Genomic DNA, 57,671 nt, shown 5'->3' on the forward strand with positions numbered 1-57,671 from the left:
AGGATTTATCGAATGACCTTCTTTTTTTCTTTTCCATATCTACTAAGTTAATCGAGCTTAACTTAATGTCCAATCAAATGTAGCAGATCCATAGGCAGTACCTAGGATTTTGTATTCTTGCTGTCTGTTGGTTCTCAATTCGGCATTTAAGACCGGGTTTTCGGGGTCTGATCCATCTACCCTGTCAGGAGAACGGAAGCCTCCAAGTCTGCTTTCATCTCTGACCGGAATATAAGGTACAGATTTTACCATATGTTCCAGTTGCGTTCTACCTCCTGTAAATGGCTCTACATTCCTATTTGAGTAGGCTATAGTTAATGTTTGGCCTACTTTTACCCTATCACTGATTTTGAATTCTGTATTACTTCGGAAAGAAAACCTTTCAAAATCAGTTCCTCTCATGATACCTTCTTGTCCAAAATACCCGACGGATACATTATATATAACAGATTCATTACCACCTGAGATTCCTACATTATGATCTTGGATAGTGGCAGGCCTGAACATTTCTCCTTGCCAATCTGTGTTGACATTGGCCAAATCTCCCAAGTTATCAAAACGCTGTGGAACTGGCTCTCCACCATTTGTCAGAAGGTCTCTACCGAAGTCAAGGTACTGTTGCGTATTGAGCAAATCCAATTGTCTCCAAGCACTTTGTGTACCTACATAGGAGTCAACTGTTACCACCGGTTTTCCGACTTGACCTTTTTTGGTCGTCACCAAGATAACCCCATTGGCCGCCCTTGAACCATAAATAGCTGCCGCTGAAGCATCTTTTAATACTTCTATTGATTCAATATCGGCAGTGTTGATCTGGTTAAGGCCTCCTGCGGGTACTCCATCAATAACATAAAGGGGATCATTATTACCAACTGTACCTATACCTCTGATCCTTACTACGGGATTTGTTCCTGGAGCTCCGGCATTGGTCACGTTCACTCCAGGCGCACGTCCTTGAATGGCTGAGGCCAGATTTGGAACAGGTAATTCCCTAATTGTTTCTGATGAGATGGAAGATATGGCACTGGTAACTGTTGCTCTCGCCTGAGTTCCGTAACCTACAACAACCACTTCCGATAGGGAATCTTGATCAGGTTCCAAGGTGATATTAAATGAAGTAGTGTTGCCGACTCTTCTTTCTACTTGGTTGTAGCCAATGAATGAAAAAATCAGAACAGCATCAGGAGAGGGAACTCTCAGTGTAAAATTTCCATCCAGGTCTGTAGCAGTCCCTGTGGTGGTTCCTTTAATTAGGATATTAACACCAGGGAGTGACTCTCCCGTATCAGAAGCTTGAATGGTGCCGGACACTTCTATGGCCTGATTGCTTCCTTGTGCCCAAGTGTCTTTTGGGATTAATGTCAGCCAAAGTGCGAGGAAGCATAGCAGATTCCTGCTTTTACTCCACATACTTTTCTGTTTTGGGTAAATTGTTTTCAACATAGGGTTTATTGGTTTGAGATTGATTATATAATTCTGATTTCTAGAGATTCATTTATCAAAAACACCCATGTAAATGGGGAATTGATTTTAACATCTTCTAGATTTCACTATTAAATTTATGTATAAACTGTTATAATTACACTTATGAAACCCTGAAGCAAGGAGGTTTTTGGAAAGTTATTTCGCTTAGTGAACTTAAAAAATTATTCATTTGAAGTAGGCCAAACAAAGGGTTACTATCGAAAAAAATGTTTTTGTTGCCTGAAATATAGCAGTGATGTTTTCAGAAAAATTTTTCTTGTTGCGCTTAAAAACAAGTTTCTGAAAATCAATTATTTATGTTTAAAATTAAAATGTTGTGAAAATATATATATGCTTAGCTTTTATTAAAATTAGTACAAACTTATTTTGCTGTTTATGCATTATAATTAATCTAAGCCCAGAATTGTTATACTTATTATAGTCTCTGTTTTAATCTTGATTACTTTAACTGTAAATCCGTGATCTTACTTTCTTTAAGGATATTTATTTTGCTTTTTCTTAGTACCTTCTCTTCATGGATGGTGGATGAGAAGCAACAAAGGGTTCAAGAACTGCCTACTGTGATCAAGTTGGCAGAGGACAGTATTCACTACCATATTACTGAATCATTGGATTTTTTTCTTGATATAGAGGGCCTATTAGATATAGAAGAAGTGAGTGCTTCTACTTTTTCTCACAACTTCCAAAAAGCCACTAATCCTTATATGGATTCCACGAATGCTGAAGGTGTATTATGGTTGAGGGTTACTGTAGAAAACCAAAGACCTGAATTGAATGAAGCATGGTTTTTTGAATCCTGGGGTTTTGATATTCGGAATATCGTTTTCTACATGCCAAATGATGACAATACCTTCTCAGTAAAAGAATCCGGGTATACTTTGCCATTTCAAGAGAGGGAAATACGGCATAAGAATTTCAATCAAGTTGTCAATATTAGACCAGGGGAAACCAAAACTTTCTACCTGAGAATTCAAAGAAGTTATTTAATGGGATTCAGTTTTCACTTAAGATCCCACTCAAGTTTTATTCCCCATGCTGTTAATGAGTATTTTCTTTTGGGAATATATTATGGTGTCTTGGTCATAGTTTTGTTCTTTACCATCTATCTGATTTTCAAACAAAAAGACCCACTTTATGCTTACTTCGCCTTTTTCCTGTATGCTTGTATATGGTATTCTTTGGGAAGGGACGGCTTAGGCTTTCAATATCTCTGGCCAAATTTCCCGGAACTTAATATTTTAACGAGGAGGCTTTTGACACAACTTTTGTTGGTGATTTCAGCCTTGTTGTTTTCAAACTACTTTGTTCAAAAAATACACAAGTCTCCCGCTATCAATAAGGTTACTTGGGGCGCTATCCTGTTGATTGTATTGTTGACACTCAATCAGGAATATGGTTTTAAAGTAGGGGATTTTTATATGCTATTGATTTTCAGCTCTATCCTTTTAGTTCCTATTGTTGGGATGGTCAGGACCCTTGTGAAAATTAGGCAAATGTCCTGGGCTCATTCTTTCGCTTTGATATGTATGTTTATTGGCCTTTTGCAGTCTTATGCCAGTGAAGCCAATGTTGAGCTTTTTGATGATCCTATTATAAATTGGTATTTTGCTAACCCAGTGATATTTGCGGAGGTGATCTTCTTTTCCATATCTATTTTCAATCAGATTGGGTACCTTCAAAAGAAAAGTTTTATTGCTGAGCGAAGTCTTAATAGGGCTCTTTTGGAAAAAAATGAACTGCAAGATAAGCTCAACAGCAACTTAAAGGACCTTGTGAAAAAACGAACTCAAAAGGTTCGTTCTTTGGCCAATGAACTAGCTGAAAAAAACCGACAGCTTCTTAGAGCCAACACCAAATTAAAAAAGCTGAATGAAGAGGTTCGGACTGAAAACCTTAACCTTAATTTGACAAATCAGGAACTGAAAGAGGGTTTGGAAAAAACTATTCAGGAAATGGTGTTGATGAAGGGGTTTGATTTTCGGGAATTCAAAGAAATATTTCCTGATAAAGAAGCTTGTTGCAAATTTCTATCAGAACTGAAATGGGCGGGAGGCTTTCATTGTAAGAAATGTGGATACAATAAAGCAACAATTTCGAAAAGCTTTGGACGTAGATGCCGTAATTGTAATTATAATGAATCTGCAACCAGCAATACCCTCTTTCACAAAATAAAATTTCCCATAGAAAAGGCTTTTTATATGCTCTATCTTTCCAACAGAAAGGATGTCAATATGACTTTGAACGAACTATCAGAGACTATTGACCTAAGAAGGGAAACTTGCTGGGCATTCAAAAATAAAATTGCTATTGCCAAGGAGCAGATAGACTTTGATGGCGAATTGAATGGTTGGGAAAGACTTGCTCTTGTCGATCTGGAAGGAAATAGTGAGGCTTAATATTTGAGCGTAAACCTGATTTTCTGGATTTGATTCTTACAAATTGTTGTTTTAGAAGAATAAGTCAGGATCCATCCTGAAATTAATTGAGCGGCCTCCAAAGGTTTTGCTTTTGCATTCTAATGAAAAATATTAACTCTAAAAACTTTTTAAATGTAATATTTACACTTAATTTAAAGGTTTGTAAAACATCTCAAACCGAAATAATAAAACCTATAATTCCAATACAATGGAAAAACACTCAATCGATCATCTCGAAGGAATCTGTTCCCAGGTCAGAAGGGACTGTCTGCGCATGGTACATGCCGTGCAGTCAGGCCACCCGGGAGCTGCCCTTGGCATGTGCGAATATGTTGTCGCACTCTTTTTCAATGAAATGGAGCATGACTCCGACTTCAAAATGGACGGAAAAGGCGAAGACCTTTTCTTCCTTTCCAACGGACACGTGTCTGCACTCTGGTACAGTGTGTTGGCCAGATCAGGTTACTTCGGTGTTCCCGAACTGGGCACCTTCCGTAAAATCAANTCCAGGCTTCAGGGCCATCCGGCCACAGAAGAAGGCCTTCCCGGNATCAGGATTGCCTCGGGTTCTCTNGGACAGGGACTTTCTGTAGGAATCGGTGCGGCACAGACCAAAAAACTCAACCAGGATGACAAGCTGGTCTATGTGATGATGGGTGACGGTGAGCAGCAGGAAGGGCAGGTATGGGAAGCTGCCATGTATGCGGCCCACCACAAGGTGGACAACCTGATCGCTGCCATTGACCTGAACAGACAGCAGATCGACGGCCCTACCGAAAAGGTCATGGACCTGATAGACCTCGGAGCCAAGTGGGAAGCCTTTGGCTGGCAGATCGTCAATATCGAAAAAGGAAACGACATGGCTTCCGTACTGGAAGGCCTGGCCAAAGCGAAGTCCCTGACCGGACAGGGCAAGCCCGTGATGATCCTGCTCCACACAGAAATGGGCTNCGGGGTGGACTTTATGGTCGGCACGCACAAATGGCACGGCGTGGCACCGAATGACGAACAGCTTGAGAATGCATTGGGACAATTGGAAGAAACATTAGGAGACTACTGAAATGGAAAAGACACTTGACTTAAAATACACCTATACCGAAAAGAAGGATACACGCTCCGGCTTCGGTGACGGACTGCTGGAAGCAGGAAGAAACAACCCCAATGTGGTAGGCCTCTGTGCCGACCTGATAGGTTCACTGAAAATGGGGGCCTTCCAGAAGGAATTTCCCGAGAGGTTTTTCCAGGTAGGTATCGCGGAAGCCAACATGATAGGACTTGCCGCAGGTATGACCATAGGGGGCAAAATCCCTTTCACGGGCACCTTTGCCAATTTCTCCACAGGACGTGTCTACGACCAAATAAGACAGTCTGTGGCCTATTCGGACAAGAANGTGAAAATCTGCGCCTCACATGCCGGCCTTACGCTGGGCGAGGACGGGGCCACGCACCAGATTCTGGAAGACCTGGGCATGATGAGAATGCTGCCGCACATGACAGTGATCAATCCCTGTGACTACAATCAGACCAAGGCCGCGACACTGGCTTTGGTGGATCATGTAGGTCCTGCCTACCTCAGGTTCGGCAGGCCGAGCTGGCCGATATTCACCCCTGCAGACCAGAAGTTTGAGATCGGCAAGGCATGGAAAATGATCGATGGCAAGGACGTGACCATCTTCGCCACAGGCCACCTGGTATGGGAAGCAGTGGTAGCGGAAGCCATGTTGAGAGAGGAAGGCATTTCCGCCGAAGTGATCAACATCCACACCATCAAACCATTGGATACCGAAGCTATATTGGATTCTGTAGCCAAGACAGGCTGTGCGGTATCTGCCGAAGAGCATCAGCTCAACGGAGGTTTGGGGGACAGCATCGCCCAGACGCTGATCAGGAACCATCCTGCTCCGCTGGAATATGTGGGTGTCAACGATTCCTTTGGAGAATCAGGTACGCCGACACAACTCTTGGAAAAATATGGACTGAACGCTGAGAATATTGTGAAAAAAGCCAAAATCGCTCTGAAAAGAAAATCAGGGTGAAATAGTGATAAAAGTTCCAATTTGGATTTTACCTAAACAAAAGGATCAGGTGCAGCCTGATCCTTTTGTTATTATTGTTGAAATATTAGGAAGGAAGCACTAACCAAGGAAGTAAAGTCAATTCTTAATCTCAGGTAAATAAATATCCCAGTATCAACTTAATATCAATTAGTATCTTATTTTAAAAACTAATTCAACTTCTAGGAGATGTTCGAATATTCCTAATATCATCTGTTTTTCCCGCCAAACAATACCACCAATCCTACTCCACCTCCGCTAAAATTGTTGAGTCTTCCCTGAAACCCAATCCGTTCATTGATGAAATAAGTCACTCCAGCTCCACCTGAAACGCCAAAAATATCTCCTGCGGTAACGCCCAGCTCCAAAAAGATATAGGTATTGTCAAGAACATGGAAATAATACCTTGGTAGTAACTGAACTAAAAACAATTCATTCACATAGGTTCCGTCAATGCCGAGTCCTATTTTATCTGAAAAGAAATAACCTACACCTGCCTGCACAGATGTAATGTCCTCACCAATAAAGAAGTTTCCACCCAAAGTGTATTTGCCTTTTTGTAAGGGCCCTTTGAATGTTTGGTCATTTTCAGTCTGGCTTTGTGCATGTGCATTGGAAGTAATTATCCAAAGAAATGAAAGTAAAAGTAAGGGGAGAATTTTTTTCATGATAACTGATGTTGTTGGATTTTTAATGATAAACTTCATACGTTTAAAAAGAAACAAATATGTAGTTCAAAAATATATGAAAAATTTAGTTTTTGTATTATAAATATTATTTTTCACTCTTAAACTATTAAAAAATTTATTTATCGACCAAATAGAGTTGGGGATAGAAAAAAAAGAGGCTGGTTTTTCAAAATGTCAGCCTCTTTACTTTTTATGAATAATACTTAGCGCTCCAGCGCAATTCATTTTGGAGTTGCTTCAGTTGCGTGTTTTGATCGATGGTCACATTTTCGATACCGGCAATTTTTGCAAAATCTTCTAGGTGTTCAGTGCCCAGGTTCTGACTAAAGCAGGTATGGTGTGCACCCCCGGCATAAATCCAAGCTGAACAGCCTGTTTGCATGTCAGGTAAAGGTTTCCACATCACCCTTGCTACCGGTAGCTTTGGAAGATCCTGTGGGATTTCCACTGCTTCTACGGCATTTACGACCAATCTAAACCTATTGCCCATGTCCACAAGAGAGACATTCAGAGCAGCACCTCCTTTGCCATTGAATACCAATCTAACAGGATCTTCTTTTCCTCCGATTCCCAAAGGATGGACTTCGCATTTTGGTTTTTCTGCCGCCAATACCGGATCTACCTCTAGCATATGAGCACCCAATACCATGCTGTTTTCAGGATCAAAATGATAAGTATAATCTTCCATAAAGGCATTTCCGCCTTCCAAACCTGTTCCCATTATTTTCATGGCTCTGACAAGTGCAGCAGTTTTCCAATCTCCTTCTCCAGCATAGCCATATCCTTCTGCCATCAATCTTTGTGTAGCAATACCAGGAAGTTGTTTCATTCCATGAAGATCTTCGAAAGTATTACTGAATCCTTTGAAACCACCTTCTTTGAGGAAGTTGCGCATTCCGACTTCAATCTGTGCAGCATCTACCAAGGAGGATCTCCTTTTTCCACCCTTTTTAAGATTGTCTGCCAATAAATAGTTTGTTTCGTACTCATCAATGAGGGCTTTGACTTCACTTTCATCAGCACCATTGATATATGCTACCAAGTCGCCAACGGGGAAAGTATTTACTGCAAATCCAAACTTAAGTTCAGCTTCCACTTTATCCCCCTCAGTCACCGCCACATTTCTCATATTGTCTCCAAACCTCGCAAACTTGGCACCCTGCCAATCTGCCCATGCTGAAGCAGCCCTTGCCCAGGCGTCAATCTGACAGATGACAGCAGGATCTTGCCAATGACCTGTGACCACTTTTCGCTCAATATTCATTCTGGATACAATAAACCCAAATTCCCTGTCCCCATGCGCACTTTGATTTAGGTTCATAAAATCCATGTCAATATCATTCCAAGGGATGTCCCTATTGAACTGGGTATGAAGGTGGAGTAGGGGTTTCTGAAGAATTTTCAGTCCTGAAATCCACATTTTAGCCGGAGAGAAGGTATGCATCCAAGCGATAAGTCCTATGCATGACTTATCTTGATTGGCTTCTTGACAAACTGCATAAATCTCTTCAGAAGTTTTTACTATTGGTTTATAGACAATTTCTACACTTATTCCATTTTGCTCATTAAGTGACTTAGCAATGGTTAGAGAATGTTCTGCTACTTGCTTCAAAGTCTCTTCACCATAGAGGTGTTGGCTTCCTGTGATCAGCCATACCTGATTATGTTTTAGGTCGTTCATCATTCGGTTCTTTAATTTTTGATATTTTACTTCCAATAGAAATAAATACAGCAAAGGCTATATGATCTGATATGTGAAATTTTGATTTCTTGAGGGATATTCGAAGTGTATTTAATGTATATGTGTAATTAAGTGTCTTAATTACACATAAAAATTGTTATAAAAAAATTTTGGTAAAGAATTAATTGCTTTCAAAGAAGATTTCACTCTTAGGCATAAAGTTATGAATGCTCAAAAAATTGTCCTTATAATGCCCTTCATCCAAACTGTAATAATATGCTCCTTTCTTAGAGCTTGATTTATCTTTTTCTTTTTCCTTTTTCAGCAGGTTGGTAGAAAGTAGTTTACGGGTGAAATTCCTTTTGTCTATTTTAGTTTCATAAAGTCCTTCGTACATGGCCTGCAACTGGGGTAAGGTGAATTTATCAGGTAGCAGTTCGAATAGGATGGGATGAAAAGCTGCCTTATACCTCAGCTTATTTAATGCAAGGTCCACCATTTCCTGATGGTCAAAAATCAATTTCGGCAAAGCCTTGAGTGGAAACCAATGCGCATGAAAGTTGTCATTGATCTGCCTTTGGTATTTTTCTATATCAATCAAAGCTACATAAGGGATTGCGACTACCCTTTCTATGGGGTCCCTGTCTGGCCTGCTAAATGCCTGAATTTGCTCCATATAGATGTCATGCAATCCGGTCAATTGATTCAGGATCCTGTTAGCGGCTTCATCAAGAGATTCGGTTTCCTGAACAAAACCTCCCATAAGACTCCATTTTTCCTTTTCAGGAGCGAACCCCCTTTGTATAAGAAGCAACTTATATTCACTTCCGTCAAAACCGAAAATGATACAGTCCACGGCTACCAAAAGCCTTTTTTGATTAGAATATTGCATCTATTTATTTGATTTAATAGGCGGATAAAAAGCTAAAGTAAGATTTGATGGCTAGAAATTCATGTTTTTGTATATAATTTTTTATGGAGTGTCTGTTTGCGCAAAATAAGGATATTTGCTTTTATCGCTTTCTTGAAAGAGAAGCTGGGTGAAAAGGTATAGGTCATTTCTCCAAACTTTAAAATCATGTCCTCCGGGCTCTACATAATAGATATGTGGCACCCCATGTTTTTTCATGTATTCATGGGTTCTTTCGCTGATATGAAAGAGGTTATCATCTGATCCACATGAGATCCAAAGCAGTTTAAGTTTGTCTTTAGCAGCATTCGGGTCTGGTAGAAGTGATTCCGGTAATCTTGTGTTCGGCGCGGAAGAAAAACCTCCGACCCAAGCAAATGTATCCAGATTGCCAAGACCGAAATTCAAAGATTGCCCGCCTCCCATGGACAATCCGGCCAATGCACGGTTTTCTCTATCCGTTTTTACTGGGTATTTCCTTTCGATAAAGGGGATTAGGTCTTTTAGAAGGTCTTTTTCAAAAGTAGAAAAGGCCTGTACCTTCAGGCTGTCAAAGATGTTTCCTGTTGCCCGATCGTCTTTCATTGCCCTTCCATTAGGCAGTACTACGATCATATCGGCTAGCTTTTTATCAGCATAAAGGTTGTCAAATATGACCTGAGGAGATCCTTGGTTCAGCCATTCTTTTTCGTCGCCACCTATTCCATGAAGAAGATATAGAACAGGGTATTCCTTACTTTCATTAAAAGAAGGTGGAGTGTAAACCAAAGCCTTTCTATCTACCCCAACTGTACTGGATGGATAGGAGATCGTATCTATTCTTCCTCTTTCAATATTGTTCCTTTGTTGATCAAATCCGATCGGTGCCTGTAAAGTATCTTTTTGTGCTTTACAAAAGATTGCAAACAAACATAAAACAAAAATTTGGAGTAATATTTTTCTGGTCATTTGGTTTAAATTTATTAAAGTGTAGTATAAACACTTTAAATATAAGCGATTTATTTTGAGATTTTTAAATGATTTTCATTTTAACGTAAACATAAGAGCTATTTAAGGAAATTACGGTAAGCAAAAATTCATTTTTAATATTTAGTGTTAAAAATACAATTAATGTTTTTATATTGTCCTTTCTTATTCGATCTGAAGGATATATATCAAAGTGCACACAGAGTATTCAGATGACAGGAAGATAACCTAGACCCATGAGACCAATAATAACCATTTTATTATTTGTAATCTATCAAAGTACCCTTTTTCAACAGGCTAAAGCCCAGGGTGACCAGGTGCAATTTTTCGATCTCAGGCAAGTAAAACTCAAAGATAGTCCTTTCAAAAGAGCTCAGGAGGTTGATAAAAAATACATTCTTGAAATGGATGTGGACAGACTTCTCGCTCCTTACATGAAAGAAGCGGGACTTACTTGGTCCGCTGATAACTACGGAAATTGGGAAAACACAGGTCTGGATGGTCATATTGGAGGGCATTATCTTTCTGCCCTTTCCTTGATGTTTGCGTCTACAGGAGACCCTGAAATCAATAAAAGGTTGGACTACATGCTGGAGCAATTGAAGCATGCGCAGGACCAAAGTGGGGATGGATATCTTAGCGGGGTACCTTATGGCAGAAAAATCTGGAATGAACTTAAATCCGGTAAGATCAATGCAGGCAACTTTTCACTCAATGACAGGTGGGTTCCCTTATACAACATTCATAAAATTTTTGCAGGATTGAGGGATGCCTATTGGATAGGAGGGAAGGAAATAGCGAAACCTATGCTTGTATCGCTTTCTGATTGGTTTTTAGACCTCACGGATGGGTTCACGGAAGATCAGTTTCAAGAAATGCTCATCAGTGAGCATGGCGGCTTAAATGAAGTTTTTGCTGATGTTGCAGTGATGACCGGAGATTCAAAATATTTGTCATTGGCCAAGAAAATGTCCCACAATGCCATACTCCAACCTTTAAAAGAAGAGAAAGACGAACTGAATGGTCTTCATGCCAATACCCAAATTCCCAAAGTGATCGGTTTTCAGAGAATTGCACAAGTCTCCAAAGATCAGAATTTACATCAAGCTTCTGACTTTTTCTGGAAGAATGTAGTGTACCAACGCTCCGTTTCAATTGGTGGAAACAGCGTGAGGGAGCATTTTCATCCTACAAGTGATTTTTCATCCATGCTTTCCTCTGAACAGGGACCCGAGACCTGCAACACCTATAATATGATGAGGCTTTCTGAAATGCTTTTTCAGCTGGCTCCTGACAGGAAGTATATTGATTATTACGAACGAGCTGTTTTCAACCATATTCTGTCCACCCAACATCCAAAAAAAGGAGGCTTTGTGTATTTCACTTCCATGCGCCCTCAACATTATCGGGTGTATTCCCAGCCACATGAGAATTTTTGGTGCTGTGTGGGTTCCGGTTTGGAAAATCATGCCAAATATGGTCAGGCCATTTACGCATATAGAAAAGATGATTTGTATCTGAATTTATTTATCGCTTCTGAACTGGACTGGGAGGAAAAGGGAATAAAACTCATTCAAAACACCGATTTTCCTTACAAAGATGAGAGTGAAATTACCTTTTCCCATAAAGGGAAAAAGTCATTTAACCTTAAAATAAGATATCCGAATTGGGTTAAAGAAGGGATGTTGGAAGTCACGATAAATGGAGAACAGGTAGAAGTTAGCGTGGACAGGCATGGGTATATCACATTAAATAGAGAATGGACTTCTAAAGATAAAATCAACCTCAAACTACCTATGGAAACAAAGGCAGAGAGACTTCCTGATGGATCCAATTGGGTGTCTTTCAGTCATGGGCCGATTGTGTTAGGTGCAAAAACGGGTGCAGATGATCTCAAGGGATTGTTTGCAGACGACAGTAGGATGGGCCATGTGGCTGCCGGCAAAATGGTCCCTCTCGAACTCAATCAGGTTTTGAAAAAAGAGAACAATCCTCTTCCCGTGCAACAGGAAGGGTTTAGGTTTCTAATTGCTTCGAATGAATTTCACCAATCGGATGAACAAATTGAATTACTACCATTTTTTGAAATTCATGATAGCAGGTATCAATTGTACTGGCCGATTGCTGATAAAGATGAGCTAGAGGAATTCAAAAAGCAGCTTTCTGAAAAGGACGAACTGATGCGACGTTTGGAGGAGGTTACCGTAGATCAGGTGGCTGCCGGTGAGCAACAACCGGAAACTGAACATTCATTCAAAGGGAGGAATACTGAAATCGGGCAGGAAAACGGGAGATTTTGGAGACAGACTTCTGACTTTTTTCAGTATATCTTGAAGAACCAAGAAAAAGAGGGGAAAGTGATCAGGGTTATTTACCTTTTGCCTTCTTCTGATGAGGAATTCAGTATTTATATCAATGGGGATTTGCTGAAAAAAGAATCATTGACAGGGGTAAATGATCAATTATATATGGTTGATTACAATTTGGGAGACAAAAATGCTGAGATACTTGAATTCAAGATTGAAAGCAATGGTAGACTGAGCCCTAAAATTCACCATATCAGGCTTATGAAAAGGAGCCTATAACAGGTTTGAACTTATCAAATAATCCAATAAAATAGATTTAACAATAAACACTCAACCAATAAAATTTATGAAAACCGGACGCTTAAAAGGACTGATGTTACTGGCAGCAGCATTGTTGGTTACATTTGTGACTACAGCCCAAAACCGCCTGATTGTTAATGCAGATCAGGGGACGGTCACCATCAACAGGCATATTTACGGACATTTTGCTGAGCATTTGGGTAGGAATATCTATGGAGGGATTTGGGTAGGCCCGGATTCGGATGTGCCCAATGAAGACGGGTACAGGAAAGATGTGATGCAGGCCTTGATTGATCTGGAAATCCCTAATCTGAGGTGGCCTGGAGGCTGCTTTGCTGACGAATACCATTGGACTGATGGGATAGGAGATCCTGCGGATAGGCCCAAAATGGTAAATACCCACTGGGGAGGTGTGACAGAAGACAACTCCTTTGGAACACATGAATTTTTGAATTTCGCCAAGAAGATAGGGACAGAGCCATATATTACAGGAAATGTTGGTTCCGGTTCGGTAGAAGAAATGTCCAAGTGGATAGAGTACATCAATTTTGATGGCGTGAGCCCAATGGCTGAATTGAGAAAAAAGAACGGTCAGGAAGAACCATGGAACATCAAATACTGGGGAGTAGGTAACGAAAGCTGGGGATGTGGCGGTAATATGACTCCGGAATACTATGCCAATGAGTACAGAAGGTATGCCACCTTTGCCAGGGATTATGGAGGAAATAAACTTTACAAGATTGCAGGTGGTGCCAATGATTGGGACCTGAACTGGACTGATGTTTTGATGAAAAATATTCCCCTAAACATGATGGATGGTTTGTCCCTTCATTATTATACAGTAACCGGTACTTGGGAGAATAAAGGAAAGGCAACAGAATTTACCAAAGAAGAATATCTTGAAACTTTAAGAAAAGCTTCAAGGGTAGATGAGTTGATCACCAAGCACAGCACCATCATGGACAAGTATGACCCAGAAAAGAAAGTGGGGATTATTCTGGATGAGTGGGGTACTTGGTTTCAAGTCGAGCCAGGAACCAATCCGGGTTTTCTATATCAGCAAAATACCATGAGAGATGCCCATGTTGCAGCTATTTCACTCAACATCTTCAACAAGCACGCGGAAAGGGTACACATGGCCAATCTGGCACAGACGGTCAATGTGCTTCAGGCAATCATTTTGACCAATGAAAATGACATGATCCTCACACCTACGTATCATGTATTTGACCTGTACAAACCTCATAAAGATGCTACACTTTTGTCACACCATTTGATCTCAGAGGAAGTTAGCTTTGGAAAAGAAAAGCTGGAAGCACTTAGTGTTTCTTCTTCCAAATCTGATGATGGTACAGTGAATATCAGTATCGCAAACATCCATCCGGACAAAAAAATCGACTTGGATGTGGCCTTGAGAGGGATCGAAGCCAAAAATGTTACTGCCCAGATCGTAACTGCAGCTTCAATCGACTCATACAATTCTTTTGACAAAAAAGACGCGGTCAAAAAAGCTGATTTTAAGGATTTTAAATTGAACAAAGACAACCTGAAAATTGCAGTACCTGCCAATTCAGTATTGATGGTCAGGGTAAAATAATTAGAAATATGAGCAAAGAGTATGTAATTGGATTGGATTATGGGACGGATTCTGTGCGGGCGGTATTGGTAGACAGTGCTGATGGCAGCACCTTGGCTAGTGAAGTCTACTGGTACCCTAGATGGAAAGCCGGAAAGTACTGTGATCCGGTAATCAATCGCTTCAGACAGCATCCATCTGATCATCTAGAAGGTCTGGAGATGACCATCAAAGGAGTGATTGCCCAATCTGAAATTGAACCAAGCCAAGTCAAGGCCATCTGTGTGGATACAACTGGGTCTTCTCCAATGGCAGTTGATAGTAAAGCCCAGTCTTTGGCTTTTCATCCGGATTTTAAGGATAACCCCAATGCCATGATGGTATTGTGGAAAGACCATACCTCCATTGCGGAAGCAGATGAAATCAACCATGTTGCCCGTACTTGGGGAGGGGAAGACTTCACCAAGTACGAGGGAGGAATCTACTCATCCGAGTGGTTTTGGGCAAAAATACTGCACATTATCAGAGAAGATGAAAAGGTTAAAGATGCAGCTTTTTCCTGGATGGAGCATTGTGACTTTGTGACGGCTCAGTTAATTGGCTGCACAGATTCTTTGGCTTTGAAAAGGAGTAGATGTGCAGCGGGGCATAAGGCACTCTGGCATGAGTCATGGGGAGGTTTGCCACCCAAAGAGTTTCTCGGAAAATTTGATCCATACCTGTCAGATTTGAAAGACAGGCTTTATAGTGAAACATACACTTCAGACGAGGTGGCAGGCAATCTCAGTACAGAATGGGCAGATAAATTAGGATTATCTGCTTCTGTAGTAGTGGCTGTAGGCACTTTTGATGCCCACGCTGGTGCTGTAGGAGGTGAAATCACTGAGAATACACTGGTCAAAGTAATGGGTACTTCCACCTGTGATGTCATGGTTGCTTCCAAAGAAACCATAGGGACTAAACTGGTCAAAGGAATATGCGGACAGGTGGATGGCTCGGTGATTCCGGGTACTATAGGCTTGGAAGCAGGCCAGTCCGGTTTCGGTGATGTATTGGCTTGGTTTAAGAACCTTATTATTAAGCCTTCTATAGCAATGATAAAAGAGAGCAAAACATTGGATGCAACACAAAAAAGCCAATTGATAGCTGAGTTGGAAGAACAGCTGCTGATCAGGCTCTCGGATGAGGCTTTGGCCATACCTGTTGCCGAGTCCAAGCTCGTTGCCTTGGATTGGATAAATGGAAGAAGAACCCCTGACGCCAATCAATCCCTTAAGGGAGCTATCAGAAACCTGAATATGGGTTCAGATGCAGCAAGGATTTTCAAGTCTTTGGTAGAAGCCATCTGTTTTGGTTCAAAAAGGATTGTTGACCGCTTCAGGGAAGAAGGAGTGCAGCTTGATGCCGTAATCGGATTGGGTGGAGTGGCCAAGAAATCGACTTTGGTCATGCAGACCATGGCAGATGTATTGGATATGCCCATCAAAGTAGCTACATCCGACCAGGCTCCGGCATTAGGTGCGGCGATGTATGCGGCTGTGGCGGCCGGGATCCACGAAGATACCCAAAAAGCCATTCAGGCAATGGGCAGTGGCTTTGACAAAATATACCATCCTATACCTGAAAATGTCCCAATTTATAAGAAACTGTATGGGGAGTATGTGGAGTTTGGGAAAGATATTGAAGGATGAGGGATGAGGGATGAAGGATGAATTGGAAAGTGTGAAGGGGGAAGGATGAAGTGGTTTGAAAGGATTCTTTTTTTTCCATATTTTTAGTTTAAAACTCTTATAAATATGGAAAGAGATTTGAAAGGAAGAACCAAAAAATTCGCTCTGAGCATTATCAATCTCGTTGAATTACTCCCTAATACAATATCAGGGCGAGCTATCGCAAATCAGTTAATAAGATGTGGAACTTCTGTTGCGGCCAATTACAGAGCAGCCACTAGAAGCCGAAGTGATAAGGAGTTTGTCGCTAAAATCGGAATAGTAATAGAAGAAGCTGATGAAAGCGAATTTTGGTTGGAAATGATCCAAGAAAAAGGATGGTTTGATGTTTCTTTATTAAAGCAGGAGGCCAATGAGCTTATTGCAATTTTTGTATCAATAGTTAAAAAAATGAAGTTAAAATAACTTTCAATTACAAAAAGGTGGTAAAGGTCGGGTGTTTCATCCCTCATCCTTCCTCCTTCATCCTTTTAAAAATCTAAAATCTTAACTCTACAATCTTAAATCTAAGATCAAATGTACCAAGAACTTAAACGTGAATGCTACGAAGCGAATATGCAACTTCCAAAACTGGACCTGGTGGTCTATACTTTTGGGAATGTCAGTGCAGTGGATAGGGCAAATGGTGTTTTTGCCATCAAACCAAGCGGGGTGCCTTACGAAGAACTGAAGGTGGATGATATCGTCATTGTCGACTTTGACAGTAAGGTAGTCGAAGGAAAAATGAGACCTTCCTCCGATACCAAAACCCATGCTTTTTTGTATAAGCATTGGGAAACTATCGGTGGAATATGCCATACGCATTCCACTTATGCGGTGGCTTGGGCGCAAGCCATCAAGGACATTCCCAATTTTGGGACCACACATGCGGATCACTTGACTGCCGATATCCCTTGTGCTCCACCTACGGCGGACCAGCTGATTGAAGGGGATTATGAGCATAACACGGGGCAGCAGATTTTGGATTGCTTTGCAGAAAAGAAACTCAGTCCGCAGGAAGTAGAAATGATTTTGGTAGGCAGTCATGGACCATTTGCTTGGGGAAAGGATGCATCCAAAGCTGTTTACAACAGCAAAGTTCTGGAAGAAGTGGCTAAAATGGCTTACCTCACCCTTCAGATCAACCCCAATGCTGCGAGACTAAAAGATGCTTTGGTCAAAAAACACTATGAAAGGAAACACGGAAAAGATGCCTACTATGGGCAGGGATGCTAAATTTTACTGATATGTATAAACCGCTAACAAAATGCCTTATGGGTATTGCGCTGACTGGAATTCTTTTTTCCAGCTGCAATGCTCCCCAAAAAGATGAAAAAGAAATGGACAAAGAAACAGTCAATTTTAAAGTAAAAGTCAATGAAGTGAAACTTGGTGATAAAAATGCCAAAGTGTTTCACTTGGATAATGGAAATGGTATGGAGGTTGAAATTTCCAGCTTTGGAGGCATCATCTCTAAATTGATCGTGCCGGATAAGGAAGGCAATAGTGAAAACATTGTACTTGGTTATGAAAACATTGCTGACTATGACAATAACGACTACTATTTTGGTGCTGCCATAGGCCGTTTTGGAAATAGAATTGCCAAAGGACAGTTTGAATTAGACGGACAGACCTACCAATTGGCTACCAATGATGGCAACAATCACCTGCATGGTGGGCTTTTGGGTTTTAACAGGGTGATCTGGGATTCCGAATTTCAGGAAAGGGAAAAATCTATGAAAGTGATAATGTCCTACACCAGCCCCGACGGAGAAGAAGGTTATCCGGGTAACCTGAAAACCACCCTTACTTTTGAACTGACAGCTGACAATAAGCTGCTACTGGAATTTGAATCAGAAACAGACCAAGCTACAATTGTAAACCTGACTCACCATGGATATTTCAACCTGAGTGGGATGAAGGAGGATATTTTGGGCCATCAACTTACCCTGAATGCTTCCAAATATACACCTGTGGATGATGAACTGATCCCAACAGGTGAGCTGAAAGCTGTGGAAGGAACAGCTTTTGATTTTACCAGCAGCCATAAAGTAGGAGAAAGAATTGCCGAGGTACCAGGAGGTTATGACCATAATTTTGTAGTGAAGGAATCCCATTCCGATGAGCTGGTAAAAATGGCGGAACTTTACCACGAGGCCTCAGGAAGATTGATGGAGTTGTACGCGGATTCTCCAGCAGTACAATTTTACTCAGGAAATTTCCTGGATGGAAAAGTAACGGTGGATAATGTTACCTACAATCAGTACATGGGACTTTGCCTAGAGCCCCAGACTTTTCCCAATGCACCAAATGAACCCTCATTTCCTACTGCCAGGTTGAACCCTGGAGAAAAATACACACATAAAATAGCCTATCATTTCAAAGTCAAATAAGAATTGTTTGACTCATTTCTCAAACCTATATCAAACCTAATTAACCATGAAATTTCTAATTTATTCATTTTTGGCAATGATTTTTGGATACTCAGAGATCTCAGAAATCAACGAAACCAAACCAAAAACCAATTCAGAAGACGAATATGAATCGCTTGCCAAAGCAGCAGAAGGTCTGTTCAAAATCGGTACCGCACTGAATGAAAGACAGCTTAACAGTGGGGAAAACGAATCTCTGGCCATAACAAAAGAACACTTCAATGCAATTGTAGCTGAAAACTGCATGAAAAGTGGCAGAATTCAGCCTGTTGAAGGGGAGTTTGTGTGGGAACATGCAGACAGGTTCGTGGAGTTTGGGGAGAAGCACGGAATGGAAATCAATGGACACACTTTGATCTGGCATTCACAGGCTCCGAAATGGTTTTTTGTAGACGAGCAGGGCAATGATGTTTCCAAGGAAGTTCTTATAGAAAGAATGGAAACGCATATCAACACTTTGGTTGGAAGGTACAAAGGCCGGGTCCATACTTGGGATGTGGTCAATGAAACCATCTTGGATGACGGTTCTTGGAGAAACAGTAAATTTTATCAGATTCTTGGTGAAGATTTTGTCAAAATAGCTTTTGAACTTGCCCATAAAGCGGATCCTGAGGCTCGGTTGTTTTACAACGACTATTCTATGGCCATGCCGGGAAAAAGAGAAGGTGTGGTAAATATGGTAAAGAACCTACAGAAGCAAGGTGTAAAAATAGATGGAATTGGAATGCAGGGACATGTTGGTTTGGATTATCCTTCCTTGGAAGAGTTTGAGAATAGCATCAAAGCTTTTGCTGATTTGGGAGTGGAAGTCATGATTACGGAAATGGATGTGTCTGCATTGCCAAACCCAAGCAATCATCAAGGGGCGGAGATTTCTGACTCTATTGAGTATCAGCAGATGCTTAATCCCTATACAGAAGGCTTGCCTGATTCGGTTCAGCAAAGGTTCAATGAGCGCTACCTCGACTTCTTCAATCTTTTTTTGAAATACAAAGACAATATCAGCAGGGTAACGTTTTGGGGTGTGACGGACAGGTACTCCTGGAAAAACAATTTCCCTGTAAGAGGAAGAACTGATTACCCACTTTTATTTGACAGAGATTATCAAGCAAAAGCTGTGGTAAGTGACATCATAGAGCTATTAGGTGAGCATAGAATGGCTCAATAAAAATGGTAGATGTATTCGTCAATGTGCATATGTTTATCGCAAATTATATTTTGAGAAGATATTTAATTGATACTAGATTGATATTTAGATATTAACCCGAAATAATCTATAATCCTAATAATTAAAGCTTCTGCCAAAGGAGTATGTAAACAATTAAGAATTTAATCTTTCCAGCTGTCTTGTCTATTTAAGGAAATGTTAACTAAAATAGATAAGGCAGCTGAAGTTCCATTACATAATTATAAAAATTCGAAATCAGAATCAATTTATTCATGCTATCAAACCCTTTTCCTAAGCAACTGCTGATTTTTGTGATTCTTTTTGCTTTGGCAATTTTACCTAGATTGTCTTTTTCACAGCAAGCAAAAGCACAAAATCCAATCATATTTGCCGACGTGCCGGATCTATCGATGGTCAGGGTAGGAGATACCTATTACATGAGCAGCACAACCATGCACATGTCACCTGGTGTTCCCATCATGAAATCGACTGATTTGTCCAATTGGGAATTGATCGGCTATGCCTACGATCAGCTGGTGGATAATGCTGCGATGAACCTAAGTAAAGGAGAAAGTGCCTATGGACGTGGTTCATGGGCCAGTTGTCTTCGGTATCATGAGGGAAGGTTCTATTTGAGTACTTTTTCTGCAACAAGTGGGAAAACCCATATTTACATAACAGATGATATTGAAAAAGGGAAATGGAAAGAGGTGAATTTTGAACCATCCTACCATGACCACAGCATTTATTTTGATGAAGATGGAAAGATCTATCTGATCTGGGGTGCGGGAGAGATCAGCATAGTAGAATTAGAAAAAGACCTGAGCGGGATTGTCCCTGAAACTGAAAGAGTACTGATCGAAAATGCCAGTAAACCTGCAGGCGAAAACATCATGTTGAATGCAGAAGGCTCGCAGATCTTCAAAGTTGGAGAGTACTTTTATTTGTTCAACATAGTCTGGCCCAGAAAAGACATGAGGACTGTATTGGTGCATAGATCCAAAAGTCTACATGGTCCCTACGAGGGAAAAGTAGTGCTCAAAGACAGAGGAATTGCGCAGGGTGGGCTGATCGATACACCTGAGGGAAACTGGTACGCTTATCTTTTTAGAGATTATGGAGCAGTGGGAAGAATTCCATATTTGGTTCCTGTCACTTGGGAAAATGATTGGCCGGTTTTGGGAGAGAACGGAAAAGTCCCTGATTATTTGGACCTTCCGGTAAATACAAGATTGATTTCTGGAATAGTGGCTTCCGATGACTTTTCAAGAGAGGAAAGAGATTTTACTTTTCTGCCGTTGGTGTGGCAGTGGAATCACAATCCTGTAGAAGAAAATTGGTCTCTTACAGAAAGGCCCGGGTTCTTAAGGTTAAAGTCGGATAGATTAGATAATAACTTTGTGGAAACCAGAAATACTTTAACCCAAAGGACATTTGGTCCAAAAAGTCAGGTAGTTACAAGGGTTGACCTGCAAGGTCTTGAAGATGGAGATGTGGTAGGTTTGGGACTATTGCAAAAAGAATATGGTTTTATCGGAATAAAAGCAGAGGATCAAAAAAAGGCACTTGTCATGTCCATTGGAAATGAAGATAATGAGCAGGTTATGGAAGAATTGTCATGGAATGAAGGCAATGTTTACCTTAAAGCTATTTGTGATTTTGAGAACCAAAAGGATTCAGCATTCTTTCAATACAGCAAAGATGGAAAGGAATGGAAAGATTTTGGGGCAGAACTTAAGATGACTTATACATTACCCCACTTTATGGGATACCGGTTTGGACTTTTTTATTATTCTACCAAATCAACCAGAGGCTATGCTGATTTTGATTTTTTTGAAATTTCTATTCCTGAGAATTGAAATTCTGGGAATGATTTAAAGACCAGGACGATAATTGGTTTGTCACTTGGTTTAGGTTTTCGAAAATAATGAAAGTCAACCAAGTATTGGTTTGATATATTCTGTAAATAGGAATTTATGAGAGATAAGTTAACAGAGGTGAGAGTTTAGGTTTTTTCAATAATGAACCTTTTATCATGATTTTAAGGTAGTTCATTAATTTTTTTCAGTTAAATGTTGAAATCACACTTATTATTCCGATATTGGATTGCGTATGGGGAACAACAAATGATTTATATTAAAAAAGTATCATGTTTGCTTTTCGTACATTTCAATTTCTTAAACCTACTATACCTAAAAATTTTCCATGAACAGTACAGTTGATTGTATCAGGGGAATGGTAAACAGCACCGGGAAAAAGACGCTGGTTTTTTTCCTGGTGTGTTTGCTGAGTTTTGAATCAGCACTCATTGCCCAATCCCAATCTGAAAGAAAATTCGAAAACCCCATTTTAGCTGGATTTTATCCGGACCCAGGCATGTTCAGGGTTGGAGACGATTTTTATCTGGTTACTTCCACATTTACCTTCTTTCCTGGAGTACCCATTTTCCATAGTACCGACTTAGTCAATTGGAGACAATTGGGGCATGTGTTGGACCGTCCTTCCCAAATGGATGTGGATGGCTTGCAGCTTTCAGAAGGTATCTTTGCGCCTACCATACAGCACCATGAAGGTGTTTTTTATATGATTACCACCATTGTTGGTAAAGGGGGTAATTTTGTAGTTACTGCAACAGATCCAGCGGGACCATGGAGTGATCCGGTTTTCTTACCGGCTGTTCAGGGAATTGACCCTTCTATCTTCTTTGACGATGATGGTAAAAATTACATCATTTACAATGGTGATCCACCGGAAAACAAATCACTTTACAGAGGTCACCGTACGATCAGAATGATTGAGTTTGACACAGAAACCCTCAAGACTGTAGGGGATAATGTTATTTTGGTCAATGGTGGGGTCGACATCCATTCCAAGCCTGTTTGGATAGAAGCACCTCATATTTACAAAACAAGAGGTTATTACTACCTCTGGGCTGCTGAAGGCGGGACAAGTGTCAATCACTCACAGGTTGTATTTAGGACCAAAGACCTGAAAGAAATGTTTATTCCTTATAAAAACAACCCCATATTGACTCAGAGGCATTTGGATCCAGCGAGACCCAATCCGATTTCTGCCGCAGGTCATGCTGATATGGTGGAAACAAAAAACGGAGAGTGGTGGGCAGTTTTTCTTGCGACCAGACCTTACGACAAAAGGGATTATTACAACATCGGTAGAGAGGTGTTTTTGGCACCTGTCACTTGGACAGAGGATGACTGGCCTGTAATCAGCGCAGATTTTACAGAAGTGCAATATTTTTATGATGCTCCGGATCTTCCTGAAAATAAGGAAAATATACCATTCCCTGTATCAGGAAGTTTTACTATCAAAGACAATTTTGACAGCGAAAAACTTAAGGATTATTGGGTATTTGTAAGAGTTCCAAAAGAAAAATGGCATTCTATTAATACTAAAGCGAAAAAGCTTACCGTACAGCTTAGGCCAGAGACCATGTTCGAAAGGAAAAACCCAAGCTTCATCGGTAGAAGACAACAACATAATTTGGGATATGCAACCACCGACCTGACATTTGAACCAAAATCATCCAATGAAATGGCAGGCATGATGTTGCTTCAAAATGAGGAGCATCATATTTTCTTCGCAAAAGGTATAGATGATGAAGGAAACCATGTCGCTAAGGTACTCAAAGCAACCAAGGAAGGCACTTATGAAGAGCTTTCCAATACCAAGTTAGGTAAATCCCCTAAGTCTACCCTTTCCCTAAAAGTTGAATTTGAAAATGCTAAATATACTTTTTCCATTAAGGAAAGAGGTGATAAAGATTGGAAAGAGGTACTGGAGTTTGCTGAAGGGGAATACCTAAGTACCAGAATGGCTGGAGGTTTTGTAGGTGTTACTATGGGGCCATACGCTACTTCTTCTGGGGAGTCAAGTGATAATAGTGCTGATTTTCATCAATTCACATACTCAGGTGAGAGTACTGCAGTCAAAAATCAAAAATAATGTATTTCAAAATATGAATTTTAGGGTTTCTTGTAATAGAATGTTTTGATCTTCAAGGTCAAATCATTTTTAAAACCCCGATCAGAAATATAATCTGAATCGGGGTTTTTCTTTTTTTGAGACTATTTAAAAAGGACGTCATTGTGTAAAAAATACAGTATTTTTTATATTAGCTTGATTTTCAATATAAAAACCAATTTCAGCCAAGGAGTATATAAAGTTTTAAATGAATTTTATTTGAATCATTGAATTGTAATAATCAGATATTCAGGTTTTTATAAATAGCAAACCTAAAACCTAATAACCGAAAAAAGATGAAACAAAAAAGCAAATCCCTTATGATCTTAGGGCTTGCCCTGGTATTAAGTATCTCTAGTGGTATTGCTCAACAGGCAAATGTCAACCTTGAATTTGACCCACAAAGAGACAAAGAAGGACTGATTCCATTCAGTGCCAGGATCAATTCACCTGAAGTTCATGATGACAGAACCGTTACCTTTAGACTTATTGCTCCAGAAGCGAAGGAAGTTAAACTTGCCGGAATAGCGCTGTTGACCGGTTTGGGAAAGGGTAACGAGCCCATCCCTTTTTCTAAAAATCAAGAGGGAGTGTGGACATTGACTGTCGGCCCCCTTCCTGCGGATATTTACGCGTATCATTTTCATATTGACGGAGTACAGGTCACAGATCCCAGTAATACCTATGCGGCCTTTACGGCTATGCCACCTTACAGCCAATTGGTAGTTCATGGAGATGGTCCCGCATATTACGATGCCAAGCAAGTTCCCCATGGGAATGTAACAAGGCATGTGTATCATTCGGAAGTGACTGATGGAGAGAGGGAAATGTATGTGTATACACCTCCTGGATATAGTGCCAATAAGAAATATCCTGTTTTGTATCTGCTGGGAGGAAGTGGCGAGTTGCCGTCCAATTGGATTTTTGATGGTAGGGCTAATTTTATCATGGACAACCTTCTTGCTGAAGGTAAAGCTAAACCCATGATTATTGCCGTTCCAAATAATCAAGTGCTCCATAGAAATCACCCTCAGCACACTGAATTGACTTTTGATATTTTTGAAAAGGAACTCAAAAACCATGTGATTCCACTTGTAGATCAAAACTACAGCACTATTCAATCACCAAAAGGCAGAGCATTGTCAGGGTTATCTATGGGAGGCCGGCACAGTTTGTTTGTTGGTTTTAGGTCATTGGATCAGTTTGCTAACTTCGGGATTTTAAGTGCGGGAGATACCGAACCGGAAACCTCTCTTTCTTACTTTTTGAATGATCCTGATATCAATCAAAAAGTCGACTACCTATTCATTGGTCAAGGAACAGAAGAAGCAAAAGGTTTTTTTGGTGCCAGGGTAGAGGCTTTGGTTAAAGCGCTAGAAGCTCATGAAATTGAACATGAATATTATGATGGAGGGCACGGGGGACACGATTGGTCTACTTGGAGACATTTACTATACTACAGGTTCCTGCCAAATCTTTGGCAACAATTAGATTGAACCTAAGATTAGAAGACCTTCTTGTTGGCCGATAGCTAAAAAACAAGAAGGTCTTTTTTCTAAATCCTGGACTTTATATTTTTTCTAGACTTTTTGGTTGAAATCGGCTATCATTTATTCAATCACCTTATGATATATGGTTAAAAGCTTAACCTGTTTGTATAAAATTTTAATTAAGTATTAGAGATGAAATAAAATATACTAGAAGCTCTAACTATAGAAAATTTACTGAAGTTTTTAATCTGAAAAAAAATATTTTTAAGTCATTGAAAATCAAGTTTTTCACTTAAGCGAAATTAGTGTAAATATGACATTTAATAAAAATAGCTCATGCCATGTAAATGATGGCAGTTTGATAGAAATTTTAGCTTTTTATATCCGCAACGAAAGACTGTAATAGATTGATAATCAGTGGTTAGTATATTTTTGGTCAATTGAATTTTTATAAAACACCTATTTATATTTGATCAAGTCAGTTACAGTAATACCCAAAATAAAATGAGTACCGATAAATTTAAGTTCATTATCATATATAGGCAGCTACTTAAGTACTGCTCTGGGAAAAAATCTAACTTCTGCCGGTTCATTTTTTTTGGTGGGAATTCACGGACTCCTGACTTTTATTCTTTTACTAAATGCCCTACTTCATTTTGGCACCACCCATTTCTTGAGTTTTTCAAAGGGGAATATTCAACTGAATTATACTTTAATGACAACCATATTATTACAATTATGAATACCTATTTCAATACAAGTTAATCCCCAAAATTAACCTGAAGCATTCCGCTTTTAAGGTTGTGAAAAATGTCAAACACAAATCAAACCTAACAATAACCTAAGTAAATATTTATGAAAAGAATTGTACCAAGGCAATTTTTCTTTCGGATGAACAGGGCAGGTTGCTTTTTATTGGTTTTTCTGATTTCATGGGGAAACCACTCTCAAGCATATTCGGAAACCATTGAGGATTCCACTGCTTCTGTCTCTTTTCATCCGAGAGAAACAGAATTGAAAGATTCCGTATCCAGGTCTAAAAAAGAGAAGGAAAATACGGCAAGAGAAGAAGCTGAAAAGAAGCCTAAAAAATCCGAAAATATAAGATTTGGTAAATCTACGACTAAAGAATCAGCTCAAAGTATTTCGGAATTTCAGGAAATAAGAGGAGTTGTTGTAGACGATAGCGATGGAGAACCCATTCCTGGTGTAACCGTGCTGATCAAAGGAACTTCCAGAGGCATAGCAACAGGAATAGATGGTGAGTTTTCCATAGATGCTGAACCGGGGGAGGTATTGATTTTTAGTTTTATAGGATATAAAACTCAGGAAATACCTGTTCAGGCTGGCAGAACAGTATATAACATTTCATTGGTAAACAGTGATACTTCTCTGGAAGAGGTTGTCATCATTGGATACGGTGAGCAAAGAAAAGAGACATTGATTGGAGCTGTCAGCCAGACAAATAGCGCTGTATTGCAGCGTACTGGTGGTGTGTCCAATCTTGGAGCGGCATTAACCGGTAACCTCCCTGGCCTGATTACTACCCAAAGTTCGGGAATGCCTGGAGATGAAACTCCCCAGATTTTTATTCGAGGTCAGAACAGTTGGAATGGTAACTCACCGCTAATTCTTGTCGATGGTGTTGAACGACCCGAGTTTTTTAATCAAATGGATATTGGATCTGTAGAATCGATTTCTGTGTTGAAAGATGCCTCAGCTACTGCGGTATTCGGTTCCAGAGGTGCCAACGGAGTAATCATAGTAACCACGAAAAGAGGTAAAGAAGGAAGGGCGGAAATTGTAGCCCGTGTAAATGCTACCGTCAAAGCACCATCCAAACTTCCAGGTAAAATGGACGCTTATGATGCAATTGGTATCAGAAACAGAGCTATAGAAAGAGAATTGACTTCAAGCCCTCAAGCCTGGTCCCAGATTATTCCGCAGGGAATCAGAGAAAAATACAGGTACCCAGCGAACCTGGAGGAAGCGGAAAGATACCCGAATATTGATTGGCAAAATTATCTATTTAAGGACCATGCTATGGCCTATAATGCGAATGTGGCTATCAGTGGAGGGACCAAGCTCACCAAGTATTTTGCTGCATTTGATTTTCAGCATGAGGGTGATTTGTTCAATCAAATAGACAATGACAGAGGTTATCAGCCGGGTTATAATTTCAATAGACTCAACTTTAGAAACAACCTGGACTTCCAACTTACTCCTACTACTCAGTTGAAAGTTAATTTGGGAGGTATTTATGGAGTAAGAAAGACCCCTTGGCAAGGAGGAGACGATGCCAACTTTTGGAGGGCGGCATACAGAAATCCACCTGATGCCTTTGTCCCAAGATATTCAAACGGACTTTGGGGATATTACCCATTGGATGATTATGGTGCTATCAACTCTGCAAGGGTGTTGGCAATCGGGGGTGTTGAAAATATCACAACCACCAGCCTTTCTACCAACCTTGTTTTGGAACAAGACCTGAAAATGATAGCCAAAGGGTTGACATTCCGGGGTACCATGGCTGTTGACAATACCTTTATTGAAGTCGGAAGAGGGGTAAATGACCTTTTCAATGATACGGAGCAGATGTGGATAGACCCAGTGACTGGCAGGATCAATTACAAAAACAATTTTGACAACAGTAACTTTGATTTCTTCCAACCAATTGCATGGACGACGCAAGGTGGAAATATTGCCTCAGATCAATTTAATGGACCACAGAGAAGGTTGTTTTCTCAATTGCAATTGAATTACACTAAAACCTTTGGTTCAGACCATAATGTCAACCTGATGGGGCTATTCAGTAGACAGGAAGATGCTATAGGCAGTGTGATTCCAAGTTACCGTGAGGACTGGGTTTTCAGAACTACCTATAACTACAAAAACAAGTATTTGGCAGAATACAACGGAGCTTACAATGGCTCTGAAAAATTCGGAATCGATTACAGGTTTGCATTCTTCTCTTCAGGAGGTATTGGATGGGTAATATCAGAGGAAGGTTTTTTAAAAAACAATTCCACAATCGATTTCCTAAAGGTCACGGCTTCTTATGGTCAGGTCGGGGATGATAATATTGGGAGCCGGTTTCTTTACATGAATCAGTGGGCATTTAATGGAAATTCCAGAATGGCCACTATTGGTTGGAGAGATGATCTGAGTCCTTACACTTGGTACAGAGAGCAGGTGATCGGTAATCCAAATGTGCGTTGGGAGACTGTTTATAAATACAATTTCAAAACAGAGTTCAGTTTATTCAATGGGCTAATCGATGGTAGCTTTGATCTTTTCCGGGATGATAGGGTTGATATCCTTATGGCCGGTGACAGGTCTATTCCAAGCTATTACGGAGCCAATGCACCTGCGGCAAACTTGGGAAGAGTAACTACCACTGGTTACGAAATAGAGTTGGGATTCAATAGAATACTCAGCAACGGTATCAGGATTTGGGCTGATGTTGCTGTCACAAGAGCATTGGATATTGTAATCAACCGAGACGATCCTGAGTTTTTGGTCGATTACCAAAAGCAGGCAGGTTTCCAGTTAGGACAACACAGATCCCATATTGACCATGGGTTCTACAATACTTGGGATGAAGTGTACGGAAGTACTCCTCACAATACCAACAATGCGGGCAAACTGCCAGGAGGATATCATATTCTTGATTTCAACGGAGATGGGATAATCGATGCATTTGATGCTGCTCCATTTGGCTTTTCCAATGTTCCTCAGAATACCTATAATGCCAATATAGGAATGGAGTGGAAAGGGCTTTCATTTTTTGTTCAGCTCTATGCGGTCAATAACGTAACGAGAAATGTGCCATTTACCAATCTTGATGGACAGCGGAATTTGGTCTATGATGAAGGGACTTACTGGTCTGCGGACAATCCTAATGCAGAGACGCCGCTTCCAGTCTGGCTAACACCGGTTTCCTATTACTATGGAGCTAGGTATCTCTATGATGGTTCATATTTAAGAATCAAAAATGCAGAATTGGCTTATACATTAAATCCTTTGAGGGCTAGTAAACTCGGATTGAATGGCTTGAGGGTGTTTCTTAATGGGAATAACCTTTTTGTCTGGAGCTTGATGCCTGATGACAGAGAATCCAACTTCGGTGTAGGTGAGGCATGGGAAGGAGCTTACCCTATGGTAAGAAGGGTGAACTTGGGACTGACAATGACATTTTAAATCGGATTAACAATGAATACGCTACATAAATCAATAATTGAAAAAACTAAAGTGGTCTTACTGCTGGCAGTAATGATTCTGGCCACTTCGTGTGAGGATTACCTGGAGCGAACTCCTGAATCCGTGATTTCAGAAGAGATAGCATTTCTGAATTTTGAAAATTTCCAAGGCTTTACCGAAGAGCTTTACCAGTGTATACCCAATTTCACAACGACCTATTGGACCAGTTCCTGGAACTGGGGTGAAGATGAAATGGTATCAGCTGCCGGTAATTTCCACGTAACCTTTATGTTTGACAGGGGGAATTTCTGGGCCTGGCAAGCAGAGCATAGTGGTCATGGTGGCCGTTCCAGTTGGCTTGACAAATGGATGACACATACTGGTGATAACCCTCATGACAAAGGTCTGTGGCCACTGGCTTGGTACGGAATCAGAAAGGCTAATTTGGGTTTGGAAAACCTTCATAGAATGACCGATGCCACCCAGGAAGAAAGAGAATTGATAGAAGGTCAATTGCTATTTTTCAGAGGATGGTTTCATTTTATGATGATTCAATATGTGGGAGGTTTGCCTTATATAGATTCAGTTTTGCCTGGTGATGAACCTTTGAGAGAAGCTAGGTTAAATTACCATGAAAGTGCTGAAAGAGCAGCACAGGATCTGAGAAGAGCAGCTGATTTATTACCCATCGATTGGGATCATACTGTGGCCGGAAGAAGGACACTAGGTAGGAATGAGTTGAGAGCGAATAAGATTATGGCACTTGCTTATTTGGGAAAAAACCTGCTCTACGCAGGAAGTCCATTAATGAATCTGGAATCAACAGGAAGTAGAACATACAATGCGGATTTTTGCCAGAGAGCTGCGGAGGCTTTTGGGGAATTGCTTGACTTGGTAGAAAGTGGTCAGACACAATATGCCCTTATGCCTTTTGACCGTTGGCATAATAATTTTTATACCATGGGGCAAAACTGGGCACTCTCAGGAGGTACTGAGGGGATTTTCAGATCTTTGTATTGGTCTGGTGACCAGTCCAATTGGGGGATTACAAAGCAGTTTTTTCCTTCAGTGATTGTTGATGGAGATGCTACCAAATTTGTTCCTACTGCCAATTATGTGAATCAGAATTTTGGCATGGCCAATGGTCATCCACTTCCTGAACAAATACAGCAAGCTGATGCAGAGTCAGGGTATGATCCTCAATTTCCTTTTAAGGACAGAGATCCTAGATTTTATAAAAGTATTGTTTTTGATGGGATGCAGGTAGTACAAGGTTCTATGCCACCAAACCAAGAAGATAATCGACACGCAAACCTGTACACAGGAGGCAGTTATAGAGGAGAGGTTTCCGGAAGTCCAACGGGCTTTCTAAACAGAAAGTTGGTACCGCTTGAAGCCAACACCTATGACAATGCTTTTGCATTTGGCGCGGCTTTGCATTTGAATGTTCCTTACCTGCGCTTGGCTGATGTTTACCTGATGTATGCTGAGGCAGCCCTGATGGGACACAATGCTGTGACAGGCAAGTCCAGCAATTTTGACAAAACCGCTGTAGATGCAGTCAATGTAATCAGAGAAAGAGCAGGTATGCCAAATGTCCTTTCAAAATTCACTGCATCTGTGGATGATTTTTTACATGAATTACGCAGGGAAAGGGCTGTCGAACTGGCATTTGAAGGACACAGGTTCAATGATTTGAGAAGATGGCTTTTGTTGATCGAAAGACCTTATAACCTCAAAACTTCATTGGAGTTCAACCGAGCTCCTGATTTTGAGTTGGGCGGTGATCCTTCTGAGCTGAGGGTTCTCAATATACGGGAAGAGGTATTGATCGAAAGACCACTGGCCGAGCGTCATTACTGGTTGCCATTGAAGGTCTCAGATGTAACCCTATATCCTGAATTCAGACAAAATCCAGGGTGGTAAAAGCCTTACTGGTCAAACAAAAAAGAAACAAAGATGAAATATAGATATATCATATTGTTGTGGTTAGCTTTTCTGTACACAGGATTAGGGATAGTTCTGGCACAAAACGAGCAACCCATAAGGATCAATGGATCCGTCAATACGCAGAGCGGATTGCCCTTACCAGGGGCAGCTATTATGAACGATGAGGAAGAAATACTCTCCATGACCAATGAAAATGGTGAGTTCCAAATTGAGGTTTTACCCAATTCCCTTTTGATCGTGGGAATGGAAGGGTATGAGACTAAGGTATTGAGAGCAAGTGCTCAAGTAGGAGAAATCATTCTGTTCAGCGAGTGGGAGTCAAGACAAGTCAATACAGCCTACAGGAGAACTGACTCTGGAAGTCTAATAGGAGGGATCAATTTTATCAATGTTCCTGACTTGATTGAGAAAAACTATTTCTCTTTTCCATTGGATAATATGGCTGGTTTTGTTCCTGGTTTTCACGGTAATATTTGGGGGAATGATGGATATCTGCTTTTGGTAGATGGTGTCCCAAGAGACCCGGGGAGTGTTACAGCACTTGAAGTGGAGCAAATCTCCTTTCTAAAAGGAGTTTCAGCCGTAGCGTTATATGGAAGTAGAGCTGCCAAAGGGGTGGTAATGATCACCACAAAAAGAGGAGCGGCAGGCAAGCAGCAGATTAATTTTCGAAGTAATACAGGTATCCATACTCCCAGAGGCATTCCTCAATACCTTGGTTCTGCAGAATACATGACCTTGTTCAACGAAGCAAGAGCAAATGATGGCTTGCAGCCTTTATTTTCTCAGGAAGAAATCTATCATCATGGAGCGGGAACCAACCCTTACAGGTACCCGAGTATAGATTTTTATTCTCCTGAATATCTGCAGGAAGCTTACAGTAGACATGATGCGGCATTGGAGATTTCAGGTGGTAATGACAGGGCCAGATACTACACCAATTTGGGTTTTATGTCTGAAGGATCCTTATTGGATTTTGGTCAGGCTGTGAACAACAGAAATGAACGTTTCAATATTCGAGGAAACGTGGATATGAATCTGACCAAAAACATCACCGGTTTTGCTGATGCGGCAGTTGTTTTCTATAATGGTAGGGGAGTCAATGCGAATTTTTGGGAAGGAGCGGCCAATATCAGACCGCATAGGTTCTCTCCATTGGTTCCCATTAGCATGTTGGAACAGGATGACCAAAACTCCTGGAATTTTGTAGATAATAGCAGTCACCTTATAGGAGGGCAGTATTTGTTGGGAGGAAATCAATTGGAGCAAACCAACCCGATTGCCGGAATCTATGCAGGTGGTTCAAGCCAATTTACCAGTAGGCAATACCAGTTCAATACAGGAGTAAACGCTGACTTGAAAAGTGTTCTTCCCGGACTGACTTTCAATTACAGATTTGGCTTGGATTATTCAACCTCTTACAACCTTTCCTTTAATAACAACTATGCAGTTTTTGAGCCATCATGGAACAATTACGCAGGACAGGACCTGATTGGTGGACTTACCAGATTTGGGCAGGATGCCAGTACACGAACTCAAAACATTAGTGGCAGTATGTTCCAACAAACCATGGCCATGTCCGCACAGCTGAACTACAGCACTGTGATCAAGGAAGATCATCAAATATCGGCCATGTTGATCGGTGGAGGGTTCCAAACTGGTACATCTGCTTTATACCATAGGATCAGCAATGCGAACCTTGGGCTTCATGTGGGGTACAACTACAAAAACAAATATCTGGTAGAGATGAACAATGCTATGATTCATTCTGCCAGGCTTCCTGAAAATAACAGAACTGCATTTTCTCCGACCATGTCACTTGGATGGAGAGTCAGTGAAGAAGCATTTATGAAAGGTTCCTCCGTGATTGACAACTTGTTGTTCTCTGTTTCAGGTGGTGTTTTGCATACTGATTTGGATATACATGATTATTATCTGTATGAGCAGGTTTATACGCAGCAGGGAGATGGAACAGTGTTTTATACCTGGAAAGATGGTTTGAATAACCTTTCTACCATTTCCAGAAGAGGGGCAAACCCAAATATGACCTTTCCAAAAAGGGAAGAAGTAAATTTTGGGGTAGATGCTTCCTTGTTCAAAAACAAATTGATGTTTAACGGCTCTTTCTTCATCAGCAGGATGACTGGGTTGTTGGTCCAAAGGGGTGACGTATACCCAAGCTACTTCACTACAGGTTGGCCGGCATCTTCCTTTATTCCTTTTGAGAATTTCAACGCTGATCAAAGAATGGGTTTTGACTTCAATGTAAACACAAACCAAAAACTTGGCGAAGTGAATTTGAACTTGGGACTGGTGGGTACTTATTATACAACTCAGGCCTTGGAAAGAGGAGAAAACTGGCTGGATTCCTATCAAAGTAGAACAGGAAGGCCAATAGATGGAATCTGGGGGCTTCAAAATATGGGATTCTTCCAAAACCAGGAGGAAATCAATGCTGCCCCAAATCAGATTTTTGGAGAGGTAGTTCCAGGAGATATCCGTTATGTAGACCAAAACAATGATGGTGTTATTTCACCTCAGGATGAAGTTTTTCTAGGAAGAGGGGGCTGGTTTGGAGCTCCACTGACCTTGGGTCTTAATGTGACCGCCCAATGGAAGAATTTTACATTTTTTGCTTTGGGTATAGCCCGTACAGGAGCCTATGCTATGAGAAACAGTTCCTATTTCTGGATCTCTGGAGAGTCTAAATACTCAGAAGTAGTAAGAGGAAGATGGACAGAAGAAAATGCTGATCAGGCTACCTTTCCTAGATTGACTACACTCAATGGAGCTAATAACTTCAGAAATTCTGACTTCTGGCTTTACAGTACTGACAGGTTTGATTTGGCAAGAGTTCAGATCAATTATAAAATACCTACCGATAGGATTTTTGGAGGGGAGTTCATCAAAGGTATGGATGTGTATGTAAATGGAGCTAATCTGCTCACTTTGGGACCAAACCGCAAGATCCTTGAAATGAATATTGGTACAGCTCCACAGACCCGGTTTTTCAATTTAGGTTTAGCAGCTCAGTTTTAAATCCACACAAAAATGAAGAATACAAAAAATATACTTGGCGTTTTGGCAATCTTACTCATGCTGAATACAGCGTGTGATGATTTGTTTGAACCTGCCATTCAGAATATTCGTGACCTGGAAAGCAGTTACAATGAGCCTAGATTTGCCCAAGGCCTTATCATCAATGGCTATGCCAGGATACCCAGAAATGGTTGGAGTTTCAATGATATGGCTACTGATGATGCAGTGAGCAATAATGAAAACAATGCCTATTTCAATGTAGCCAGTGGTCAGTGGGCTGCGGATAATGATCCATTGAACCAATGGACCAATTCAAAAGCAGCCATTCAATACCTCAATATCATGATCGAAACTGCCGACTCAGTGTCATTTACGGTAGATAATGATCTAGTTGACAGAATGTTTGCGGATAGGATCAAAGGCGAAGCCTATGGTTTGAGAGCTTTGTTTATGTTTCACTTGTTGCAGTCCCATGGTGGATTGGCAGATGGGGAACTATTGGGAGTTCAGATTTTGGATGAGCCTTTGGATCTTAAGTCGGAATTCAACCGTCCCAGAAATACATTTGAAGAATGTATGCAGCAACTTTACCTGGATGTGGAGAATGCTTTAGAATTATTGCCACTAGATTATGAAAATATCCCAAGTGAAGATATGATGCCCGACAGGTACAAAGCCATGGGTGCCAGCAGAAATGACTACAACAGAGTGTTTGGTGAGGATGCAAGACAATTGTTGAGTGGAAGAATTGCCATGGCAATCCGTGCTCAGGCAGCATTATTGGCGGCCAGTCCTGCATTTAGTCAGGGGACAAGCACCTCCTATGAAGATGTGGCCAATTTTGCAGGTGAGCTGTTAGAGAAAAACGGTGGCGTATCAGGATTGGCACCTACCGGGCTTACTTGGTATACAAACGTATCTGAAATCAATAACCTTGGTGGTGGAGTCAATACAGCAGAGATTCTGTGGAGAAACTCACTTGGTGGTCCTTCGACCAATCTTGAAGAGTCTCATTTTCCACCAACTCAATTTGGAAACGGATTATTGAACCCAACACAAAACCTTGTAGATGCTTTTCCATCAATAAACGGGTTTCCAATAGGCCATCCTTCCAGTGATTATGATCCCACAAATCCATATGCGAACAGAGATCCAAGACTACATCATTTTATAGTCTATAACGGCAGTACTGCTGGCCCAAATAGCCAGGTAATCAATACTGCAGCAGATGGGGGGACCAATGATGGGATCAATCGGGTAGAGGTTTCTACCAGGACTGGATATTATATGCGAAAGCTGCTTAGGCAGGATGTCAACTTAAATCCTGTTTCCATGAATGGGCAATTGCATGTGCATCCAAGAATTCGCTATACAGAAATATATCTTATCTATGCAGAGGCTGCCAATGAAGCGTGGGGACCCTCTGGGACAGGTTCATTTGGCTTCTCTGCCTATGATGTTATCAGAGCTATCCGGCAAAGGGCCGGTATCGGTCTGGATAACGGGGACGCGTATCTGGAATCTATCAAAGGTGATCAGGATGCTATGCGACAATTGATCAGAAATGAAAGAAGACTGGAGCTTTGTTTTGAAGGTTTTAGGTTCTGGGATTTGAGAAGGTGGGATGAAGACCTGACAGAAACAGCGAGAGGAATGAGGATTGAGAACGGTTCCTTTGAGCATATCAATGTTCAAAACCGTGTTTTCGGAAGCCATATGAAATATGGTCCGGTTCCTTTGAGCGAGCTATTGAAGTATAATGCTTTACGTCAAAATACAGGGTGGTAAAAATTGAATTTGTCGTTTGTGTTAATCCAAATGAATCAACAATTGAAAGATGAAATCTAGCATGAAAAACGTCATCCAAGGAGTGGCCACAACCAGGCGAGATTCCTCAGATGAATCGGGGCAGGCTATGAGGTCGATAAATGAAAATAATAAACTCATGAAAAAATCAATAACAATACTAATGATACTCTTGACTATGGGGATATTTTCCTGTGTCAATGATGAATGGCAGTTCCCGGATTTTGATTACCAGACTGTCTATTTTGCCCATCAGTATCCAGTTAGAACCCTCACATTGGGGGACGATATTGTGGATACAACTTTAGACAATGAGTGGAAATTTCAGATAATGGCTACTACAGGAGGGGTTTATACCAATCAGCAGGATATTAGATTGGAAATTGAAATTGACCCGACTCTAGCTGAAGGACTATTATTTTCTGAAGGTGGGGACGAGGTCATGACATTGCCCTCTGAGTATTTTCAGATGAGTGCCAACAGTATCTCAATTCCCAGAGGTGAAATCATAGGAGGAGTGGAAATAGAACTTACAGGTGCTTTTTTCAATGATCCAAATGCCATAAAAAACACCTATGTAGTGCCCTTAAGAATAACTTCCGTGGAAAATGCTGATTCGGTACTGGTGGGGAGATCCCCGATGGCCAATCCAAATCCGCATGTGATCGGTGATTGGGATGTAACACCGAAGGACTTCGTACTTTACGCCATCAAATACATCAACGAATACCATGGAATCTATCTTAGAAGAGGTGTGGACGTCATCACAGGAAAACCAGGTTATGAGGAGTTGAGTGATGAGGTAGTTAGGCGGGAAGAATTTGTAGAGAGAGATGAACTGAATGAAATCCATACCCAAGCTTTGGATGCGGCCGAATTTCCGTTGACTTTCCAAGATCCTGAGGGAATGGATGTGGAAGTGACACTTCTCCTCACTTTTGACAATCAGGGGAATTGTACAGTCTCTTCTGCAACAGACGGTGTCAATGCGATCGGTGGAGGATCATTTGTCAAAAAAGGAGAGAAAAAGAGCTGGGGTAACCAAGATAGGGATGCCCTTTACCTACAATATGAAATCGATATGCCCAAAATGACAGTAAGTACTGTAGACACACTTGTCATGAGAAATAGGGGAGTAGGCTTCGAGACTTTCAACCCAGTTTTAAAATAGTTTTTATTCAAATCTTTGGAAGATATGCAAAATAAAATATTAAGACTTGGAATTCTGTGCATGTTGGGATTTTCCTCTTGTACTGATTTCAATGCATTGGAATATGAGGTTGAAAAACCTATCAGTGTGGAACGGCAGGAAGAAATCAACAGTTACGATGACCTGATAGCTTATGTGGAAGAAAACCGTGGCCCCGATTTCAGGCTTGGGGTTTCCTTGCCTGCAACTGATTATACCGCTCAGGGTATTAGATATAGACTTATCAATAGGAATTTTAATGAGTTTGTGCCCAGCTCAGGGCTTGACCATAGGTCGATTGTCCAGAATAACGGATCCCTCAATTTGACACAGGCAATCGGCCTTTTTGAAAGTATAGAAGAAAAAGGGATCTCCCTTTATGGAAGTCCTTTGGTCTGGCATAGAAATCAAAATGCAGCTTATCTGAACGGACTGCTTTCTCCGTTGATTGTGAATTCACCTGCATTTATGAATGAACTGGAAATAGCATCCTTGGCTGAGCATACAATGGAAGGCTGGACTTTTTCCGGAGATGTGCAAGTAGAAGAGGGTGAGGGAATGGGAAGTAATACTCCTGCTGTGAAAATGGTTGCTGGATCGGGTGTCAATGCACCTGAAGATTTACAGCTTACCTCTCCCATGATTTCTGTATTGCCAGGTAAAACCTATGAAATAATTGCTTATATCAAATCAGATCAAGAAGGGGAAGGTCGGTTCACTTTTGAGGGGTTGGGAGATAGCAGCCCTGAAATAGACTATAATGGAGATGGCATTGCAACTGAAAGCTTTACTACAAGCATTTCCTGGAAAGAGGTCAAATTCAGTGTCAGTAATTTTGAAGAGGAAACATTTCAGTTCAAGCTGGAGCTGGGTTATCATCCAGGAGTTACTTATTTCCTGGATATCAACAACCTGTATGTGTATGACACAGATGGTGACCCCTTAATCAATAACCTGATTTCTAATGGCGACTTTGAATCCGGTATTGCCTGGGGAGGTTGGGGTAATAATTCCGAAAGAGGTGTCACCGAAGACGGCATGGGAGCCGGAAATACAGGCAGGGCTTTTTATGTAACCAATCCATCTCTTACGGGTGGTTTCTGGGAGGTTCAGACAATTTATGAATTGGGCGAACCGCTGAATGAAGGGGAAACTTACCAGCTTAGCTTTTGGGTCAAAGGAGATGCAGAAGGAGCCATTCGTCCAGAGCTTCAAAGCCCGGATTTTTCATCTAATGGTTTCGGTCAGGTCTTTGTCACAACAGACTGGAGATTGGTTACTTTGACGACCACTGTTACTGCCGCAGATAGAAATAGATTTATTATCAGTTACGGAGAGTTTGCCGGAACTGTGTACATAGACGAGGTGGTTTTGGCCAGTGAAAGTCTTACAGGAGGTTCTACTACTGTGGTAGAGAAAACAGAAATTGAAAAATCATCCATTATTGAGAATCAGTTGGATAGGTGGATCAACGAATTTGTCACAGAGACTAAAGAGCTGATGACTGTAAGAGAAGTAATATCCGAACCGCTTAGCGATGCCAACCCAAGTCAGCTTAGGGGCGCTCAGGATACACCGCCTGCTGAGGGAGAGTTCTATTGGCAGGATTATCTGGGGAAAGACTATGCGGTAAAAGCTTTTCAAAAAGCAAGGGAATATGGAAATCCAGGAGATATGCTGCTTATCAATGAAAGTGGAATGGACCAAAACCTCGCTAAGTGTCAGGCACTCTTGGATTATGTGGAGTATATTGAAGAAAATGGAGGCCAAATTGATGGAATTGGTACTAAAATGACATTGGACCTGGAATCAGATCTGGAAACTGTTCAGGAAATGTTCCGCATGCTAGCCTCTACAGGGAAGAAAATCAAAATTACAGGTTTGGAAATCAGACTCAATGATGGACATCAAGACTCTGAGTATTTACAAGAGCAGTATGAGCTTTATAAGGAAGTGGTAAAGCAGTATTTCAACAATATTCCTGCGGATCAACAATTAGGAATTACAATTTCCAACCCGATAGATAGTGGAAACGGAGGAAGATCAGGTTTATGGGATTCTGCTTTGACCAGAAAACCGGCCTATGCAGGTTTTGCAGAGGGAATTATTGATTGATAAGGGTTAGTTAAGCGATTAAGCTTCGGAGAATTACCAATAATTTGATTCTCCGGAGTTTTCTTATTTCATATTACCAAGTTATTCAGGCTGAACCAAGGCCAAACTTTCCCAACCATTAAGTTCTTTATTGTGGTGGACTTTTTCCATTGCAGCGGCAATTTTATTTTTGAAGGCCCAACAAGTCTCTCTTCTTAATTCCAAAATTTCTGACAATTCATTCAAGGTCAGGTCCACATCTTTTCTGTTGGAAAGGTAGAGCATATAAAATGCTTTTTCAATTGGAAATTTAAGCTTGTGAAATAAGGTATCCACGGTTGGAGATTCATAATAATTGCAGTTTTTACATCTCCTGCCATAATTTGGGTCTTCATTGTACTTATTATACTGGCATTTTTTACAGCTGAATTTGTTTTTCCACTTGAGTTCGGCAAGAAATCTAAGGCAGGATTCCTTATCTGGAAATACTTTTTTGAAGCCTTCAAAGTCCAATCCTTTCATCAAAGCCAGGTTTTTGGTGATTTCTTCCACAGAGGATTTGAGCTGCGCATTGTTCTGTTCTAGTATCGCATTCAGTTGTGTTACCTGGGCATTGAGTTCCTGCAATTTGACATTGGTAGTCTGGAGTTCTATGTTTTTATGGGACAATGCCTCTGCCATTTTTTCAATCTTTTCCGTTCTGGCCCGCACCTTTTTCTTCAGTTTGCTATTAAGCTCCTTGGTAAGTTGATTGTTCTTTTCCAAAGCCAGAGTTTTCTCTTTATTGGCCTGTAGAAACTCAGCTTGAAGGAATTTGATCTGATTGAATATTGAAAATGAGAATAGAATTGTTTCCAGAAAAATTACAGGATAAACCAGATACCAATTGAGAACAGCATTGTCAAAAATCTGTATACTCTTGGCATAGGAGTAAATGATTACCAGAAAAAGGCATGCATAAGCGAATATATAGGGCCAAGAGTAAATGCCAGCTTTGGATAAGGCCAATAAACCTGCACTGAACGGAATCAACAAAATGATAATGGTCAGGGTGAGATAGGTGATGTAATAAAGTTCGAATATATAAACCTGATTGATAAATAAAACCAACTTCAATAGGACTGCCCAGTATGTTAATTTGAGCATTCTATTGCTTTTGGTGTATTTCTGGATAAACCTATTGGAAAAAAGGAGTGTTGCCAGAATGATCACCAGCTCAATGAAATATTCATTGTTCAATTTATTGACCCAAGGGTGGCTGGGCCAAATGTACTGGAATCCCAAACCATCTCTACCTAACGAAAACCAAATACATGCCAGAATAAGGCATATAAAGTAGACATATAAAGTGTCCTTCATTTTGAAAAACAAATAAAAATTGAAGATCAAAATGAGTAGAAGTACACCGTAATAAATACCCAAGAGAAAATATTCATTTAAAGCATGGTTGAAAAATGCTTCATTGGATCTAAGCAGGAATGTAAATTCCTGATTGTAATTTCTTGTTACACGGAGAAAATATGTTTTTTCCTCTGAGGGCCTAAGGTCAAGAAAGTAATTGAAATTTTTATGTTTAATCCTTCTTTCAAAAAAAGGAAGGTTAAAACCTGCTTTGGATTCTGAGTAGCTGCCATCAGGATTTGGGAAGAAAAATGAGACACTTTTGATATCAAATCCCCAAGATTCAAAATACCATGAAATATCGTGGTCAGACAGCTCATTTTTTATATTGATTTTCAGCCAGATAGGAGTTTCTAGATGGCCGTATAAAACATGGGCGTCATTTACACTTTTGAACTTGCTTTTAAATGCTTCACTGGATATTTCCTCAACAGTGTATTGGGATGCAGTATCAAGGAAAAATTCCATTCTGTTGATGACAGGGATTTTATTCATCCCATCTGTCAGCACTATTGTATCTCTGTTTTCATCGCCGGCAGCGACAATTGAAGGGAAAGCAAACCCAAAAATCAAAAGGAGATAAAATATTTTATGGTAAAGTTGATTCAATAGGCAATTCATTTAATGTTGGTTTAATAACAGGTTTATTTGAGTAAATAAAAATAGCAAAGATTTTTGGCCGAAAAGAAAAAAAATGGAATTGAGCTTTTATTCATCTACATCAGCTCTCAGAATGTAAGGTTAAAATTAAATAGACTTTTTAGTTTCTAGCACTTAATATAAGTAAAAACTGCAATAAAATGAAATCGATTACAGTATTTTAAGGTTTCCTTAAAGGGATTATGAACTTTACTTGAGATTTAAAAAAGGCTTTTTATTTAAATCTGATATTTTATTATAGCCCTGTTTATGAGTGAATTATGGATTGAATATAAATTAATACATAAGGTGATATCCTCAAGACTATTGTAGAAAGTTTTTTGATTGTCAGTGATTGGCTTATGAAAATTTGTAGTAAAAGCCAGTTGTCCCTTTAAAATTTCAAAAAAAATGAAATCGATTGCAATTTTGAATAATTTTTCAGAGGTTTAAATCCAAATCACAATCCTAGGGGTATGCAAATGCTTCGAACCTAGCTGATTGGGGTGAATAAACTCAATAACATTTCTCATAAATAACCTAAACATGAATTCAAAATTTACTGATGAATTTCGCTGGAACCTTAAAAAAGGTGCTCGCGATTGGCTTTTCCGCCTTAGCGGAATAGTTCTTTTGCTTTTTATTAGCAATTGGGTTCAAGCACAAAGCGTAACAATAACCGGGGAGGTATTGGATGAAACAGATTTCGGGCTTCCTGGTGCTTCTGTGCTTGAAAAAGGAACGAGTAATGGGGTTGTGACAGATCTTGATGGTAAGTTTAGCATCAATGTACAGCCTGGAGCTACTCTTATTATTTCCTTTATTGGGTATACCTCTCAGGAAATAATGATAGGGAATCAATCCACAATTACCGTAAATATGGAGCCGGACATCAGCGCTCTTGAAGAAGTAGTAGTAGTTGGATATGGTACGATGAGGCAGGAAGCAGTTACAGGCTCTGTGGCATCTATTGGAGGGGACAATCTAAGAGAGGTGCCATCAGGTAATATTACTCAGGCCCTCCAAGGTAGGCTTCCGGGAGTGGATATTTCACAAACCTCTTCTCAGCCTGGGGCCACTATGCAGATCAGGATTAGAGGTAACCGTTCGCTTACCGCAAGCAATGATCCTTTAGTTGTACTGAACGGGATTCCATTTGCAGGAGCTATCAGTGATATCAGTCCTGAAGACATAGAAAGTATAGATATCCTTAAAGACGCTTCTGCCACGGCGATTTATGGTTCAAGAGGTGCTAATGGTGTAATTTTGATTACTACCAAAAAAGGCTATAAAGGCCAGCAGGCCAGGGTTAGTTACAATGGTTTTGTTGGTCCTAAAACTGTTTTTTCCAGATACCCAATGATGAATGCTTCTGAATTTATAGAAATGAGAGAAGCAGCTGGGATGTTTACCAACGGCCCCAGTGAGTCCAATGACATCGATACTGATTGGCAGGATTTGTTTTACCAAACAGGAATCATGTCAAGTCATGATTTCAATGTTTCAGGTGGAGGTGAGAAAAGTTCCTACAGTTTTGGTCTTGGTTATTATCATGAAGAAGGAGTGGTCCCTACGCAACAGTTTGATAGGATTTCCATGAGAGCCACTGTAGATCAGGAAATAGGTAATCATTTGAGGATAGGTTTTAATACAAATAATAATTTCAATACTACCCAAGGTTCTCAAATTGGACTTTACAATATCCTGAGCATGTCGCCGATTGCTTCACCTTTTAATCCTGATGGAACAAGGAGAAGAACAATAAATATGCCTCTGGATGAGACTTGGGTTGGGACAAGAGATGTTTTGAATGACCTTGAAGGCCAATGGCTCAATGAGACCAGGTCTTACGCAACTTATAATGCAATTTATGCAGAACTTAAAATACCTGGTATTGAAGGGTTGAAATATAGAGCAAATCTAGGTCTGGATTATAGGCAATCCAATCAAGGGGAATATATGGGGACAGGGATCAATAGTCCGAATCCGGAAACTCCCTCTACAGCTGCAGTAGCCAACAGTCATAATTACCATTGGATTTTAGAAAACCTGATCACTTATGATAAAATTTTTGCTGACAAGCATATTATAAATTTTACAGGTTTGTATTCAGCTGAACAAAACAAATTTCACCGCTCCAGAATGTGGGCCCGAGAGATACCAGCTGACCAGTTTCAGTTTTATAATTTAGGATTTGCAGATGGGGAAATACAGATCAATCCCAATGATCAGCAGTACCAAGTATGGGGCTTGCTGTCTTATATGGGAAGGATTATGTATTCTTATGATGATAAATATATGATATCAGCCACCTTGAGGTCTGATGGATCTTCAAGGTTGGCTCCGGGATTCAAATGGCACACCTACCCAGCGGTTTCAGCAGGCTGGAATATTGGTAAAGAATCATTTATGAATGGGGTGACTTCTGTGGATATGCTGAAGCTTCGAGTGGGCTATGGTCAGACTTCCAATCAGGCCATTTCACCTTATGCTACCTTGGGAGGCTTAGGTACAAGGCCTTATAATTTTGGCGATGATGTATATGCGATGGGTTACTTTGTGAATTCCTTGCCCAACCCTAACCTTGGGTGGGAATATTCGGAGACCTATAATGTTGGTGTTGATTTCGGTTTGTTCAACAACAGGATCTCCGGTAGCTTGGAATACTACATCACAAACACCAAAGATATTCTTTTGGGGGTAAATCTTCCAGCTACTTCAGGGGTGAGTTCTTATACTGCCAATATTGGAGAGACCCAGAACAAAGGGATTGAGCTGGCCTTGAACGGCCTGTTATATGAAGGGAATGGCTGGAGATGGGAAGCTGGTGTAAACTTGTATGCCAACAGAAATGAGCTTATTTCTCTTGCATCTGGACAAACCAGAGACGAAGCCAACTGGTGGTTTGTAGGTCATCCTATTGACGTGGTTTTTGATTATGAATATCAGGGACTTTGGCAGCCAGAAGATCCTCACTTGAATATTTTGGAGCCAGGAGGAAACCCAGGAATGATCAAAGTTACTTACACAGGTGATTTTGATGATGAAGGAGTGCCAACCAGAGCTATTGGACCTTCTGATAGACAGATTTTAGATCTTCAGCCAAACTTTATGGGTGGGTTCAATTCAACAGTATCCTATAAAAATTTCGATTTCACGGTAGTGGGAGCGTTTAGAAGTGGGGGTATTTTGATCAGTACACTGCATTCAGCAAACGGTTACCTGAATATGCTCAATGGCAGAAGAAATAACGTCAGGGTAGATTACTGGACTCCTGAAAATCCTGATGCAAGATATCCTGCTCCAGGAGGATTGGCAAGTGCTGACAATCCAAAATATGGTAGTACATTAGGGTATTTTGATGCTTCATATCTCAAAATCAGGACGATGACATTGGGTTATAGTTTTGACAACAAGAGCAACTGGATGTCAAAAGCCGGTGTTGATAGATTCAGAATATATGGTGCTGTACAAAACCCATTTGTTCTTTTCTCGCCATTCAACAGAGAAACAGGAATGGATCCTGAGACCAATTCATTCGGGGATCAAAATGCAGCTGTTACGACAGCTTTTCCAAGCAGGCTGCTGACAATTGGTACGAATTCGCCGGCAACCAGAAATTTCCTTGTGGGTATCAACATGACATTCTAAGATTATGAAAAAGTTACATTTAATAATAAACTCAACGAAAATCCTGATTTTGACAGGCCTGATGTTTTTCTCGTCCTGTTCAGATTTATTGGAAGAGGAACCTAGGGCTATTTTTGAGCCTGGCTTTTTTGAAACTGAAGCAGGGATACAGGGTGGCCTGACCTCCATGTATGCGCATTTGAGATATATTTTTGGGCAGGCCTATTTCTACAATACCACCCTTACAGGTACAGATGAAGTGACTTATGCTCAAAGTGCAGATCAAAACTTTCTGGTCATGGATCTCAGTGGCCAGGGTCCAATTGATCCCAATAACAGTAGAGCGGATGTGCTTTGGGGGGCGGCATTCTCAAATATCAATACAGCTAGCGGAATTATTGAATTTGGTACTGAAGCCGGAGTTTCTGATGCGCTTATTGCAGAAGCCAGGTTTTTCAGGGCTTTTGATTATTTCCTTTTAGTTCAGACTTTCGGTGGCGTTCCACTTGATCTGGGAGCAGGTGAACTCATGTTTAACATTAATCCTTCAAGAACTTCCGAAAGGAATACTGTGCCTGAAGTGTATACCAAGGCGATTTTCCCGGATTTGATCCAAGCGATTGAGGATTTGCCCGAAGTCGGCAGATTAACAGGGACGGCAACCAAAACTTTAGCAAGGCTGTACTTGGCCAAAGCCTATTTGACATATGCATGGTGGTTGGAAAACCCCAATAATATCCCAACCTACCCGGAAACAGACAGAATAGATCCGGACGGTCAGAGTGCAGCATGGTATTTCCAGAGAGCTTACGATATTGCATTGGAAGGGATTGAAAACCCAGGACCATTTGCATTGCAGGAAACTTTCTATGATGTACAGGTGGCCACCAATGACAGAAACAATGAATTGTTGCTATTTGCAGATCATACTGAAACCAACGAGTTTTATAACGGAGGTAGTTTGACTTGGGGTAATGGTAATGCTCCGGATAATTTTGCCGGATGGATGATGACCTGGAACTATACCGTCCTGAGAAGTAGCTCTTCATCTTCTGAATGGACCAATAGTGTGGAGACTGTAAGAAGAGAGGCCGTACAGCCTCTTGGCCGGCCTTGGATCAGAATGAGCCCGACTATTGGTGCTATCACCAACACCTTTGCTGATAAAACAAACGATTCAAGGTATGATGGAACGTTCACGACCGTATACAGAGCAAATATAGACAGAGCTCCGAGAATCTCAGGGCCTGTGTACAATGCCAATGGTTTGGAGATTCAAGCCGGAGATCCTGTTCTTACTTTTCTGGATGAAGAGCCCGAAGAAGCTATTGATTATTTGTCTCCTGCCAGTTTAGGGGCTAATGTAGGAGCTGGAGTTCTCCCAGGTAGGTCGGATTTTGTTATTTCTCCATCGGGTATCAATAGAATTGTTTATCCAGGACTATGGAAATTAGGGCCTTATAGGACGGATAGTGGTGATGGATTGGGAGAGCCTAATGCGGGTAGTACAAGACCATTTAATATTGCCAAATTCTCTGAACTCTATTTTGTAGCAGCCGAAGCTGCTGTAAAAGGAGCTACGGGGCCTAGAAGTGCAAGAGATCTTATCAATGTGTTGCGTGCTAGAGCAGGTGTTTGGAAGTGGAGCAATAAATTGAATGAGGAGTTTGTTGAGGATAGAAGTGCGGAAATGTTGGCAAATACTCCTGCTGAAATTGATGTCAATTATATTCTAGCGGAGAGATCCAGGGAATACTATGGTGAAGGGTATCGTTGGTATGACCTTATCCGAACTCAAAAATGGGAGGAGCTGGCAGGCACTTATCAGATAGGCGGTATGGGCTATGGTGATCGGACAGCACAGACCATTACCAGAAGCATTCAGCCGTACCACTATCTTAGACCAATTCCACAGAGTCAAGTGGATGCTATGGAAGGCGATAGGAGTACCTACCAAAATCCAGGATATCAATAAACTAGATTGAAAGTCAGTAAGATCCCCTTGAAGATTTGCTTCTCGGGGATTTTTTGTTTTTTCACTTTTTGACTGAAGAGTCTCGGATAATCAATTCTGAGCGCAGGCTGATTTTTTCGGTTTGATTTAAAGTGGTACTGGAGGGATCCTCTAGGCGTTGTAAGAGGCTTTTCATAGCAATTTCACCCATTTCTTGACCAGGATAGTTAATAGTGGTGAGGTTGGGTTCAACTAGTCGAGAGATTCCGTCATTGTTGAAACCGACCACGGCTATATCATCTGGAACGCAGATTCCTTTTGATTTTAAAACCTGAATACAGTTGGCAGCACAGCCATCATTGGAGACAAAGAGTGCATCGGGCATCTGTTCCAATTCCTGCATTTTTTCGATGATGTCCTCACATGCATCTTCACTAAGTTTGCTGAACATGACCAAATCCCCATTGTAAGCTATATGGTTTTCAATTAAAGCTAATTTGTACCCCTTAAGCCTATCCCTGTAAACATCTATTTTCTCACTTCCCAATACATGGAAAATTCTCTTGTAGCCTTGTTCTAAAAGATGTTTGGTGGCGGTATATGCAGCATTGACATTGTCTATGACTATACCTAAACAATTGTCACAATTGCCGACCCGGTCATAAAATATAACCGGTATGTTTTTCCTGAAAAATGGTTTGAAATGCTGAGTGCCAAACTCATTGCTGGTCTGGGAAACCAACAAGCCATCAACTCTGCTTTTGAACATAGTATGTACATTGGCCAATTCTTTTTCCTGTGAATTAAGGGATTGGCTGATCAAAAGATTAAAACCTGCTTCACTGGCAACAGTTTCCATTCCGGCAATCACGGATGCCTGAAATTTGCTGTCCAACATGGGAACAATTACCCCAATATTGTTGGATCTGTTGGTGCGGAGATTGGCAGCAAAAATATTGGATTGGTACCCGAGCTTTGAAGCTATTTTAAAAATCTTTGATTTGGTTTTTTCTCTTACTGTAGGGTGGTCATTGAGTGCTCTGCTAACGGTGGCTGGCGAAAGCCCTGCATCTTTTGCGATATCATAAATGGTAATATCCTTACTCATAGGATTGAATTGATTGGTTTTTCGGGTAACCTGACCATTTTGCCTGAAGCCCCATATCCTAACCTTTCAAATCAAAAATATTCCTTTTTTTGAATCATTCAAAGCAATATAATTGAAATCGATTGTAAAAGACAAAAAACAAAATAATATTCTATAAAATAAATTGTAATCCTATTATAATCTGATTATTGTTAAATATAAAATTATTTCATGTGTTTAGTGTTTTGTAATCCTGCCTTTAAAAATAATAATTGAAATCGATTGTATTTTTATTATTTGATGTTTAGGTTTAAAGCTCAAACCTATAATTGCATATTTTGATCAAACACTGATCATAAAACCTGCTCTAATACATGTCTTATAAATCCAAGATTCTTTGTTTTCTGATTTTCTTTGTTTTTTTAATTCGATCAGCTTCGATTGCCCAGGTTTTCGACCATCACATGGTTTCAGATTATGCGCTTCCGGGAAGCTTTCCTTTGGTAGATCAAGCAGCTGCCGACCTTGTATTTGATGGAAAAGATGAAGGAATTAAAATTGCGGTAGCCAATTTGTCAAAGGACATATTGGCTGTTACAGGCAAACAGTCTTATATCCAATCAAAAATCAGTAAGGGAAAACCATTGGTGATTATTGGGCAGCTAGGTAAAAGCCCTTTGATAGATCAGTTGGTCGGAGAAGGAAAAATTAAAACCTCAGATCTTTCCGGAAAGTGGGAAAAGTACAAGATACAGACCATAAAGGATCCATTTCCTGATGTTGATGAAGCTCTGATAATAGTTGGTAGTGATAAGCGGGGAACAATATTTGGGGTTTATGAATTGTCTGAGCAAATAGGGGTCTCTCCATGGTACTGGTGGGCTGATGTGCCTGTGAAAGAGAGGACTTCACTTTACGTTGTCTCTGGTGAGCATAGCAAAGGTAGCCCAGCTGTGAAATATAGAGGTATTTTTATCAATGATGAGGCTCCTGCATTGGCAGGATGGGCGACAAAAAAGTTCGGTGGATTTAACCATCAGTTTTATGAGCATGTTTTTGAATTGATCCTTCGACTAAAGGGCAATTACCTTTGGCCGGCTATGTGGGGTAGGGCTTTTTACGATGATGATCCCAAGAATGGGCCATTGGCTGATAAATACGGAATCGTAATCGGTACATCTCACCATGAGCCGCTGATGCGTGCTCATGTGGAATGGTCTAGATATGGAGATGGCGATTGGAGTTACCAGACAAATAAGGAAACCCTTCAGGAGTTTTGGAGGGAAGGAATGCAAAGGCAGGGTAATATGGAAGCCACCGTTTCATTGGGCATGAGAGGTGATGGTGATGAGCCAATGAGTGAAGAAAATAATATAGCCTTGCTTGAGGAGATCATAGAAGATCAAAGAAGAATAATTGAAGAAGTAACAGGAAAACCTGCCTCAGAGACGCCACAGTTTTGGGCTCTGTACAAAGAGGTGCAAGAGTATTATGATAAAGGAATGCGTGTTCCTGATGACGTGATGCTTTTGCTTTGTGATGACAACTGGGGCAATGCCAGAAAACTACCGGCAATCGGGGCAGAACCCAGAAAAGGGGGCTATGGCATGTATTATCATTTTGACTATGTAGGAGGACCAAGGAATTACAAGTGGATCAATACCAATCCCATTCCCAAAATCTGGGAGCAAATGAACCGGACTTACCGACATGGAGTGGATGAGTTGTGGGTGGTCAACGTAGGTGATATCAAACCCATGGAATTCCCGATTTCGTTTTTTCTGGATTTTGCCTGGAATCCGGATAAAATTCCAGCTGAAATGCTTCAAGCCTATACCCAATCTTGGTCCGAAAAACAGTTTGGCCCTGAATATGCCAAACAAATAGGAGAACTTATTTCAGGATTTGGGAAACTGAGCGGAAGAAGAAAGCCCGAGCTTTTGGATCATAACACTTACAGTGTGCATTATTATGGTGAGATGAAAAGGGTCTCCGCAGAATGGAAAGCTTTGGAAGATTTATCTGATAAAATCAAAAGCGAACTGGATCCAAAGTATCATGATGCCTATTTTCAATTGGTCGAGCACCCAATCATAGCTTCAGCCAACCTACATAGACTTTATGAAAGCACAGCGCTCAACCATCTTTATGCCAATCAAGGAAGAAACAATACTTCTAAGAAAGCGCAAGAAGTAAAGGAATACTTTGAAAGGGATCAGGAAATTTCTGATTTCTACAATCAGGAATTGGCAGGGGGGAAGTGGCCCCACATGATGGATCAGACACATATCGGATACACTTACTGGCAGCAACCTGATGAAAATGTGATCCCTGAAACCAAATCCATCAAGGTTCCCAAAAAAGGTGCGCTGGGTGTTTCTCTGACCGAAAGCCAGATGTTTTTCCCGGAAAGCAAAACATTAAAAACAGTGGAGCTATCTCCTTTTGATACGCATCCGGTTTATATGGAAATTTTCAATAGAGGACAAAAGCCAATAGAGGTTACCATCAAAAACACCAACAACTGGTTGCTCTTTGATGCCGAAAAACTTGAAATATCTTCAGCAAATGAGATTCCAATAATGGTAGACTGGGCAAATGTGCCCAAAGGCAAAAGCAATGTGAGTTTTGAGTTGCAAAGCGGTAGAGAAACAGTGGTGGTTGAGTTGGTGATCAATAATTTTGGAGTAGATGGAGATTTTAAGGGTTTTGTTGCTTCACGCGGTGTATTGGCCATAGACGCTGAGCATTTTACCTCCAAATATGAGGTGAGTCCTGTCCGCTGGAAAGTCATTGGGGATTTGGGTAAGACCGGCAATGCTGTGATGGCAACACCGGAAACATCTTTTACTCTTGCAGAAAGTCCACAAGGGAGCTATATCAGTTATGATGTTTGGGTAGAAGAAGCAGGTGAGTATGAAGTGAAGGTATTGGCCAGCCCAACTTTAAATTACCTCAACACACCGCAGGGCATACAGTATGGAATCGGGCTGGGTGAGGATGAACCTATTCTCATCAGTATGCATGGTGAAGAAAAACCAAGACAGTGGGACAATTGGGTGGCCAATAGTATCAACGTTTCCGGAGAAAAACTGAATTTCAAAAAAGGGAAAAACGAGTTGAGAATTTATTTGGTCAATCCAGGGATAGTGATTCAGCGCTTGTTGATTGATCTCGGAAATCTTCAGCCATCCTATCTAGGGCCACCTGAAAGTAAATATAGCCTTAAGTTTAAATAGTATAATTCCGGGTCAAAGAAGTATTGGGATTATGGAGTAATTAGTCCTGCTTTTTTAGATTAGAAAATGGCAATAAAAAAACCTGCCAGGATTCTATTTGAGTTGATGTGAAATAAATCTGTTTTGGCTGATAAACCTGCCAGGTTTGACCTAATTTGTTACTTTGACAAAGTAGGATTAGTTTATTTAAGGATAATTGGGAAGCATAAAGGACAGCTCTAAAGACAACTTACTTTTTGGTAAAGTCCTTGGAATAAGAGGCTTGATATCATACGAGGGTGAAACGGGAAAGGTGTTGGAGGAAGCTTGATTATTCACAACCTTACAACAGCTTTTACGACGCTTTCCTTACCAAAAAACAAAGGCTCAAACTTTGATGGAAGTTCATCGAATTCAATGGTATGGCTTATCCAGAAATCAGTATTGATTTCTCCTCTTTCTATCAATGAGATGATATTTCGAAAATCATTAGATAAGGCATTTCTACTAGCCATCAGTGTAAGTTCCTTTTTGTGAAATAAAGGATCATGGAATTCAAAATTGCCCTGAAACAGTCCTATAAATACAATAACTGCCCCATGGGCTGCCATTTCAAGCGTTTTTTTCATGGAGTCAGGATTGCCTGTGGCATCGAGAATGACGGTAGGTAAATCTCCCTCAAAAAGTTTTCTGAGTGCTTCTATCGCGTCAAAATCCGATCCTTCAATGCATACGGTATCTTTTACCGGTAAATTCTCCTTGCAGATTTTCAACCTATCTTGGTTGATGTCCATGACAGCTACCTCAGTACTATGTAAGGCAGCAAATTGGGCTGTGCCTATCCCAATAGGACCTGCTCCAATGACTAATACTTTGTCTTCCTTCTGGATTTTGGCCCTTTGCACAGCGTGAAAGCCAATAGCCAAAGGCTCAATAAGAGCGAGTTGATCAAAGGACAATTTTGCAGAAGGGTGGAGATACTTGGCATCCATAAGAAACTGCTCCCGCATTCCCCCATCTTCATGTACCCCAAAAACGGATATGGCTTCTCCGCAATTTGTTTTACCCCGCCTCACAGCTTGATCTTGTGACCTGTTGAAATAGGGTTCCAATGAACAGCGATCTCCAACTTTTAGGTTTTGTACATTTTCTCCAAGTTTCAGCACCTCTACACCCAGTTCATGGCCAAGGATTCTTGGATATGAAAAGAAAGGTTGCTTGCCTTTGAAAGCATGGATGTCAGTGCCACAAATGCCGATGGCATGCACCTTGACCAATACTTCCTCGGGTTTTGGATCTTGTGGGTATTCGGTTTCAATCGATTCCAGCTTTCCTGGGGTGTTTAGGATAATTGTCTTCATCTGAAAAGATATTTTGATTCTTGAGAAAAAGCAGTGTGATCCTGTTTTTTTATTAAGACTCACTAAAAATGCTTCGTGTGCTTTTAGTTGGCTCGGTGACAGACATCCTGCGGTCCAAATGGATGTATCCTCCATCTACAACTATCTGCTGTCCGGTAGTATGGGAGGATAATTCGGAAATCAGGAACAGAACCGTATTGGCAATTTCTTCTGGGGTTGTCATTCTATTCCCTAAAGGAACAAGGGCATCTATTTTTTCCTTTTCGCCAGAGGGATCAGGGAAAGTACTCAACCAATCTTTGTAAGCAGGAGTCCAACTTTCTGATATGACCAAGGAATTGACCCTGATACCGAACTTGGAAAGGTCTACAGCCCATTCACGGGTAAGAGCCAATACAGCGCCTTTTGATGCGGCATAGCCGGAAGTCCCTCCCTGACCTGTCAATGCTACTTTTGAGGAAATATTGAGGATGTTTCCTTTGGAAGCCTTCAAGAGCTTTAATGAATGCTTTGCCAAAAGGAAATAGTTGACAAGGTTCAAATGCAAGGATTCTATAAAATCTTCGTAAGAAGCCTCCAGGCCCACTCCGTCGTTGACCCCTACATTATTGACCAGCACATCCAGTCTTCCATATTTTTCTTCCACAGCCTCAACTGCTTCTCTACAAGCGGTTGGGTCAGTGAGATCAGTCTGAATAAAAAGGCAGTCATGTCCTTTTTCCAATAGTTCGGATTCGTAGGAATAACCCCTTGGATTTCTGTCCACAATCACTGGAATACCGCCTTCTTTAGCCACTTTCCATACCAATGTTTCGCCTATGCTACCTTTTTTGCCTGCCCCTCCGGAAATCAGGACTATTTTATCATTCAGGTTTACATTCATTTTTTCCTATTTTTCTTTTCTTCAAAATTTACCTTAGTGAATTTTGGCAATTCGGGTTTTTGTGGGGATCTGATTTGGTTTTTTCAATTTTCGGTTTTCTTGAATTGATATACCTTCCCTTTTTCAGTGGGTATATCATAAACATGACCTTCCTCTATTTCAAGTAATTCCAATGAAAGGTTTGGGGCTAGAATAGGTTCTGGTGTAACTGCTACCGAATAAAATGTATTCTGATTTTCCCCATCAGCTGAAGACAGGGTTTTGCCATCTGAGAAAACTAGGGATTCAGAAGACCTGATTCTCAAGTTTCCACCGAGTTTGGATTTGATACTGACTGATTCCAGGATCCCGTTGTTCCAAATCATGTCTACAATTTCGAAACCTCCTCTTGCCATTAGGCCCTTGACCTGACCCTTTGGCCAGGCATCCGGCAATGCTGGAAGTAAGTGGATTTCTCCATTGGCACTCTGAAGCAACATCTCTGCAATTCCTGAGGTGCAGCCAAAGTTGCCATCAATTTGAAACGGAGGGTGGGCATCAAAAAGGTTGTTGTAGGAACCTCCTCCCTCAAATGCTCCTGTCACAGGAGAAAGTTGGTTTTGAATTAGCTTGTAGGCATGGTTGCCATCCAATAACCTCGCCCACCAATTGACCTTCCAGCCCATGCTCCAGCCTGTAGAGATATCTCCTCTGTGGATCAATGTGGTTTTTGAAGCTGAAGCCAATTCTGGGGTTCTGAAAGGTGAGATCTGGTTGGAAGGAAATAGGCCATAGAGGTGGGAAATATGGCGGTGATTATCTTCAGGGTCATCTATGTCATCCAGCCATTCCTGTAGCTGTCCATATTGGCCAATGTGCATAGGAGGGAGCCTATCTCTGTAAAGTTGAAGGGAATCCAAAAACGCATTGTCTTCACCTACCAATTCTCCTGCCTGCAAGACTGTGGTGAATACATCAAAAGCTATTTGGTTGTCCATAGTAGTACCTGCATCCAAAGAGGTGCCCTCGTGTGCCTTGGGGGCGTTTTCAGGAGATGTGCCAGGGTTGACCACCAACCAGTCATTTTCGGGATGTGGTACCAGGAAGTCCATGTAGAAAAGAGCAGTTCCTTTCAGCACAGGATAAATTCTTTTCAGAAAATCACTATCACCTGTGTAAAGATAGTGTTCCCAAAGATGTTGGCTGATCCAGCCTCCACCTCCATTCCAAATTCCCCAGAAAATATCATCTACAGGGCCGGTAATTCTCCAGATATCTGTATTGTGGTGGGCCATCCAGCCTCTGGTGCCATACATTTCCTTGGCAGTTTTTTCACCGGTTTCGGCAAGTTCTTCCACCATTCTGAGAAAAGGTTCATGAAGTTCGGATAAATTGGTCCTTTCAGCAGGCCAATAGTTCATCTGAGCATTGATGTTGATGGTGTATTTGCTGTCCCAAGGTGGGTTGAGTCTGTGGTTCCAAATTCCCTGTAGGTTGGCAGGTTGCCCACCTGGCTGGGAAGAAGAAATCAAGAGGTACCTTCCGTACTGAAAATAGAGTGCCACCAAATGAGGGTCATTTCCGGTTTTGAAAGCTTTTAATCTTTCGTCTGTGGGAAGGCTTGCTGCCTCAGTAGTCCCAAGATCCAGACTTACCCTATCAAAGTATTTTCGGTAAGCCTCAACATGACGTTTTTTTAAGCTGTGATAATCTTGTTTGGCTGCATTTTTCAAAGCTTCCTTTGCTTTAAGAATTTCATCTCCTGAAATGTCATCGTAGCGTTGAAAATTGCTGGCCATGGAGATATAGAGGTAAACAGAGTCGGCGCCGTTTACTTCTATGCCTTCATCAATTTCTGTCATTGTTCCTCCAAATGGTTTGATCTCCGCCAAAGCTTTGAATCTGACCAAACCCTCTACACCTTCATGGCTGGAAGTAGTACCGGACATTCCTAAGGTTGTAGAAGTTTCATGCTTAAGATTGGCTGTTTGATGAGGACTTGAAAATTTGGATTCAAAATTCAATCCTCCTTTTTTGTCAGTGCTGAGCTTGACGATGATGATATCATCTGCAAGAGAGGCAAAAGATTCTCTGTAATAGGTATCACTGCCTATTTTGTAATGGGTCAGCTGTATGGCATTTTCAATATCCAGTTCCCTGTAATAGTTTTCCGGACTGTCATGTCCGCTAAATTGTAAATGTAGATTTCCAACAGGCTGATACATCTGACCATTGGATTTTTTTGATTGTATGTTTTCTTTGGCGAGCTGTTCTGCCTTTTTGTACTCCCCATCAAAAATCAGTTTTCTGATTTCCGGAAGGGCGGCCAATGCATCGGGGTTATCGTTGCGGTTAGGGCTACCCGACCATACCGTCTCTTCATTGAGCTGAATGATTTCCTCCGGATAATTTCCATATATCATGGCACCTAATCTGCCATTACCGATGGGAAGTGCGTTTTCCCAAGAATCTCCGGAAGATTGATTGTACCAAAGTTTAAGACCGGGATCATTCTGGGCCAAACTCTGGAGTACACAGAAAAAAAATAGCAGGGCAACAAATTCTTTTTTCAACATAGGTTTAAGGAAAATCAGTTTTTGTCCGAATTTACCTTTTCCTGAGCTTATTATTCAGGTAAAAATAAGACGGAACTGTATAGGTTTGAAAGTTTCAATTTCACTATAAATATAAGACGGATGGGCCGGAATATCGTCCGGCCCATCCTAAAAAGAAGTTAATATCCTGGACTTTGTGTGATTTCAGGATTTCTTAATATTTCATTCAATTCTATAGGAAGGAAATACATCTTTTCTTCAAAGACTCTTTCCAGTAACTGGATTTCTACGTAGGTTTTTTCACCCGTATTCAGGTCTTTGATAATGTCCATTCCTCTTATCGGTCTGTTTTCAATATCCGGAGCAATCTTCCATCTTCTGACATCCCAATATCTATGCTCTTCGAATGCCAACTCTATTCTTCTTTCATTATAGATTCTTTGTCTCAATTCATCTCCTGAGACATTGTCAGGAATAGGGGGCATGTTGACCCTTTCCCTTACCATGGAAAGATAAGTGCGGGCAGTAGCCTCATCACCCAACTCGAATTTGGCTTCAGCATAGTTGAGGTAAATTTCTCCCAATCTAAATATGATCCAGGGGTTAGTGTATGGTTCTTGCCAATTCAGTGGTACACCTTCTTCAGGCATGAATTTCTTCAGGACATAATTGGTCCTTGGATTATCCCCACTTTGCCTGTAGGAATCAAATCCCCAAGACTCACCATCTTCAGCTACCCACATTTCGAATGTATCTCCGTGATATACTGCCTCATCGTGGATGATGGTGGCAGCAAATCTAGGGTCCCTATTTGCATAAGGGTTTTGAGGGTCATAGCCTGAGGCAGGATTGATGGTTTTTTGCCCATTGTTGAAAATGAATGGAGGTTCTCCATTGATCATGTCATAATCATCCACCAGGTTCTGAGATGGTCCGTTGCTGGCCCACCAGCCCCCATAGGCCCCATATCTTCGGTTCAGATTGTGCATAGGTGCCTGATGAAATGCTCCTGGAGAGGTGGCAAAAGGCCTTGCAAATATGATTTCATTGTTGGCACTTCCTGTAGGTTGATTGAACAGGGTGCTGTAATCCGGATGTAAGGAATAGCTGGAATTGATCAGTTCCTCAGCAGCATCTGCAGCTTTTTGCCATCTTGATCTGTCATTGGCTTCATTGAAAAGGGGAGAAGCGGCATAGAGAAACAAGCGGGACTTTAAGGCAAGGGCAGCATCTCTGGTAGCTCTTCCAAAATTCCCATCGGTGGTCTGATACCTTTGGGCCAAGTCGGGCATGGCTTCATTCAAATCATTTTCAATAAATTCAACACATTCTTCAAAACTTGATCTAGCAAAGGTCATTTCTGCTCCCAGTTCATAACTTCTGTCCACTATGGGAACACCACCGAATCTTTCTACCAAAAGAAAGTAAATGTAAGCCCTGAGGAACTTTGCCTCCGCGACCAATTGCTCTTTGTTGTTGAGGGAAATTTCTAATGTTTCCATCTGCTCCAAAAAGATATTGA

33 protein-coding genes (1 of these 33 running past the window's edge) are annotated in these 57,671 nt (G+C 40.9%); 22 read left to right on the forward strand and 11 right to left on the reverse strand.

Annotated elements, in window-relative coordinates:
* Nucleotides 1–57: 57 nt before the first annotated feature.
* Nucleotides 58–1,443 (reverse strand): SusC/RagA family TonB-linked outer membrane protein, encoded by a 1,386-nt coding sequence (locus A33Q_RS17705; RefSeq protein ID WP_235062815.1) that lies wholly within the window; start codon nt 1,441–1,443, stop codon nt 58–60.
* A gap of 500 nt (nt 1,444–1,943) precedes the next feature.
* Here A33Q_RS17705 and A33Q_RS17710 point away from each other — a divergent pair, with 500 nt between their 5' ends.
* From A33Q_RS17710 to A33Q_RS17720, 3 genes are all read left to right on the forward strand, one after another.
* On the forward strand, nt 1,944–3,881 hold the full coding sequence (locus tag A33Q_RS17710; protein WP_009035032.1) for a 7TM-DISM domain-containing protein: 1,938 nt from the start codon (nt 1,944–1,946) through the stop codon (nt 3,879–3,881).
* A gap of 229 nt (nt 3,882–4,110) precedes the next feature.
* A complete protein-coding gene (locus tag A33Q_RS17715) occupies nt 4,111–4,962 on the forward strand; it encodes a transketolase (RefSeq protein ID WP_016255498.1) in 852 nt (283 codons plus the stop codon).
* Nucleotide 4,963: 1 nt separating this feature from the next.
* A complete protein-coding gene (locus tag A33Q_RS17720) occupies nt 4,964–5,938 on the forward strand; it encodes a transketolase family protein (RefSeq protein WP_016255499.1) in 975 nt (324 codons plus the stop codon).
* A 227-nt stretch (nt 5,939–6,165) separates the two neighbouring features.
* Here A33Q_RS17720 and A33Q_RS17725 read toward each other — a convergent pair whose 3' ends face one another.
* From A33Q_RS17725 to A33Q_RS17740, 4 genes are all read right to left on the reverse strand, one after another.
* A complete protein-coding gene (locus A33Q_RS17725; protein WP_009035035.1) occupies nt 6,166–6,624 on the reverse strand; it encodes a hypothetical protein in 459 nt (152 codons plus the stop codon).
* A gap of 211 nt (nt 6,625–6,835) precedes the next feature.
* Nucleotides 6,836–8,326, reverse strand: coding sequence for an L-arabinose isomerase (araA, locus tag A33Q_RS17730; RefSeq protein ID WP_009035036.1), 1,491 nt, complete (start codon nt 8,324–8,326; stop codon nt 6,836–6,838).
* 181 nt (nt 8,327–8,507) lie between these two features.
* Nucleotides 8,508–9,218: an NUDIX hydrolase gene (locus A33Q_RS17735; RefSeq protein ID WP_009035037.1), complete on the reverse strand. Its 711-nt coding sequence runs from the start codon at nt 9,216–9,218 to the stop codon at nt 8,508–8,510.
* Between the two features lie 81 nt (nt 9,219–9,299).
* Nucleotides 9,300–10,184, reverse strand: a complete 885-nt coding sequence (locus tag A33Q_RS17740) for an alpha/beta hydrolase (protein ID WP_009035038.1) — start codon at nt 10,182–10,184, stop codon at nt 9,300–9,302.
* A 254-nt stretch (nt 10,185–10,438) separates the two neighbouring features.
* Here A33Q_RS17740 and A33Q_RS17745 point away from each other — a divergent pair, with 254 nt between their 5' ends.
* From A33Q_RS17745 to A33Q_RS17820, 16 genes are all read left to right on the forward strand, one after another.
* Nucleotides 10,439–12,787, forward strand: a complete 2,349-nt coding sequence (locus A33Q_RS17745) for a glycoside hydrolase family 127 protein (RefSeq protein WP_009035039.1) — start codon at nt 10,439–10,441, stop codon at nt 12,785–12,787.
* Between the two features lie 67 nt (nt 12,788–12,854).
* Nucleotides 12,855–14,405, forward strand: a complete 1,551-nt coding sequence (locus A33Q_RS17750; RefSeq protein ID WP_009035040.1) for an alpha-N-arabinofuranosidase — start codon at nt 12,855–12,857, stop codon at nt 14,403–14,405.
* An 8-nt stretch (nt 14,406–14,413) separates the two neighbouring features.
* Nucleotides 14,414–16,075: a ribulokinase gene (locus A33Q_RS17755; protein ID WP_009035041.1), complete on the forward strand. Its 1,662-nt coding sequence runs from the start codon at nt 14,414–14,416 to the stop codon at nt 16,073–16,075.
* 105 nt (nt 16,076–16,180) lie between these two features.
* On the forward strand, nt 16,181–16,519 hold the full coding sequence (locus tag A33Q_RS17760) for a four helix bundle protein (RefSeq protein ID WP_009035042.1): 339 nt from the start codon (nt 16,181–16,183) through the stop codon (nt 16,517–16,519).
* Between the two features lie 111 nt (nt 16,520–16,630).
* Nucleotides 16,631–17,329: an L-ribulose-5-phosphate 4-epimerase gene (locus A33Q_RS17765; RefSeq protein WP_016255501.1), complete on the forward strand. Its 699-nt coding sequence runs from the start codon at nt 16,631–16,633 to the stop codon at nt 17,327–17,329.
* 11 nt (nt 17,330–17,340) lie between these two features.
* Complete coding sequence (locus tag A33Q_RS17770) at nt 17,341–18,486, forward strand: aldose epimerase family protein (RefSeq protein ID WP_040490653.1); 1,146 nt, start codon at nt 17,341–17,343, stop codon at nt 18,484–18,486.
* 46 nt (nt 18,487–18,532) lie between these two features.
* On the forward strand, nt 18,533–19,693 hold the full coding sequence (locus A33Q_RS17775) for an endo-1,4-beta-xylanase (RefSeq protein WP_009035045.1): 1,161 nt from the start codon (nt 18,533–18,535) through the stop codon (nt 19,691–19,693).
* Nucleotides 19,694–19,965: 272 nt separating this feature from the next.
* On the forward strand, nt 19,966–21,552 hold the full coding sequence (locus A33Q_RS17780; protein ID WP_009035046.1) for a glycoside hydrolase family 43 protein: 1,587 nt from the start codon (nt 19,966–19,968) through the stop codon (nt 21,550–21,552).
* Nucleotides 21,553–21,898: 346 nt separating this feature from the next.
* The gene (locus A33Q_RS17785; RefSeq protein ID WP_009035047.1) at nt 21,899–23,656 is read left to right on the forward strand and encodes a glycoside hydrolase family 43 protein; all 1,758 of its coding nucleotides are present in this window, start codon (nt 21,899–21,901) and stop codon (nt 23,654–23,656) included.
* A gap of 314 nt (nt 23,657–23,970) precedes the next feature.
* A complete protein-coding gene (locus A33Q_RS17790; RefSeq protein ID WP_009035048.1) occupies nt 23,971–25,170 on the forward strand; it encodes an esterase in 1,200 nt (399 codons plus the stop codon).
* An 849-nt stretch (nt 25,171–26,019) separates the two neighbouring features.
* The gene (locus A33Q_RS17795) at nt 26,020–29,364 is read left to right on the forward strand and encodes a SusC/RagA family TonB-linked outer membrane protein (protein ID WP_009035049.1); all 3,345 of its coding nucleotides are present in this window, start codon (nt 26,020–26,022) and stop codon (nt 29,362–29,364) included.
* Between the two features lie 12 nt (nt 29,365–29,376).
* The gene (locus A33Q_RS17800) at nt 29,377–31,290 is read left to right on the forward strand and encodes a RagB/SusD family nutrient uptake outer membrane protein (RefSeq protein WP_009035050.1); all 1,914 of its coding nucleotides are present in this window, start codon (nt 29,377–29,379) and stop codon (nt 31,288–31,290) included.
* A 33-nt stretch (nt 31,291–31,323) separates the two neighbouring features.
* The gene (locus A33Q_RS17805) at nt 31,324–34,353 is read left to right on the forward strand and encodes a SusC/RagA family TonB-linked outer membrane protein (RefSeq protein ID WP_009035051.1); all 3,030 of its coding nucleotides are present in this window, start codon (nt 31,324–31,326) and stop codon (nt 34,351–34,353) included.
* A 12-nt stretch (nt 34,354–34,365) separates the two neighbouring features.
* Nucleotides 34,366–36,141, forward strand: a complete 1,776-nt coding sequence (locus A33Q_RS17810) for a RagB/SusD family nutrient uptake outer membrane protein (RefSeq protein WP_009035052.1) — start codon at nt 34,366–34,368, stop codon at nt 36,139–36,141.
* 157 nt (nt 36,142–36,298) lie between these two features.
* The gene (locus A33Q_RS17815; RefSeq protein WP_040490673.1) at nt 36,299–37,330 is read left to right on the forward strand and encodes a DUF5627 domain-containing protein; all 1,032 of its coding nucleotides are present in this window, start codon (nt 36,299–36,301) and stop codon (nt 37,328–37,330) included.
* Between the two features lie 24 nt (nt 37,331–37,354).
* Nucleotides 37,355–39,463 (forward strand): endo-1,4-beta-xylanase, encoded by a 2,109-nt coding sequence (locus tag A33Q_RS17820; RefSeq protein ID WP_016255507.1) that lies wholly within the window; start codon nt 37,355–37,357, stop codon nt 39,461–39,463.
* An 81-nt stretch (nt 39,464–39,544) separates the two neighbouring features.
* On the opposite strand, the gene A33Q_RS17825 is transcribed toward A33Q_RS17820, so the two are convergent.
* Entirely contained in the window at nt 39,545–41,464 is a 1,920-nt protein-coding gene (locus A33Q_RS17825; RefSeq protein ID WP_009035055.1) for a 7TM-DISM domain-containing protein, read from the reverse strand.
* Between the two features lie 564 nt (nt 41,465–42,028).
* Between A33Q_RS17825 and A33Q_RS17830 the strand changes: the two genes are divergently transcribed.
* Together A33Q_RS17830 and A33Q_RS17835 are read left to right on the forward strand one after the other, a co-directional pair.
* Nucleotides 42,029–45,133 carry a SusC/RagA family TonB-linked outer membrane protein gene (locus A33Q_RS17830; protein WP_009035056.1) on the forward strand — a complete coding sequence of 1,035 codons (3,105 nt, stop codon included), beginning with the start codon at nt 42,029–42,031 and terminating at the stop codon, nt 45,131–45,133.
* 4 nt (nt 45,134–45,137) lie between these two features.
* Nucleotides 45,138–47,087: a RagB/SusD family nutrient uptake outer membrane protein gene (locus tag A33Q_RS17835; protein WP_040490656.1), complete on the forward strand. Its 1,950-nt coding sequence runs from the start codon at nt 45,138–45,140 to the stop codon at nt 47,085–47,087.
* Nucleotides 47,088–47,148: 61 nt separating this feature from the next.
* Here the strand turns inward: A33Q_RS17835 and A33Q_RS17840 are convergent, their stop codons facing one another.
* Nucleotides 47,149–48,174 carry a LacI family DNA-binding transcriptional regulator gene (locus tag A33Q_RS17840; RefSeq protein ID WP_009035058.1) on the reverse strand — a complete coding sequence of 342 codons (1,026 nt, stop codon included), beginning with the start codon at nt 48,172–48,174 and terminating at the stop codon, nt 47,149–47,151.
* Between the two features lie 353 nt (nt 48,175–48,527).
* Here A33Q_RS17840 and A33Q_RS17845 point away from each other — a divergent pair, with 353 nt between their 5' ends.
* Nucleotides 48,528–51,392: a glycosyl hydrolase 115 family protein gene (locus tag A33Q_RS17845; protein WP_009035059.1), complete on the forward strand. Its 2,865-nt coding sequence runs from the start codon at nt 48,528–48,530 to the stop codon at nt 51,390–51,392.
* A gap of 314 nt (nt 51,393–51,706) precedes the next feature.
* Here A33Q_RS17845 and A33Q_RS17850 read toward each other — a convergent pair whose 3' ends face one another.
* The 4 genes from A33Q_RS17850 to A33Q_RS17865 form a co-directional block, all read right to left on the reverse strand.
* Nucleotides 51,707–52,732, reverse strand: coding sequence for a zinc-binding alcohol dehydrogenase family protein (locus tag A33Q_RS17850; RefSeq protein ID WP_009035060.1), 1,026 nt, complete (start codon nt 52,730–52,732; stop codon nt 51,707–51,709).
* A gap of 52 nt (nt 52,733–52,784) precedes the next feature.
* Entirely contained in the window at nt 52,785–53,615 is an 831-nt protein-coding gene (locus A33Q_RS17855; RefSeq protein ID WP_009035061.1) for an SDR family oxidoreductase, read from the reverse strand.
* An 83-nt stretch (nt 53,616–53,698) separates the two neighbouring features.
* Nucleotides 53,699–56,170: a glycoside hydrolase family 95 protein gene (locus A33Q_RS17860; RefSeq protein WP_040490657.1), complete on the reverse strand. Its 2,472-nt coding sequence runs from the start codon at nt 56,168–56,170 to the stop codon at nt 53,699–53,701.
* Between the two features lie 158 nt (nt 56,171–56,328).
* On the reverse strand, nt 56,329–57,671 hold the 3' portion of the coding sequence (locus A33Q_RS17865) for a RagB/SusD family nutrient uptake outer membrane protein (protein WP_009035062.1). The gene runs 352 nt beyond the window's last position; the window shows 1,343 of its 1,695 coding nt (coding positions 353–1,695); the start codon falls outside the window, past its right edge; it ends in the stop codon at nt 56,329–56,331.

It is taken from the genome of Indibacter alkaliphilus LW1, from assembly GCF_000295935.2.
Taxonomy (GTDB): Bacteria; Bacteroidota; Bacteroidia; order Cytophagales; family Cyclobacteriaceae; genus Indibacter; species Indibacter alkaliphilus.

Coding starts and splice junctions, on each gene's coding strand:
- A33Q_RS17770 (WP_040490653.1), top strand. CDS start 17,341: ATGTATAAACCGCTAACAAAATGCCTTATGGGTATTGCGCTGACTGGA.
- A33Q_RS17780 (WP_009035046.1), top strand. CDS start 19,966: ATGCTATCAAACCCTTTTCCTAAGCAACTGCTGATTTTTGTGATTCTT.
- A33Q_RS17860 (WP_040490657.1), bottom strand. CDS start 56,170: ATGTTGAAAAAAGAATTTGTTGCCCTGCTATTTTTTTTCTGTGTACTC.
- A33Q_RS17790 (WP_009035048.1), top strand. CDS start 23,971: ATGAAACAAAAAAGCAAATCCCTTATGATCTTAGGGCTTGCCCTGGTA.
- A33Q_RS17735 (WP_009035037.1), bottom strand. CDS start 9,218: ATGCAATATTCTAATCAAAAAAGGCTTTTGGTAGCCGTGGACTGTATC.
- A33Q_RS17775 (WP_009035045.1), top strand. CDS start 18,533: ATGAAATTTCTAATTTATTCATTTTTGGCAATGATTTTTGGATACTCA.
- A33Q_RS17800 (WP_009035050.1), top strand. CDS start 29,377: ATGAATACGCTACATAAATCAATAATTGAAAAAACTAAAGTGGTCTTA.
- A33Q_RS17740 (WP_009035038.1), bottom strand. CDS start 10,184: ATGACCAGAAAAATATTACTCCAAATTTTTGTTTTATGTTTGTTTGCA.
- A33Q_RS17755 (WP_009035041.1), top strand. CDS start 14,414: ATGAGCAAAGAGTATGTAATTGGATTGGATTATGGGACGGATTCTGTG.
- A33Q_RS17850 (WP_009035060.1), bottom strand. CDS start 52,732: ATGAAGACAATTATCCTAAACACCCCAGGAAAGCTGGAATCGATTGAA.
- A33Q_RS17825 (WP_009035055.1), bottom strand. CDS start 41,464: ATGAATTGCCTATTGAATCAACTTTACCATAAAATATTTTATCTCCTT.
- A33Q_RS17705 (WP_235062815.1), bottom strand. CDS start 1,443: ATGTTGAAAACAATTTACCCAAAACAGAAAAGTATGTGGAGTAAAAGC.
- A33Q_RS17820 (WP_016255507.1), top strand. CDS start 37,355: ATGCAAAATAAAATATTAAGACTTGGAATTCTGTGCATGTTGGGATTT.
- A33Q_RS17765 (WP_016255501.1), top strand. CDS start 16,631: ATGTACCAAGAACTTAAACGTGAATGCTACGAAGCGAATATGCAACTT.
- A33Q_RS17815 (WP_040490673.1), top strand. CDS start 36,299: ATGAAAAAATCAATAACAATACTAATGATACTCTTGACTATGGGGATA.
- A33Q_RS17805 (WP_009035051.1), top strand. CDS start 31,324: ATGAAATATAGATATATCATATTGTTGTGGTTAGCTTTTCTGTACACA.
- A33Q_RS17745 (WP_009035039.1), top strand. CDS start 10,439: ATGAGACCAATAATAACCATTTTATTATTTGTAATCTATCAAAGTACC.
- A33Q_RS17840 (WP_009035058.1), bottom strand. CDS start 48,174: ATGAGTAAGGATATTACCATTTATGATATCGCAAAAGATGCAGGGCTT.
- araA (WP_009035036.1), bottom strand. CDS start 8,326: ATGAACGACCTAAAACATAATCAGGTATGGCTGATCACAGGAAGCCAA.
- A33Q_RS17810 (WP_009035052.1), top strand. CDS start 34,366: ATGAAGAATACAAAAAATATACTTGGCGTTTTGGCAATCTTACTCATG.
- A33Q_RS17795 (WP_009035049.1), top strand. CDS start 26,020: ATGAAAAGAATTGTACCAAGGCAATTTTTCTTTCGGATGAACAGGGCA.
- A33Q_RS17845 (WP_009035059.1), top strand. CDS start 48,528: ATGTCTTATAAATCCAAGATTCTTTGTTTTCTGATTTTCTTTGTTTTT.
- A33Q_RS17760 (WP_009035042.1), top strand. CDS start 16,181: ATGGAAAGAGATTTGAAAGGAAGAACCAAAAAATTCGCTCTGAGCATT.
- A33Q_RS17785 (WP_009035047.1), top strand. CDS start 21,899: ATGAACAGTACAGTTGATTGTATCAGGGGAATGGTAAACAGCACCGGG.
- A33Q_RS17830 (WP_009035056.1), top strand. CDS start 42,029: ATGAATTCAAAATTTACTGATGAATTTCGCTGGAACCTTAAAAAAGGT.
- A33Q_RS17835 (WP_040490656.1), top strand. CDS start 45,138: ATGAAAAAGTTACATTTAATAATAAACTCAACGAAAATCCTGATTTTG.
- A33Q_RS17725 (WP_009035035.1), bottom strand. CDS start 6,624: ATGAAAAAAATTCTCCCCTTACTTTTACTTTCATTTCTTTGGATAATT.
- A33Q_RS17750 (WP_009035040.1), top strand. CDS start 12,855: ATGAAAACCGGACGCTTAAAAGGACTGATGTTACTGGCAGCAGCATTG.
- A33Q_RS17855 (WP_009035061.1), bottom strand. CDS start 53,615: ATGAATGTAAACCTGAATGATAAAATAGTCCTGATTTCCGGAGGGGCA.